Raw genomic sequence first — 55,958 nt, forward strand, 5'->3', positions numbered from 1 at the left:
TGCGTTCGCTCCAGGTAAGAAGGAAGCAACCCCAGGAAACACCATTGAGAAGGTGGGCCATATTGCAGGCGAAAGCCTTCTAAAAATGACTGCTCATACACATCGGGATCAAGAACAAAATGTTTGCTCTGGATGGTATTACCCGTTCCACTGCTTTCAAAATATAAAACCGGTTCTGTACCTGAACAAACAACCCGGTGCGATTTAAAAAAACTTATTGGCAGAAAGGGCAGGTTTTCCGGTTGAATTGCTTCTTTTCGCTTCCAACCTAACGCATCACAAAAGGAACGATACACTTTATTATGGCTGTACTGGTACTCAAATACAGCCGTAGCTTGAGCCGCAAAGTCCTGATCCGATTCCTCAAAAAGATTGTTAACAAAAGACACTGTCACTGTATTTGAATGGTTTGAATGTGTAAATTTGGAAAAGAAACATAGCCAATGAAAGTTAAATTCCTCTTTTTTGTGTTGTTGCTTGCTGCTGCCGGCTGTAAAAAAGAAAGTGCAGAAACAAAACCAAAATTACGCATTTTGTCTGTGGACAGGAGTGATGTATTGGTAAATGGTGCACAAGGTGTAATCTTAAACATTGAGTTGGAAGTTTTGGACAAAGAAGGAGATGTGAGAGACAGTATTTTTATTACCAAATCATTTGGTGGTTTCCGCAACTGTACTGATACAAGGAATCTGGATTATAATATTCCGGCCTATCCCGAAGACAATGATACCAAGCGACTTTTCAGATTAAAATTTGCCACCTTTAACAGTACCGAATTTGTACTGTTGCCGGGTACTAATTGCAGACCGGGCAGGGACACAGCCGTTTTCAGTATTTATGTAAAAGATTTAGCAGGCAACAGAAGTGATACGGTACGGACTGACCGCATACCTTTACTGTAGAAGCATTACTTTAACCCTTGATCAGGTTGTTTTTTTACCATCATGTTTTTATGGCACTTTGCGCCTTTGCAATGTGTATACAAACATATTTGCTTTACAAAACTGATAGCATTCACTACACGCTCCCCGGATTTGTTTTCGCTGCCACACTTTTAAGCTATAATGTTCATTTTTATCTTGCATCACGCAAGAGCTCTTCCTCACAGCAAACAAATTGGTTTCATCAACAAAAAGCCTTGACGCATTCGTTGAATATAGTTGCCCTGATTGCAACAGTTTACTTTTTGTTACAACTAAAGGAATTATGGATTTGGGTGAGTATGTCAGTTCTTTTGAATGCTGCTTACACAGCTCCCCTGCTATTTAGAAAACCATTACAGTTACCAATGATTTTTACTCTGGTAAAAAGTTATTTTATCGGGTTTACATGGGCTGTGGCTACTGTTATATTCCCCATTGTACTTTTAAAAAAAGAACCAGGAGTAAATGAGCTTGTTTTGTTTACGCATCGTTTTTTACTGGTCTCTATTGCTACTCTTTTATTTGATTACCGGGACCGCCAGCGTGATTTTGAACAAGGTGTATTAACTCCGGCAAATATGCTGCATGAAAAACAGTTTCATCGTTTCTTTAATTTCAATCTTCTCTTGTTTCTCCTTGTTACCGCTGGGGTCGTTGTATTATTTCCCGCACCTTTACAATGGCTTCAATTCCTGTTAGTGTTTTTCTTTTTATGGTTACATGCCATGTCCCGAAAAAGAGCTGATGATTTATTCTATCTTACATGGGTGGATGGCTCTTTGTTTCTTTCTGCCGTACTCAGTTTATTCCTGTTGATTTGATTACATTTGCTGAAACCGAAGATTTATGGCCAAAGCAAAATCATCTAAAAAGAAATCAATTCTTACTGATCAGTCACTCGATTTTTTAAAAAACTATCATAACACCCACTCACCGGTTGGCTTTGAAACAAGCGGTCAACGGGTATGGTTGGAATACATTAAACCTTATATTGATACTTCTTTTGTTGACCCTTATGGAACTGCCGTTGGTGTCATTAATCCGGAGCAACCATTTAAGGTAGTGATTGAAGCGCATGCTGATGAAATCAGTTGGTTTGTAAATTATATTTCACCAGAAGGTTTAATCTATCTGAAACGGAATGGCGGTGTGGATCACCAGATTGCACCGGCCAAACGTGTTTTAATACATGGCAAGAAAGGAATTGTGAAAGCGGTGTTCGGCTGGCCGGCCATTCATACACGTTTGAGCAACCCCGAAGCAAAAGAACCTTCACCCAAAGTGGAAAACCTCTGGCTGGATTGTGGGGCACGTTCTAAAAAAGAAGTTGATGAACTGGGTATTAAAGTGGGATGTGTAGTTACTTATGAAGAAGGTTTTGATGAACTGGCAAATGATTATTTTATAGCCCGTGCTTTTGATAACAGAATCGGTGGTTTTATGATTGCTGAAGTAGCCCGTTTGCTGAAAGAAAATAAAAAGAAACTCCCTTACAGTTTATATGTAGTGAATGCGGTACAGGAAGAAATAGGTTTACGTGGTGCTGAAATGATTGCCCGCCGTATTAAACCGGATGTAGCTATCGTAACAGATGTTACACATGACACCACCACACCCATGATCAGCAAGATTATTGAAGGTGAAATTGCCTGCGGTAAAGGTCCTTCGTTAGCAACAGCCCCTGCTGTTCATAATAAGTTGCTCGACTTTGTAACTGATGTTGCCGAAAAGAAAAAAATTGCGGTGCAATGGCGCTCCTTAAGCAGAAGTACAGGCACTGATACGGATTCATTTGCTTATGCCAATGATGGCTGCCCCAGTGTGCTTATCAGTATTCCGCTGCGTTACATGCATACCACAGTTGAAATGCTGCATAAAAGTGATATTGAAAATACTATTTTGCTTATTTATGAAACACTGCTGGCACTAACGCCCAAAACCAACCTGCGTTATTTATGACCGTGTTGCTCTACATTGATCCGGGGAGCGGAAGTTATCTTGTACAGGTAATTATTGCAGCTGTACTAGGTGTGCTGTTTTATTTTAAAAATATCTGGAACTGGATCAGGAGCTTCTTTATTAAATATCCGCATAAGAAAGAAGAGCAAAACAACAATGATAGAACTTAAAAAGCATCCGGCATCATTCCGTGATCCTTCTGGTTTTGTATACCATAACGAAGGAACATTGTACCGGTTTGTTTCCCGTTCCATAGAACAGGAATGGAAACAATTTCTGTCATCAGGTCTTTACGAAAGACTGGCAGCAAAAAAACTGTTACTGCCCTTTCGGGAAATAAATGAAAATCACTGGAACGAAACTGGTTGGTTGATTACATTAGAGCCCCAACCGATTCCATTTCTCAATTATGCATGGGAATGGAGTTTTTCACAATTAAAAGATGCTGCTTTAACCACTCTCGAAATTTGCCAAACAGCGTTGCAGCATCAAATGATATTGAAAGATGCCACACATCTGAATATTCAATTTGTTGATGGCAAACCGCAATGGATTGACTCACTTTCCTTTGAATTTTATAAAGAAGGTGAACCATGGATTGCGTATCAGCAGTTTTGCGAATGCTTTCTCAATCCGTTGTTGATTGCAGCTTATCAACCGATGGAAGTTCACAGGTTGCTGTTGAGTTATCCTGAAGGTATTACTGCCGGTCTTACTGCACCACTCCTGCCCTGGACAACAAAGCTTCAAACAGGTATTTTGCTGCATGTGCATTTGCAGGCGAAAATTTCCAAACAAAAGAAACAGGCATCAGCAGCAAAAAATCATTCACTTTCACAAAAAGGATTACAACACATCCTGCAAAGCCTGGAAGCAATCATAAAAAAACTTTCGCCCCGCAAAACATCCACTTCCAACTGGAACAACTACTATGAAGAGGGCATTTTAAGTGATGAGTATCTTACTGCAAAAAAACAACTGGTAACCAAATGGCTTAATGAGCTGAGCCTTTCCGACCTCATCGATTTTGGCACCAACAATGGGGAATTTGCTTTAGCATGCAATCAAATTGCAAAAGTTGTTGCACTTGATATGGACAGTGCCTGTATTGATCAACTTTATCAAACGGTAAAATCACAAGGCCAAACCAATATACTTCCGCTTGTTATTGATCTGTCAGCCCCATCGCCTGCTACCGGATGGTTTAACAAAGAGCAACCTTCTTTTTTAAACCGCACTTCATTTGATGCAGGAATGGCACTGGCGTTGATACATCATCTTGCAATTGGAAAAAATATTCCACTGGTGCAAACCGCTGAACTTTTTGCAGGACAGTGTCGCCAACTCTTAATTGAATGGGTACCTAAGGAAGATCCAAAAGTGAAAGATATGTTGCAAAACAGGAAAGACATTTTTGAAAACTATCACATGACTTCGTTTGAAGATAGCTTCAGCACTTTCTTCCGGATCATTAAGAAAGAAAAAATAGGTGCTACACAAAGAACACTTTACCTGATGGAGAGAAAATGAAAAAGATTTTTGCACACATCATCCCATTTCCGCTTCATTGCTTCCTGGTACCTGTATTTTTTATTGTACATAACTACTTCTACTTCTACGGTCTTATTGATATGGATGAGTTGTACACCTCCTATCTATGGTGGCTGTTACTTCCGTTAGTGTTGTTGATTGTATTTAACTACCTGTTTAAAAACTTATCAAAGGCAGCTTTATTTACTACAATCCTGCTGATAATTTATTTTTTCTTTTCTGCATTTACCAGGGGCGTAAAAACAATTCCGATGCTGGAAATTCTTGGAAAATATTCAATCAGTCTTCCGTTGCTGCTGATCTTTCTCCTATTTGGCTACCGAATACTTAAAAAAACAAAAATCAATTTTGATAAAACCCATCGCTTTTTGTTGAGTTTATTTTTACTGTTGATTGTGGTGGACCTGGTTATTTATCTTCCCCGGGGAACCAACAAGTTAAAAGCGGCGAATAGTTTTAAAACTTTTAACCGGGCCGCACTAAAACAGGTTCCGGTTGACAGCACAAGACCTGATATTTTTTTCCTTGTGTTTGATGAGCACCCCTCTACTGCTTCTATTAAAAGATTAACGGGATATGATAACAGTGTGTTAGATTCTCAGCTTACAAAACTGGGATTTCAAGTAAGTCCGTTTGCCACCAGTGCGTTCTCACAAACACAACCTGCCCTTTGTTCAATACTTGATATGGGCGAGTATCCTTACAATCCAGAACAACCGGCCGGGTTTAAAGAGTTATTTGCCGCAGGTGAATTACTGGCCCAAAATCAACTGTTTACTTTCTTACAAGAACAGCAATACGGGATCATTAATGCCAGTGTATTTCCGTTTCAAAATATTACTGCTGTTCAAGCCCCTAAAGAATGGTGGGGACAAGAAAGTGACATGATCAAAAATCAAACATTCTTTAACAGGATGCACGAAGATATTGGTTGGCTCAAAGCCAAATACCTCCCTGCGCTTTTTAATAATCCGATTGAAAGAAGCATACATACTGATGTAGCACTTACAGACAGTGTACAGAAGATGATTTACAGAACCATTGATGAGCCGGCATCTAATTCAAGATTTGTATTTGCACATTTTTTTCTTCCGCATGATCCGTATAAATATGACAGTTCCGGAAAGATCTTCCAAGGCAGCTATCCTGAATACCTGGAGTACACAAAGACCGATCAGTCATTCGTTCAACAGGTTGTTTATACAAGAAAACTGATGCTCAGGTTAGCTTCAGATATCCTGGCAAAAAATAAAAGACCTGCCATCATCATTTTACAGGGAGATCATGGATTACGTAAATATGATAAAGCTAAATTCGGTAATAAAGAAGTGTTTAATATTTTCAGTGCTGTTTACTTACCGGACCGTGATATGAATAATTTTCCCGGTGATCTTTATGCACCTAATACATTCCGGATTATTCTTAACCTCTATTTTCAGCAACAGTTGGCTCTATTACAAAAACAACAGGCTGCTGCAGATAGATCAATGAGAAAAAATTAATAAAGCTTCATGTTCAAAAACCTGAAAACCATACTATCAAATAATATTTTATTTCTTTTCTTACTGCCTGTTTTTTTTATTTACAGTGCATACAATGAATTGTTTGGTTTTTTGAACCTTCCATTTGTCCTCACAAATTTCTTTGCAATTATTGTTAGCGGAATTATTATTTACTTTTTCATCATTCCCTTGTTAAAAAATAAAAAGAAATCCGTTCTCTTTACTTTCTTTTCACTTACCTACTTTCTCGTTTTCGGGTTTCTGCACGATTCATTAAAAAATATTTTTTCTACCGGTAGTTTTTTTATCACCTATACATTTCTCATTCCCTTCACTTTTTTACTTTTTATCAGTTTGTTTATTTTCCTGAAACGAATGAAAGAGGAAAATTTTAGTGGTACTTTTTTTTACCTGAACCTGTTGATGATTGCACTCATCATAAGTGAAATACCCAATAGTATCAGGAGGTATCAATTGGATAAAAGTGTACACAACCTCATTGACTTCCGTTTTAATGCAGCATCTGCCTATACATCTGCCGGGTTATCGGACAGTGCAAAACCGGATATTTATTTTTTGTTATTTGATGGAATGGCGTCCACCAAAAGTTTGCAGGAAGGGTTAGGGAAAGACAATAGTTCCTTAGATTCGTTTTTAAGCAGCGAAGGTTTTTATATTGCCCGAAACGCATCTGCTAACTATAACTGGACAATCCATTCACTCAGCACCACTTTTAATATGGAGTACCTTCCGGATTTTATTGCGCCGGTAATGAATGATCCGAAAGCCTATTTCTGGGGGGGGCAATTCATTTCTCAATAATTCTCTTACATCTATTCTGGAAAAAGAAAGTTACAAGGTGCATCAATACCAACCTGTATCATTTAATAATAAAGACTGGAACGCTCCTTCATTTTTTGAGTATATGAAAGATTTCCATTTCTTTTTTAAAACATTTCCCGGAAGAATTTACAGGGATATTTTCTGGAATTATACAACTATCAATTCTGACATAATTAAAAACTACCAGGTACATGTAAAAAATAAAAGATATGAAAAGCACAGACTGCTGGTATCTACTGCTGATTCACTCGTAAAAGCCAGTTGCACAAAAACAGGCACCCCTAAATTTGTTTACGGGCATTTCATGATTCCCCATGACCCTTATGTATTTCTTAGAAACGGGCAGCTTAAAAAAATAACGATTGATCAAATCGGCAAAAAAGAATACGAACCGGATGCATACTTTGAACAACTGCTCTATGCTGACTCAATGATTAAAGAAACAGTGCGGTATATTAAATCTCATAACAAACCCAATACGATCATCATTGTAGCCGGAGATCATGGGTTTAAAGACTTCAACAAAGTAGGTTTTGAAAATATATTCGGCAATCTCAATGCATTTTATTTCCCCAACAAAAATTATTTATTGCTGTACGATTCTGTTTCGCCGGTAAATACATTCCGTATTGTACTCAATACTTATTTCAATGCAAATCTACCTTTGCTTAAAGATTCGAGCATTATTGTTTCCGGCGAAAAGAATACTATTATTTCATCAAAAATGAAACAGCCAGCTCATATCCCTTCATCCCCAAACCAATAATACTTCCTTTTGCCTTTGCACTTACATGAGATATTTTTCTGAAGTCTTCCCGTGCATGTATATTGGAGATATGCACTTCCACTACGGGAGTTGTAATGGCTGCAATACAATCGCCCAACGCAACAGACGTATGCGTATAACCACCGGGATTTAAAACAATACCATCATACGCAAAACCTACACGCTGTAATTCATTGATCAACTCGCCCTCCACATTGCTTTGGTAATAATAAAAGGTGACTGTTGGAAACTTACCCTTTAAAGTTTCAAAGTATTGCTCAAATGATTCGCTGCCGTATACTTCCGGTTCACGTTTGCCCAGCAGATTCAGGTTCGGCCCATTGATGATTGCTATCTTCATTGCTCTAATATAACTCAAAAAAACAAGTCCCGTCATTAAGACGGGACTTTGTATTTAGTTCAGATGTTCTTTGATCATTTTAATAAAATCATCAAACAGGTACCGGCTGTCGTGCGGGCCTGGAGTACTTTCCGGATGATGCTGCACAGAAAACGCCGGACGATCTTTTAATCGTATTCCCTCTACAGAATCATCATTGAGATTAATATGCGTTACCTCAATATTATTTGCTTTACGCACAGCTTCCGGATCAACACTGAATCCATGGTTCTGCGTTGTGATTTCACACAAACCGGTGATCACATTCTTCACCGGATGGTTTAATCCTCTATGTCCATGATGCATTTTAAACGTTGGGATACCATTAGCCAAAGCCAGCAATTGGTGCCCCAGGCAAATACCAAAAGTTGGTTTCTTTTCTTTGAGTATTTCTTTTACTGTTTCAATGGCATAATCCATACTGGCAGGATCACCCGGGCCGTTGGAAATAAAATAACCATTCGGATTGAACTCTTTCAACACTTCTGCTTTTGTTTTGGCAGGATATACTTTTAAATAAGCACCCCTGTCAACCATGCATTGCAAGATGTTGAGCTTGGTACCAAAATCCATTACAGCAATACGAACGTCACTGTTTTCATTCCCCATAGTATAAGGCTCCTGGGTACTGACCACGCTGGCAAGCTCCAAACCTTCCATGGAAGGTGTTTTCGCCAACTCAGCTTTTAATTTTTCTTCATCCAGTATTTCACTGGAAATAATGCAGTTCATGGCACCCTTAGTGCGGATATGCGTTACCAATGCTCTTGTATCTACATCTTCAATCGCTACAATATTTTGCTTTTCCAAATAGGTTTGCAAACTGTCATCCGCAAAATATCTTGAATAACGGTCCTCCAGGTTACGGCCAATCAACCCTTTAATCTTAACACTGTTACTTTCTACATCTTTGGCAAATGTGCCGTAGTTACCTGTGTGAACATTGTTCATGATAATGATCTGCCCGGTATAGCTGGGATCAGTAAATACTTCCTGGTAACCGGTCATTCCGGTATTAAAACAAATTTCACCGGCAGCAGTACCGATTTTTCCAAAAGCTTTTCCGTAAAAAACATTGCCATCTTCCAGCATAAGAATAGCCGGTTGATGCGATGTGGGCATGTGATAAATGGGTTGGCTCATAATTGAATGCAAAATAAAAGAGGCAGAACTAATTGTCCTGCCTCTTGCTTGTATTTTTTATTAACATTTGCTCTGAGCGTAGTCGAAGAGTTACTCAGCTGCTTTTGTTTCTTCAGCGGCAGGTGCTTCTTCAGCTTTTGCTTCAACTGTTTCTGTTTTAGCAGCAGCTTTCTTGCTACCGGCACGACGTGTTTTCTTAGCAGGAGCAGCAGCTTCGCCTTTACCTTTTCCGTAGATTTCGTTGAAATCAACCAGCTCAATCATTGCTTTTTCTGCATTATCACCTACACGGATACCGAGTTTGATGATACGGGTATAACCACCGGGGCGACCTGCTACTTTTTCAGCAACAGTGCTGAAGAGTTCAGTAACAGCCTCTTTATGCTGCAGGTAGCTGAACACGATACGACGACTGTGTGTAGTGTTGCTTTTAGCTTTAGTAATGATGGGCTCAATCCAGGTACGTAACGCCTTTGCTTTGGTTAAAGTAGTTACAATACGCTTGTGAGTGATGAGCTCAATGGCTAAATTGCTCAGCAACGCTTTACGGTGTGAAGCGGTGCGGCTCAGATTTTTGATTTTGTCTCCGTGACGCATGACATTTTTAATTTGATGATTTGCTAATGTGCTGATGTGCTAATGAAGACACTCATACATTTCAAACCTGTTTATAAATAGGCTGTACCGTGTCAGGAATTACAGCCTGTTGCTTATTTAGTCGATGTTATCCAAACCTAATTTGCTCAGATCCATTCCAAAGTGAAGGCCTCTTTCGCCCAGCACCTGCTCAATTTCAGCCAATGATTTTTGACCGAAGTTGCGGAACTTCATCAGGTCTTCCTGCTCGTACTGCACCAGTTCACTCAGAGAGTTAATTTTAGCAGCTTTCAAACAGTTGAAGGCACGTACGGAAAGATCCAGGTCTTCCAACGGCGTCTTCAATACCTTACGCAGTTGCAGCATTTGCTCATCAACTACATCTTCTTTCTTCTCTTCTTTATTATCAAACGTGATGTTTTCATCCGTGATAATCATTAAGTGTTGAATTAAGATGCGGCTGGCCTGCTTCACTGCTTCTTCAGGGTGAATAGTGCCATCAGTGCTTACTTCCATCACCAGCTTTTCAAAGTCTGTACGTTGCTCCACACGAGTGTTCTCGATAGAGTACTTTACATTTTTGATAGGCGTGAAAATAGCATCTGTAGCAATGTATCCAAAAGGAGCTTCTTTGGGTTTGTTCTCTTCTGCAGGAACATAACCACGTCCTTTAACGATGTTGATTTCAATATCCAGTTTAGCGCTTGGGTCCATAGTGCAGATCAACAGCTCAGGGTTCATTACCTCAAAGCTTTGCGTAGCTTCACCAATGTTGGCAGCAGTAAACTCAGTTTTATTTTTTAAGCTCAACGTGATTTTTTCATGACTTACATCATGGTCCACCTTTTTCTTGAAACGAACCTGCTTCAGGTTTAAGATGATTTCCACTACGTCTTCGCTAATGCCTTTGATGGTAGCAAACTCATGGTCAGCACCTTCAATTTTAATACCGGCAATAGCATAACCTTCCAATGAACTCAATAACACACGGCGAAGTGCATTACCGATAGTTACACCAAAGCCCGGCTCCAGCGGACGGAACTCAAACTGTGCTTCAAAATCAGTTGCTTTCTGAAGAACAATTTTGTCGGGTTTTACGAAATTCAAAATGGCCATATTGAATTGTTGTTTTTATTTTTTGGTAATCGGCTTTCAGGCCTTGATTAAACATTTGTTGCGTCGCACTCTTGTACATTGAGTAATTCTATTCACCAATCACTACTCACCACTCACGGTTCTTACTTACTGTACAATTCTACTACCAGCTGCTCCTTAATGTTCTCAGGAATGCTCTCACGCTCAGGGTAAGCAATGAACGTACCTTTCATTTCAGTTTCGTTCCAGTCTAACCAATTGAACTTGGGATTTTTTCCTTTGATCATGCTTGTAACGCTGGTATTTTCTCTGCTCTTGTCTTTCAGTTCTACCACGTCGCCGGGTTTTAAACTAAAAGAAGGAACGTTCACAATAACGCCATTTACCATGATGTGCTTGTGGCTCACGAGCTGGCGTGCGGCAGGACGGCTGGGTGCAATACCCATACGAAATACGGCGTTGTCCAAACGAGCTTCCAAAAGACGCATCAGGTTTTCACCTGTTACACCTTTAATACGGGCAGCTTCTTCAAATGTTTTGCGGAATTGTTTCTCTAATACACCATACGTGTATTTGGCCTTTTGTTTTTCACGGAGCTGTAAAGCAAACTCACCTAAAGTTTTACGTTTGCGTGCAGCACCATGCTGACCGGGAGGGTTGCTGTTTTTACCCAACCACTTACCATTGCCCAGGATGGGCTCACCAAAAATGCGGGAAATCTTGGTCTTAGGACCAGTGTAACGTGCCATAGTTTTTATTCATTTACGCTTTTTTGAACCGGTTCGCTCATCAGTAAAAGCGTTAAAAATTAATGAGGAACCCTTTGTTAAAATGAAAAGCCTATGAGCTTATCAATATGTTGTGCCTAACTCCCCTTCAGGGGATGGAGGCTTATACTCTTCTCTTCTTAGGAGGACGGCAACCATTGTGTGGTAAAGGAGTTACGTCTTTAATACTTGTAACTTCAATACCGCTTTGTGCCAGAGCACGAATAGCGCTCTCACGACCGCTACCTGGGCCTTGTACATATACATCCACCCGCTTCAAACCTGCATCAAAAGCTGTTTTAGCAGCTTCTGCAGATGCTACCTGTGCAGCATAAGGTGTGTTTTTCTTGGAACCTTTAAAGCCCATTTTACCGGCGCTGCTCCAGGAAATAACCTGACCTTGTTTGTTTGTTAAGCTGATGATGATATTGTTGAAACTTGCTGTGATGTGTGCATCACCAGCGGCGTCAACCTTCACTACTCTTTTCTTTGCAGCGGCTTTTGCGCTGGTTTGTTGTTGTGCTTTTGCCATTTTAAAATAACTGAGGTAATCGTTTTAAAATTATCCGGCTGTTTTAAGCCGAACCGGATGCTCACTCCATCTGCACCAAAATATCTGTGAGTAAATCCGAAAGAACCGGTGCATATAAAAAGCCACAAGCTCAAAGCAAATAGCTCTGAGCTCGAGGCTGATTTTATTACTTCTTAGCTGCTTTCTTCTTACCTGCAACCGTTTTACGTTTTCCTTTACGTGTACGGCTGTTGGTTTTTGTACGCTGGCCACGAACCGGCAATCCTTTACGGTGACGCAGGCCACGGTAACAAGCGATATCCAATAAACGCTTGATGCTCATTTGCACTTCACTACGTAACTGACCTTCTACCTTGAACTCATTGGTAATGATGTTACGGATGGCATTGAGCTCATCGTCATTCCAGGTATGCACCTTTTTGTTCACATCAATACCTGCTTTGTCCAGGATGTACTTAGCAGTAGAGGGACCAATACCATAGATATAGGTAAGTCCTATTTCTCCTCTTTTGTTCTTTGGTAAATCAACACCGGCAATACGAGCCATATTCTGAATTTATTGTTTCTTGTTTTTTTGTTTCTTGTTAATACCGTCTTTTTGCAGCAGGCTTGAATTTTATTAGCTTCAAACCGGAAACCAAAAACGATAAACGTTTTTATCCCTGACGCTGCTTGAAGCGGGGATTCTTTTTGTTAATTACATACAGCTTACCTTTTCTGCGAACAATTTTGCAGTCGGTGCTACGCTTTTTGATGGATGCTCTAACTTTCATAACGATCGATTTTGCTCACAGCTTTCAGCTGTTGTTATTTATTTATACCTGAAAATAATTCTGCCCCTGCTCAAATCGTATGGGCTCATTTCAACGCCTACTTTATCGCCCGGAAGGATGCGGATGTAATTCATCCTCATTTTTCCGGAAATAGTAGCCAGAATTTCATGACCGTTCTCAAGCTGAACCCTGAACATAGCGTTGCTCAGTGCCTCTAAAATCTTACCGTCTTGCTTAATAACGTCTTGTTTAGCCATACTTTTTGGGGTCGCAAAGATAGGAGGAAATCCCAAAAGAAAAACACCCCTGAAGCAGATTTTTTGGCAAAAATCCCTTCAGGGGTGCAAATATCTGTGGAAAACCGTTAGATAGCCGCCTCGGTGAGGTGCACTTTGGTCATGCTGAGGTAGTAATTCTGGAGTTGATGTACAGAAAGGGGCTGGTTTACATGCCTCCGGTCTTCCCGGTACCAGAAATCCAGGTGGCTGAAATCATCTGCCTTATTAATATGTACCCGGAAAGCTCCTTTCATGTACTTAACGCCCCCGCCCTCTTCGTCTACCCGGTCAAATTTTAGCAGTTTCATGGCAGCATCGCTTAAGGGGATGGGATGAAGCGCTTCGGCTCCGTACCAGAAATCGCTTTCGCCATTGGTACGTACCTGGGCCAGTTTCTGGGTATTGTTTACTTCCCTTACTTCGCCCTCCATCATGGCGCCTTCATTATCCACCATTACAATATCTCCTTCTTTGAGTTCAGAAATTTTAATCATACGGCAATTGGTTTTAGTGAGCCTAATTTAAACTTTTTTTGGATTTGAATCTACCTTTAAAAAAAAATGGCATGAACCTCAAGCCCGCTCTACTCATTAAAAGCACAGCACTGCTTGCAGATACCTACTTTGCAGATGCAGTGATTCTTCTTGCAGAGTTCAATGAAAAAGGTGCGTTAGGTTTTGTCATCAACCGCTCCTTTGAACGAACGCTTAATCAATTAGAAGAATTTAAAGATATACTCCCCTTCCCTATTTATGAAGGCGGGCCCGTTGACCAGGAGCACCTGTACTTTCTTCACCAGCGACCTGATCTTATTGAAGAAGGTGTTGCTGTTGACAATGGTATTTATTATATGGGAGGAAATTTTAAACAGGCAGTGGAAGCGATTAACAATCGAACCATCACTACCGCTGACCTTAAGTTATTCGTAGGTTATTGCGGCTGGAACACAGGGGAACTGGAAGCTGAAATTAAAGAAGGAAGCTGGATAGTAGAAGAAGGAATGCCGGAGGAAGTATTTATGAACTGGTGATAAATGATTACTCAAAACAAACAACCAAGGTCAGTTATCCGGCCTTGGTTGAAAAGAAAATTACTGTAGTTTAAAATTGCATTACTCAGCCCAGCTCATCACATAACTTGTGTTTTCAATTTCCAATGCCTGCTTGGTTAACATCAACGGGCGAAAGGTATCCACCATTACCGCCAGTTCCTGTGTTTCCTTTTTACCGATACTTTTTTCAACAGCGCCGGGATGCGGCCCATGCGGTATACCCGCCGGATGCAGCGTAATCATACCACGTGTTACATTTTTACGGCTCATAAAATCGCCATCAACATAGTAAATCACTTCATCACTGTCAATATTACTGTGATTGTAAGGTGCAGGAATAGCATTGGGATGATAATCATACAAACGGGGCACAAAACTGCACACTACAAATGCATTGGTTTCAAAAGTTTGATGCACAGGCGGCGGCTGATGCACACGACCGGTGATGGGTTCAAAATCATGAATGGAAAAAATGTAAGGATAACAACATCCATCCCAGCCCACCACATCAAAAGGATGTGTGCCGTAATGCAAACCATACATCATGCCTTTCTTTTTGGCACGGATAAGGTAATCTCCTTTTTCATCAAAAGTTTGCAAGTCCTGCGGCTCACGGATATCACGTTCACAATAAGGTGAATGCTCCATCAATTGCCCATACTTACTCATGTAACGCTTGGGATACCTCAACGGCGTAAAAGATTCTACAATAAACAAACGGTTTTTATCATCATTGAATTCAATTTGATAAATGGTGCCACGGGGGAGCACAATATAATCACCATAAGAAAAAGGAAGCTGACCATATTGTGTTTTTACCACACCGCTTCCTTCGTGTACAAATATCATTTCATCCCCATCCGTATTTTTATAGAAATAATCTTTGGTGCCATTTGCAGGTGCTGCTAAAACAATATGACAATCATTATTCACCAGCACAGGCACACGGCTTTCTAAAAACTCTCCACCCGGCTTCACATGAAAACCTTCAAAACAGCGGTGCTTGAGCATTTTTTCTTCTGCAATCTGCGGGCTCACATCCACCTGCGGTTCTGTTTTAATAATTTGTGTAGGTGGATGGCAGTGATACAGCAATGAATAATCATCACTAAACCCTTCTGTTGAAAACAATTGTTCACTGTACAAACCACCATCGGGCTTGCGGAACTGTGTATGACGTTTGTGCGGAATGGTTCCAAGTTTATAATAATGAGGCATATGAATTTGAAAATTTGATGATTTGAAAATTTGAAAATGATGGAGCAGACTTTTGTACATCTATTTAGTGTCTGTTGCCTTCGAATCATCCAGTGAATGATTCGCACTCTTGTACGTTATTAATTCTATTGAGCAAAAAAGTAACTGGCGTAACGAATCAATTCTTCACTGAAAGTTCAAGAGTGGCCAGCAGGAAAATATACTTCCACTTGCGTTTATCAATCCAGTATAAAAAATTGCGGTGAAAAGGCATGATGCAAATCGTTTACTTTGTAAATGTACAAACTTCGTTGAATCAGTATGACAAGGATAGGATTAATCTCTGATACACATGGTTACCTGGATGAAACCGTATTGGAACATTTTTCAAAATGTAATGAAATCTGGCATGCAGGTGATTTTGGAACCATTGATTTAGCAAATCAATTGGCTTCACAAAGCGGCCTGCCGGTTCGTGGCGTGTATGGTAATATTGATGGCCAGGATATTCGTTCTGTATATCCGGAACAGTTGGTATTTTTCTGCGAAGAGGTTAAAGTACTCATCCGCCACATCGGAGGCTATCCTCCCCGTTATAATCCTGAAACAAAAAAAGAACTGCTTATTCATCAACCGCAGTTATTCATTGCAGGTCACAGTCACATTCTGAAAGTGATGTATGATGATCAACTGCAATGCCTGCACATGAACCCGGGTGCGGCAGGTAAACAGGGATGGCATAAAGTGAGAACCATCATACGCTTTGTAATTGACGGAAAAGAAATGAAGAATTGTGAAGTAATAGAATTGGGGAAACGGTAACAGCCCCCTAAATCCCCCGAAGGAGGACTTTTAATACCCAAACTTGTTTAGCTTTATAACAAACTTCAAGAGTATTTATATGATTCAAAAAACAATTCCCATCCTGCGCATTTTTGATGTTGAAAAGGCAAAGGAATTTTATATTGATTGGTTGGGTTTTGAAATAAGCTTTGTACATCAGTTTGAACCCGACACTCCTTTTTACATCGGCATAAAGAAAGACAATATTGAATTTCATTTAAGCGAACACCATGGCGATAGTGTACCCGGTGTTAAAGTTTTTATTGTGTGCACACAATTACGGGAATATCATGCTTCACTGAAACCTTACAGGCATTACCGTCCTTCGGTTGAAAAAACATTTTACAACACATGGGAAATGACGGTACAGGATCCTTTTGGCAACAAACTGAGCTTTAATGAGTACGTTACCGAATAACCGCTCATACTTTTTTAACAACCTGCAAGCTGCCGTTGCGTTTACCTTTCTGAAAAATTTATTGTATGCCTAAATTAATTCTACTGACCGTTTTACTTTGTACATCAACCCTTCTTATTGCACAGTCCAATGATGAAGCAGGCGTACGTGCCTGTCTTGAGAATTATATGAGCGGGGATGGCAACCGGATGGAAAAAGCTTTTCATCCTTCTGCTTACATGAAATACATTGATGTACAGAACGGCGAGTATAAAGATGTGCCCATTGCAGATTTTATAGCACGTGTTAAAGCGAATACGAATAAAGTTGAACGAAAAATTGAAATCGTTTCCATGAATATTGAAGGAACAGCAGCACAGGCTAAAATAAAGATTGAAACTGCACAGGCTATTTTATACGACTACATGAACCTGCTCAAAATAAACGGCGAATGGAAAATTGTGAGTAAGATTTTCAGCCGCCAGAATAAATAGTGGATTTCTCTTTCTTACAAATCATAAAATTGATGTAGCTTTTCTACATCAATTTTTATTTATGCCGCAACCAACTTCCCGCCGTGACTGGTTAAAACTCACTGCTGCACTTGCCGCAGGCGCAGGCTTTTCCAATACATCATTTGCAGAAACCGGTAAAAGATTACCCGGTGGAATGATTTTGCTCAACAGCAACGAAAATGCATACGGCCCATCAGCCAATACTGTAAAAGCAATGATGGAGGCAGCACATCTTTCCAACCGGTATCCGGATGATATCATGCCCCTTCTTAAAAAAGAATTAGCAGCACACTGGAACATAGGTCCGGAACATTTGCTATTTGGTGCAGGCTCCTCTGAACTGTTAGGTCAAACTGTTTTACTGGCAATCCGTGGTAAAAAAAATATTGTAACACCCTTCCCCACTTTCAATAGTTGGTTTAAGATAGCAGAACTGATGGGTTGTACGTTGAAAAAGATCGATGTCAACCCAACTGATAAATCCATTAACCTCGATGCATTGCTCAAAGCCATTGATGCAGAAACAGGCATGGTGTACATATGCAATCCCAACAATCCCACCGGCACTATCATTGAAGATAAACTGTTGCGGAGTTTTGTAGCAGAGTGCAGCAAAAAAACGATGGTACTGGTTGATGAAGCTTATACCGAGTTTGAACAATTACCATCACTTGCAGATATGGCGATCAACAATAAAAACATTGTTATTGCTAAAACATTTTCGAAGATTTATGGATTGGCTGGAGCACGTATAGGTTACGCTATTGCACATGCTGATACGATTGTAAAACTGGGTAACCTGCAGGCATGGCCCGGCGTAAATGTGAGTGCTGTAACGGCCATGGGTGCTTTAGCTGCTTTAAAAGACCAGGCATTTGTAAATGATATCCGCAGTAAAAACAAAGCGGCCAGGGAAATGTGTTACACTTTATTCAAGCAAATGAATTTAGAATACATACCCAGTGCTGCCAGTTTTATTCTGTTCAACATCAACAGTATCGGCGAACACTATACCAAAGAAATGCAGCGCAAAAATATTTTTGTGCAATACCGTGATTTCTGGAACGGCAAATGGAGCCGTGTGAGCATGGGTACGCTGGATGAAATGAAATTGTATTGCGATGTTTTGAAATCCATTGCATAAAAAAAGGCTGCATTGTACAATGCAGCCATTCACTATTGACAATTCACTATTGACCATTGACCTTTACATTCCCGGAAACCAGGGTCTGCCGATGGCTTCACGGAAAGGCCAGGGCACTGCAGCCAGTATCAATAATAAAGCAATGAGGTACATCCACATGGCAGGACCGAACTTCAAAGTTTTAGCACGGCCTCTTGCCATGGTAATTAATATGATGGCAATAATCATTGCAGAAATATGTTCTACTACCCAAAAGCGGGCAAAACTGTCCTTCATTACATTACCAAACCCACCTAAACGCTCAATCATGTGAAAGCCTACTGTTTCACTGTTGAAATACTGGAATAAACCCAGCAATAACATAATGTGTGATGAAATGAGCAACCACAAACTTGTTTTGGCAATCTTTTCATTTTTGGTAAATGACTGGATCAAACAAATGATCAGCAGTATTAAAATCACCCAACGGAGGGCGCTGTGTAAATGAACCAATCCTTGATACATATTGATAGTTTTTTTCAAAGCTAACAGTTTGGGGGATTGATTGTTTTAAAATCATCATTTTTTCTTCCGGCCCGCATTTATTAAATTCGTAAACAAGAATCAGCTTTTATGAAACACTTTCCACTCCTCACTGCACTGTTGTTCTGTTGCAGTTTTCTATTCGCACAAAATATCAGGGTTGTTGACAGTATGCCCGTTGCCGGAAAATTATTTTACAACTTATATGATTCGTTAAAGCCTGTTGGAAAATCAGAGAAAGGATTGATTTATACATTACCGCAGTACAGGATGCCTGCATTACGTCCGGATACATCCATACATTATCATATGCCCGTAACAAACCCTACAACAAAGAGATTTTATTTTCTGCCCGGTAACAAAACACCTAACCCGCTACTCCCACCTGAAAAACAAGGTGAAAAATTCATCATTACACCGGAAGGAAAACGAAGGATCATCATTCATTAACAAATGAAGTCTTGATTACTGCAGAAATTTATTTGATTTGAAAAAATTGAGCAAGATTATTCCACCCAATCAGCAATAAAAATATTGGTATCTCTGGTGCCGCCGTTATTACGGTTGCTGCAAAAAACAATCTTCTTACCATCAGGACTGAACATGGGGAAAGCATCAAACCCTTTATCACGGCTGATCTTGGTTAAACCGCTTCCATCTTCATTCATGGTATAAAGATTAAAAGGAAATCCTCTCTTGTATTCATGATTGCTGGCAAAAATGATCCGTTTACTGTCGGGCATATATGCAGGCGCCCAATTAGCCTGGCCAAATGAAGAAATCTGCCGGGCATTGCTGCCATCAGCATTGGCTACCCATACTTCCATATTAGTAGGCGCTACTAATCCTTCTGCCAGTAAGGATTTGTATTCTTTGATCTCGGCTTCTGTTTTAGGACGGCTGGCACGCCAGATGATTTTTTTACCATCAGGGCTGAACCATCCACCACCATCATAACCCAACAGGTTGGTTACTTTCCTTTCCTTTCCTGTTTTTAAATCCATCACATACATATCAATATCACCATCCTTGGTACTGGTATATAACATCTTTTTACCATCAGGACTAAGCGTTGCTTCTGCATCATAACCTTTGCTATTGGTCAATTGTTTTACAATTTTCCCATTAAGATCAGCCATGAAAATATCATAGCTGTCGTATAAAGGCCAGATGTATTTGTTACCATATTTGGAACGATCAGGTACCGGCGGACAAGCATCACCACCCAAATGTGTACTGGCATAAATGATGTGCTTACCATCTTTTGTAAATGCACCACACGTGGTTCTTCCTTTGCCGGTGCTCACCAGCTTGGGCTGAAATTTTTCACCGGGCCTGGTAGGTATTTTGCCGATGTACATCTGGTCGCAGGGAATTCCTTCTTTAGCATAAGTTTTTTGAAAGATGAGCCATTTACCATCAAAGCTGAAATAAGCTTCTGCATTATCGCCGCCAAAGGTTAATTGCTGTATGTTTTTAAAATGAACTTCATCAGGATACAAAACTGTATCAGCCGCAGGTTGTTGATTCACTGTAACCGATTTATGAAACGAGGCAAAACCCGGCAATAAAAAAGGCAATAACAGAAGATAAGAACGTATCATAAAAATAATTGAGGGGACAAAACTAACAATGTAATGGCGCACAAATGTCGGTAAATTGTAAAAACAGGATGCGAAAATTTCAATTAGCTTTGCGCATGCAATTGAGGAAGCTTCTCCCTTTCTGTATTTTTTCGGCATTTCTGTTTTCCTGTACCAATGAGGATGTTACAACGGATAAGCCGGCAGCAGTCAACCCCACAGTACCGGCTGATGAGCGCCTGCTCAACGATTCCACTACCGCAGATTCTGTTCGGGAACAAGTAATTGAACAATTGGTACTCAACAATCAATACAACCGGGCTCTTGAACAGATTGATCAACTGCTGGCAAAAGACAGCAGCAACCCGGCCTGGCTGTATATGAAAGCAGATGCACTGGAAAAAAGCGGCGATACCGCCGAGGCTATTTTACATTATAACAAAGCCGTGAACAGTGCTGGTGTTTTTGCAGAGGCAGAGCTGAGAGCAGCAAATCTTTTTGCCGAAACCGGTAATAAAAATGTATTGACTTTATGTGATAACCTGCTTAAAAACCAGGGAGCTGTTCGTTTCCGTTCCGATGTTTTAATGATCAAAGGAATCTATTACACCAAAGTGCAGCAAAGTGACAAAGCACTGGAGGTATTTAACCAGATCATCCGGGAAGATTATTCTTACATGGATGCCTATATTGAAAAAGGATTGGTGTACTATGATCAGAAAAAGTACATGGAAGCTTGGAATGTGTTTAAGAAAAGTACAGAAGTAAAAAATGCATTTGCTGATGGTTATTTCTGGATGGCGAAGGCAGAAGAAAAGATGAATAAAAAAGATGAAGCGATTGCTAATTACAAACGCTCCCTGGCGCTGGATCAAAGCCTGGCGGATGCAAGAGATGCATTAAAACGCTTAGGCGAAATCAAATAAAAACAATAACGATTAACAATATCATATATGCCCATTATTGCCCCTTCCCTGCTCTCTGCTAATTTCCTCAACCTCCAGGCTGATTGTGACATGCTCAACGCAAGTGCGGCTGAGTGGTACCACCTGGATGTGATGGATGGCCGCTTTGTACCCAATATCAGTTTTGGCCCAATGCTCATTGATTTTTTCCGTAAAGCAACTTCAAAAGTGTGCGATGTGCACCTGATGATTGAAGAACCGGAGAAATATGCGGAGGCATTTCAAAAAGCAGGAGCTGATATTCTCACCGTACATTATGAAGCATGCACCCACTTGCACCGCAATATTCAGCAAATAAAAGGGCTGGGTATGAAGGCCGGTGTGGCGGTCAACCCACACACACCCGTTGCATTGCTTAAAGATATTCTGGCCGATATTGATTTGGTTTGTCTCATGAGTGTGAACCCCGGTTTTGGCGGACAGGCTTTTATACCTAATACACTGTCTAAAATAAAAGAACTGCGTCAAATGATTGATGAACGTGGTTTAAAAGTAGATATTGAAATTGACGGAGGTGTTACACTGGAAAATGCAAAAAGCATTGTGGAAGCAGGCGCTACGGTGCTGGTGGCCGGCAATACCGTGTTTAAATCAAAGAACCCTAGAGAAACTATTCAATTGTTGAAAAATATTTAATCATAAAGCAGCCACTTTTCTTAAAAGTTACTCCTGTTAAATATGAAAACACTTCTCTTTATTGCTATTGTTTTAATGAGTATGCAATCCTGTAAGTATGATTGTGCCCGTTCAACCGGCATGAGGATCAATTTCATTTCATTTACACCGCAGGAAGTGTACCCTTTTACAATCAGAAAATATTCCAGAAACTCCAATTTTTCGAAGTTGATTGATACACTTATCGCAGATCAAAACACAATCAGTTTTCAATGGAAGAATGATACTTTAGACGCCGTGCGGTTGCTCAGCAACACCAAATTGCTTACTGATTTTGATTACGAGATCTTTGTTCCTGCAACCAATTCAGTTTATAAAATCACTGAAATCACAGAGCCGCAATTGGAAGGTCGTAAATCCAATAAAAAAATTATGTGTATTAATCAAATTACCTCCTGCCGCATCAACGGGCAGTTTATCGCCATTAACTATGAGAATTTATATCTCAAAAAATAAAAGCTTTCTATTTCCGTTTTAACAGAAACGCTTAGTTTTAATCCCTGATGAAGGCAACCAAAACCATTTACTTACTTACTGCATTTTTACTTACTGCATCTGTTAGCTTGGCGCAAAAGAAAACAGCAACGGTAAACGGCCTGGTGCTGGATGAAAATGAAAATCCGCTCTCCAAAGTTTCAGTAATTATTCTCGGCAGGGCAACCGGTGTTGCTACCAACGACTCCGGTTATTTTTCCATCAAAGTTCCGGCAGATAAAGCTTTTGCACTTGAGTTCAGCTATAACGGCTACCGCACGGAGCAACGTAACTTTTTTTTAGTTGCCGATGAAAACGAACGCATCATCATCCGGCTGGAACGTGGTGTGGGCAAACAGTTACAGGAAGTAGTGGTAAAAGATGACCGCATTCGTACTGAAGCAGGTGCCGTTCGCATCAATCCTAAAAATGCATTGGTGCTTCCATCAACCGTGGGGGGCATAGAAAGTTTGATTAAAGTATTTGTTGGCAGTAATAATGAACTTACCTCACAATACTCTGTACGTGGAGGTAATTATGATGAGAATCTTATTTATGTAAATGACTTTGAAGTATTCCGTCCCTACCTCGTACGCCAGGGCCAGCAGGAAGGTTTAAGTTTTATCAATGCAGAAATGGTACGGAATGTTACCTTTCATAACGGGGGTTTTCAAAGTCGTTATGGTGATAAAATGAGTTCCGTACTGGACATTCAGTACAAACGACCCAAAGCTTTTGGCGGCTCGGCTTACATTTCTTTACTCGAACAAGGTCTGCACCTCGAAGGAGCTTCTAAAGATGATAAGGTTACTTACATTATTGGTGCCCGTAACCGCAGCAACCGGAATTTATTAAGCAGTCAGCAGGTACAGGGGAATTATGTGCCGGCCAGTAATGATGTACAGGCTTACATCACCTGGCAACCAAAAACCAAATGGCTGTTTGAGGCGATGAGTAATCTTTCCAAAACACAATTCAAACTGCAGCCTCAATTCAGCCAGCAAACATCCTCCGTATTTTCTCCATTCTTTACGGCTAACCTTGGACTGGATGTATATTTTGGAGGTGGCGAAGTAGATGCTTACAGTACCAATATGGTGGGTGTTGCAACCACTTATCAACCCAAAAAAGAACTGAAGCTGAAATGGATGTTGAGTTATTTCAACAATAAAGAAGAAGAAAATTTTGATATACAGGGTGCTTATTTATTTGGCGAGCGTGATTTTGACCGCAGCCGATCCAGCTTTGGTTTAATTACCAATCCGCTGGGAGCCGGTTTGTTTCAGAACTTTGCACGCAACCGTTTAAATATTGAATTGCTGAGCGCCACACATAAAGGAAGCCTGGAACGTAAAAAACATTTTTATCAATGGGGGCATACCATTGAGCGGCAAACCATCAATGACAAATTAAATGAATGGGAACTGCAGGACAGTGCCGGTTATACACTTCCCTTCAATCCCAATCAACTGCAGTTATCAAGAGTAATCAAATCAACTGCTTCGCTCAACTTCATCCGTTTGCATGGTTATATACAGGATAATATTGTACTGAATGATTCACTCAACATGACCTTGCAGGTGGGTGTGCGTTACAATTTCAATACATTGAATAATGAGTTGCTGCTGCAACCACGCATACAGTTTGCCATAAAGCCGCAATGGAAAAGGGATATAGTGTTCCGTGCTGCTGCAGGTGCTTATCATCAGCCGCCGTTTTACAGGGAACTGCGTAATTACAATGGCGTAGTGAATATGGAGATTAAAGCACAAAAAAGCATCCAGCTTGTAACAGGTATTGATTACAATTTTAAAGGCTGGGGCAACCGTCCGTTCAAATTACAGGTAGAAGCGTATTATAAAAATATGTGGGATGTAGTGCCTTATGATGTTGACAACGTTCGTATCCGTTACCTCGGCGGAAACATTGCCAAAGCCTATGCTACCGGTATTGAAGCAAGATTGTTTGGCGAACTGGTGAAAGATGCAGAAAGCTGGTTGAGTGTGGGACTGATGCGTACCAGGGAAAATCTGAGCAACGATCAATGGTATAACTATTCGATTGATTCATTGGGCAAACCTGTTGACAGTACACTGGTGCAGGGAGGCTGGTTAAGAAGACCAACTGATCGTTTTTTAACACTGGGTTTATTTTACCAGGATTACCTGGCCACGAATAAGAACTTTAAATTCTCCATGAACCTGTTGTATGGTTCCAATCTTCCTTACAATATTCCTAACAGCACCAGGTACCGTAATGCATTGGTGATTGATCCGTATATACGGGTTGATTTTGCGTTCAGTGCATTATTGCTGGATGCTGAAAAAGCAAAACGCAGAAGTCATAACCCCTTCCGTAATTTTCAGAACATCTGGGGCAGCCTCGAAATCTTTAATGTAATTGACCGGCCAAATACCATTTCCTATTTACTCATCAAGGATTTTTCCAACACTATTTTTACTGTGCCGAATCGTTTAACACCGAGATTGGTGAATTTCAAGATTGTGGCGAGGTGGTGATATCAATGAATGGATAACATTCTTGTATAATTATCTCACCACCATCTTCCCTACCCAGCTCTTTTTGCTGCCGCTTAACTTCACTATGTAGAACCCGGAGGGCAATGATTGTAATTGTATCTCGGTAATTCCTGTACGTCCACTGATGTTTTGCTGCTGCATCACTACACCATTGACACTGATGATCTGCAACTGCGTATACGCTTCCGGCAATTCCAGTGTAAAGCGTTTCTGTGTTACCACAGTCGGATACAATCTCGGTTTTTGTGCATCATTTAAATCATCTATTGAAGTAGGTGTAGCAGGCACTAATGCATAAACGGTTCCGTTTAAAGATGCAGCCAGCAATTCACCGGATTCTGTTTCTCCAAAACCCGCTACGAAAGTGGGCAAACCGGTTTGCACACTTGTGGAGAAATTACTGATATTGATTTTGTATAAATTACCGGAGTACACATCCGTTGCATAATAATAACCGGCCATAGCAGGGTAAGCAGTTCCCCTGTACACATATCCACCCACTACTGATGCGGGTGTATTGGTTCCTGAAAGATTATCATATTCATACACCGGAAACACATAATTACTTTGTGCCAAACACCCTGCAGTATTAAAAGCCAATGAACCTTCATAACAACGCCAGCCATAATTAACACCGGCTGATTGTGCAGCTGTTCTGTAATTGATTTCTTCTTTTTGTCCCTGGCCCACATCACCAATCCACATATTACCGTTTGACCTGTCAAAACTCCATCTGAACGGATTACGTAAACCAAGAGCCCATATTTCATCAGCGACATTAGGGTTGGCTATAAAAGGATTATCACTCGGTATGGTATAAAAAGGACCGGAAGTACTGGTTCTTGCATTAATCCGAATCATTTTGCCCAATAGACTGTTGCCGTTCTGTGCATTGTTTGAAGGATCACCGCTGCCGCCGCCATCACCGGTAGCAAAGTATAAATAACTATCACGGCCAAAATTGAGCTTAGCTCCGTTATGATTGGTTTGACCGGGATGCGGAATAGTGATGACTACCTGCTTGGTAGCAGGGTCAGCAATATTAGCATTACCCGTACTCACTTTGTAACGTGCCACTTCCAGATCACCATTACTGTTTGTATAATACACCCAGAAAAATCCATTGGTTTCATAATTGGGATGAAATGCGAGGCTCAACAATCCCTGTTCCCCTCCGGTACTGATACCTGTAACCGTTAAGAAAGTGCCGAGAGAAGCATAGGCAGCACTGAATACTTTTATGACTCCTCCCTGTTCCACTACAAAAATCCGGTTACTGCCATCATCAGCACTAACAACATCTACCGGTTGATTGAGCCCGGTAATAACTGCGTTGTAGGTAATGATCGGCTGTGCAAATAAAGATTGACTGAATTGTATAAAAAGAAGGCAGCAGAAAAGGAATGAGTAGAATTTCTTCATAAGAATGAATTTTGATATGCGGTTAAAGTTAATCATCAAAATACATGCCGCCAGACATTTAAGGTAATTTTTCTTAGAGAAACTGCGGTCTTCTTTATCAAACAAATGAGTAATTCTGATGTTGGGCAGCTGAAAAATGATAAATTCGACACACCAAAACGTTTGTTATGCCATCTACGCCCCTGCATCAATTTCTGAAACTGGAACAGGATTTAGCCAATGAAGTGTATTTACGTCAGCCCTTTAACGGGCAATGGAAAGAGTGGACCTGGAAACAGGCCGGTGAAGAAGCACGAAGAATGGCAGCAGCATTGCAGGCATTGCATCTTCCAAAAGGTTCTCATATAGCTATTCTGTCAAAAAACTGTGCACAGTGGATGATGGCTGATATTGCTATTATGATGGCAGGTTATGTGTCTGTACCCATCTACGCTACGTTAAGTGCACATGCTATACAACCCATCCTGGAACATAGTGAAAGCAAGGCCATCTTTGTTGGAAAGCTGGATGATTATGCTTCACAGATCAGTGGTATTCCACAGGGCGTGCTTCGTATTTCGTTTGATGATTACGGTATAAAAGAACAATACACCTGGAATGATCTCATCAGCAAACACGAACCACTTAAGGATCTGAACCATCCTTCGCAGGATGATTTAATGACCATCATTTATACCTCCGGCACTACCGGTGTTTCAAAAGGGGTGATGCACACGTATGGCAATTTTGACCGTACATTAACCAAAGCATTGCCCCAATTGCAACTGCCGGAACGCTCTATATTATTTTCGTATTTACCGCTGAGTCATATTGCAGAACGTTTGGCTATTGAAATGAATTCTTTCTATTGCGGCTCTGTTATCAGCTTTGCAGAAAGTATTGATACGTTTGCTGCCAATGTGCAGGAAATTCAACCACAGGTATTTTTTGCAGTACCACGTTTGTGGGGCAAGTTCAGGGAAGGTGTGTTGAAAAAAATGCCGGAGAAAAAATTAAACCTGTTGCTGTCTATTCCCATCATCAACAATATGGTGAGAAAAAAAATCAAACATGCGCTGGGTTTATCAAGAGCTACCCATGTGTACAGCGCTGCCGCTCCTATTTCAGTTGACTTATTGAAATGGTTTGAAAAACTCGGCATTACCATCCGCCAGGCATTGGGCATGACGGAAGATTGTGTATATGCTCACTTTGAAAGACCATATGCCCGAAAGATCGGTTCTGTAGGTAAGCCATTAGAAGGCATGCAGGTAAAAATTACGGAAGAAGGTGAGTTAAGAGTGAAAACACCCTCTAACACCATCGGTTATTACAAAGAGCCTCACCTCACCGCTGAGTTATTTGATGAAGATGGTTATTTAAAAACAGGTGATATGGTGGAGTATGATCATGATGGTTTCTTATTTGTAATAGGGCGTGTAAAAGATCAGTTTAAAACAGATAAAGGAAAATATATAGCTCCCACTCCTATTGAAACAAAAATCCTGGCCAACAGTGATGTAGAGAATGCCTGTGTGGTTGGTACCGGTATTCCTCAACCCATGGCGCTGATTGTATTAAGTGAAACAGGCAAAGCCAAATCAAAAGAAGAAGTGATTGAAAGTTTAACCGCCACCTTAAATGCCATCAATCCCATGCTGGAAGCACATGAGAAATTAGAAAAAGCAGTGATCATGAAAGAAACATGGAGTATTGAAAACGGCTTGCTCACTCCTACTTTAAAAGTAAAACGTAACCAGGTGGAAAAACTGCACCAGCCGTTTTATCCCAAATGGTTTGAAGTAAACGGTAAAGTGATTTGGGAATAAACAGTTTCTTTGCAGGGCATGCATCCTTACAATATTGAAGCGTTTGAATTTAATAACCGTTTGCTCAAACTGGCAGTTCCGGATGAAGCAGCCTTAAAAGAATGGCATCAACAACAGCAGGAAGCACCGTTTCCGTTTTGGGCAAAAGTATGGCCTGCTTCAATAGCACTCTCCCGTTTTATTCTTGAAGAATCACATTTCGTTACGGATAAATCAGTAATGGAAATTGCAGCAGGTTTAGGCTTACCATCGCTTGCCGCAGCCCGATATGCAACTTCAGTGTTATGTACGGATGCTGTAGCTGATGCGGTTGATATGATCAATATCTCCGTTCAGCTCAATAATTTCAGCAATGTACAGGCGATGCAAGCAGATTGGAATGATGCTGATTTTAAACGGGAAACTGATCTTGTATTAATGAGTGATGTGAATTACAACCCGGCTGATTTTCCGCAACTGCTCAGTTTTATTCAAAACATACTTGCAGATAAAACGACCATCATCCTCTCCACACCGCAACGGTTAATGGCCAAACCGTTTATTGCAGCAATTGCACCTGCTATTATACAGCAAAAAGAAATAAGAGTTGCATTTAAAGAAGAAGAAACGATGTGCAGTGTGTTTGTACTGCAGCAGTAAAGTGAACTACTTGGTGAGCAGTTGGGCAAACTTTTTCAGTTCAGTTTGTTCTGTTGCCGTTAATGGTTCATTGTTATCATACTTGGCTTTTAAAAAAAGGACCCGTTTATGCTGCGGAGCTTTTGCCAATACAGCATCAATCAAAGCACCTGCTTCTTCATCCTTTCGAAATAACGGCGTTGCAATTGTTGTTGCGGCACTCCGCTCACGGGTGAGTTTCTTTTTGATGATGGCTTCCAGCGTTGCCAGTTTAGCAGGAGGAACAGATGCAATGCGTGATGCTTTACCATGCAAACCTTCCAGCTGCTTTTTACTCAGGCTGCCCCGTTCATCATATTGCTTAGCGATACTTTGCACAAATGCATCCGCAGGACGGGCCTGCAGTACCAGGTGCAGTATATCTTTCACAACATCAACATCAATTTTCTTTCGTTGCAGCATGGCCTGAAACTAAGAATTCTCTTGCGCATTGGCATTGAATCTTCTATTTTTATTTTTTATCAGCAAATGAACATCATGTTTCAGAAATTCTTAGTTGTTACAACCGGGTTCTTAATGCTCCAATGCAGCAAAAAAGAATTACCGGCGCCATCGCTTCCGTTTGAATCCAAACCTGTAAGCGTGCCGTTACTGCCGGGACGTATTGATGAAGTATCCGGCATTACTGCTTCATTAACAGTGCCCGGTTCCATATGGGCACAACAGGATGGTGGCAATCCTGCTGAAATTATGCTGATGAATGAACAGGCAATGATTCAAAAAAGAATATTCATTAAAACTGCTTTTAACAGGGACTGGGAAGAGATAGCTTCCGGAGCCGGGCCCATGCCTGACAGCAATTACCTGTACATAGCTGAAACGGGTGATAATAATGCTGTGTACAATAACTACAGTGTTTATCGTTTTGTGGAGCCCCGTCTTTCAACAGACACTATTTTTCAGTTTGATAAAATCAACTTTCAATACCCGGATGGAGCACATGATGCCGAAGCGATGTTTGTAAGCAGGCAAAAAGATATTTATATCATCACCAAGCGTGATGCGATGTCAAAAATTTATAAACTTCCTTATCCGCAAACTACAGGTGCAGTAATAACGGCCACTCCCTGCGGACAATTAAAATTTTCAGGAGTTACAGGCGCTGCCTTATCAAAAAACGGAAATGAGTTACTGGTAAAAACCTATTCACAATTGTATTACTGGAAGTTTGCCGACAATGAAATTCCTGAAACAGCATTGCAACGTACTCCCCTGCAGTTAGGTTATGAACCTGAACCGCAGGGCGAAGCTGTTTGCTTTCAATACAATGGGCTGGGCTTTTATACCATCAGCGAAAAACCATTCTTTATTTCTTCCGTAACACTTAACTATTACAAAAGAAAATAATCAGCGGTTGTACTCACTCAGCCAATGGAACTGTCGCTCGGCCAGTTGAAAATGACGGTTGGTCCTGGTGAGTTGCACATGAATGGAATCATTACGCATCTTTCCGTAAAGCACTAAGTGATTACTATCGGGCAATTGATACTTCAGTGTAAACAAATCATATACATTAAACACCCAATCCCGTTTATTGAATTTGATTTCTTTTTTTACAGAATCAATCTTACTTCCAAAATAACCTCTTCCGTATAATAAACGGAACGTAGTGTCCTTGCTGCACACGCTTCCGCTGCCATTGGCTTCAATAATAAAATCTTTCCAGCGTAAAGTATCACTGTGCGTATAAGGAATGGTATCCCCGTTCTTCACAAAAAAATCCACCTGGTAAATACCGGGAGGTACAGGAGAATTAACTTTGGGCGCTTCACCCGGAAACAAGCCCTGGTACAAAGGCAAAAGAACACTCATTACCACCACGAACAGTTTCAATACAGTTTTTATAATGCGCATCCACCTTTTGGGAAATTCCACCTCATACAAATAACTTACAGCGGCAGTACGGTTCATCATTAAAAAGTGGAGCATCCTTTTATAATCAAACAGCAATAAAATAATTGCTGAAATAAAAAGCTGGAGTGAATACAATTTTACAGGGATGTCATAACCAATATTCATTACAAACACATTGGCAAATACTCCTGCGGCAAACAACGTTCCGAAAGTGGATGTGCGTCTGAACAGCAACAGCACACCACCCAGCACTTCCATCATACCTGTAAAAAACTGGTAGGTAGATGAATAGCCCATAAACATCCAGCTCAAACGCATTGGTAAAAAATCGCCCAGCGGAGTAGCTAACTGGCTCATATTAGGAAAAGGCATCTGCTGCAAGAACACTTTGGCAAATCCGTAACCAAAACAATTAACAATTAAAAAATACCGGAGTGTGATTCGTAAACAGTAAGCAATACGATTGTAGTTTTCGTTTCTTCTGTCAACAATTGTCCATACCAGGCAGGCGATGGCGCTTACGATAAGATACAACCACAGTTGTGTATAAGCCCAACTGGTATCTCCACTGCCATTTGGTTGTACCAATTCTTTATACACTTTAAAAATATTTTTATTGGCAAACTGTACAATGAAGTCAGTAAACTGATAATAATACTGTGTTACATAGTTTGCGCCGGGTATATATTCAATCCATGTCCATGGTGCAATCATGAGCATAAAGAAAACAAATACAAAACGAAACAGAATACGTTGCCAATGCGGCCAGTTGTCATAGCCGGGCCATAATACAGCAGTTGAAGACATATTGTTTTGGTTTATAAATGAGTTAAGATATTTCATTTTTTGTATTAAGCACAACTCAACTACTACTAAAAAAACCATTACCAAATCTTAACAGTTTCCACATGCTGTTAATAACTAACTTTAGGTTCGTATCTATCCAGTAATTAATATTGGAAACAGATGGACGGGTTAGAAGTATCAAACAGCATTCAGATACTTTATTGTGAACATGGAATACTGCTGCACCTAACGGGTGAAACAGGTTCCGCTAAATGAAAACGCATTGACAGAAACAATCATCAACCTCGAAACCGTAAACCCTATTGAGTTTTTCGGTGTTAACAACGGCAAGCTTGATATTCTTAAAAAGAAATTCCCTCTCTTAAAAATTTTATCCAGGGGCACACAAATCAAACTCAGCGGCAGTCCCGAACAAGTGGAACAGGCCAAAGAAAAAATTGATTTGCTTGTTGCGTATTTAGAACGCAACGGTCAGCTCACGGAAAATTATTTTGAGCAGATACTGGGTGGCGATGATCAGCAAACCGTTGATGCCTTTATTGAACGCAACCCCAGCGATGTACTGGTGTTTGGCCCTAACGGCAGAACGGTTCGTGCACGCACACAAAATCAAAAACGCATGGTAGCTGCCTGCGATAAAAATGATATTGTGTTTGCCATTGGCCCTGCCGGTACCGGTAAAACATATACTGCTGTTGCATTGGCTGTTCGTGCATTAAAAAATAAACTGGTTAAAAAAATCATCTTAACACGTCCTGCCGTAGAAGCAGGTGAAAGTCTTGGTTTTTTGCCCGGCGATTTAAAAGAAAAAATTGATCCGTATCTGCGTCCTTTATATGACGCATTGGATGATATGATACCAGCAGATAAACTGGGTTATTACATGAGTACACGTGTTATTGAAATTGCACCGCTGGCGTATATGCGTGGTCGCACATTGGACAATGCCTTCATCATATTAGATGAAGCACAAAACACAACTGATCTGCAGTTGAAAATGTTTTTAACACGTATTGGTGCCAATGCCAAAGCTATCATCACCGGAGATTTAACACAGGTGGACTTACCTAAAAACCAACGCAGTGGTTTGGAAAAAGGCATCCGCATTTTAAAGAACATTGACGGCATCAGCCATATTGAGCTGGATGAAGAAGATGTGGTACGTCACCGTTTGGTAAAAGCCATCATCAGAGCTTACGATAAAGATCACCAGCTGGATGAAGAGCGCAACCCGTACCGTAATTCAAAGTAGTACTTACTATCCCCGCTTTATACAATCGCAATCCCGTTTCAATGTTGAAGCGGGATTTTTCTTTTCCCGCCATAGCTTAAGCGAAGGCGGGTTTGCCACAAAGTTGTAGCCACGGATGTCACGGATTGACACCGATGAATACAGTAAGAAGTTTTTGAAACGGGCTGATGTATTTCATGGCATCGTCCCTTGCGCCTGCCTGCCGGCAAAAGCAGGTCGCACACATCATAACATGTGCACGAGGATCAGAATTTCAACCACCTGATTAAAAATGTGCCAGAATAACAACCGGGAAACGAAGGATATGAGAGAAACTCAGAGGGGGCTTCATCAATCCTCTGTTCAACAGCATTCTTTTCCATTACCTCTGCATTTCCGTAGCAATTAAATAAGGGGGCGGGCGAAGCCCGCCCCCTTATCTCTTTTCCTCCTTTTCTCTTTTACCTCTTAGCTTGCCTTCTTCTCTGTTTTAACCTTTAGCTATGTTGTTACCTTACGCCGAACTGCTTATTTTTACCACATGAAGAAAATCTTACTCATCCTTGCTGTTATTGTAACTGCTATAGCCTGTGAGCAGCAACGCACCCGTCCTGATGATGCGTTGGAAACAGCCCGTGAATTCATCCGCAGTTCTCTTGATGGTGACTATGAATGGGCTAATGAACTGTTGCTGCAGGACAGTGTGAACACCTATGAACTCGGAATTATTTCCAAAAAGTATAAAACAGAAATGAGTGAAGCAGATAAAGAAGGTTATAAAAAAGCATCCATTATAGTACACTCCGTTGAAAATGCAAGCGATAGTGTAGTAATTGTGAACTACAGCAACTCTTTTAAGAATAAACAACTGCCTTTAAAAGTGATAAAGAAAGATGGCAAATGGCAGGTGGATTTGAATTATACGTTTACAGGAAATCTATAAAACCTCATCCTCGTTCCTTCTCCAAAGGAGAAGGAGGCCCGGTAATAAAAACAAATCAACAGTATTAATTTAGCATTTCAACAACCAATTTTTATTCAACAGTAACTATGCTAAAAAATCTCCTACTTGTTGGTTTAGGTGGTGCGGCAGGAAGTATGCTGCGGTCGTTGGCAGCTATTTGGATAAAGAACAATCATTTCCCTTTAGCAACTTTACTGGTCAACATCATTGGTTCATTCATCATCGGATTAGTTATTGCAACTTCAATTCGCAATCCATCCTTTGATTCCAACTGGCGCTTGTTTTTAGCAACCGGTATCTGTGGCGGCTTTACCACCTTCTCCGCCTTTAGTGCCGAAAATTTACAATTGATTCAACAGGGTCGTATGGGGTTGTTTGTATTGTATGCTGTGGGCAGTGTGTTGCTGGGGTTAGGTGCAGCATGGCTGGGATTTAACCTGATGAAATAAGCATCCCCAGCTCAAAGGCAGGCGGATATTCCTTCGACTCTGCTCAGGACGAAAAGCCCGGTGAGGCTTTTGTGCCCTGCCGCTGCGCCGGACTTGCAACGGATAGCCGCAACACCTGTTCCTGCAAGCGCCCATGTTGACTGCCCCAACCTCCTTCCCCTTCATTTGAACCTTGTTTTTGGTTCTTGGCTCTTTTTTCAGGTACTTCGCAGCCTGAATGAAACGTGTATGACGCAACCCAATAAAAAAGATGCACTGGGCAAAGGAATCCGCTCCCTGCTGCAAAGCATTGATGAAGATCTGAAAACTACGGCCGGTCAACTCAAACCAACCGTGCAGGAGGCCGTTACCGGTGTGATCCGCATTTCGGTAAATGATGTGGAAGTAAACCCCAAACAGCCCCGTCATGATTTTGATGAACAGGCGCTGCAGGAACTGGCAGACAGTATTAAAATGCACGACATCATTCAGCCCATTACCGTTTCAAAAACAGCAACGGGTAAATACCGTTTAATTGCGGGTGAACGCAGATGGCGTGCCAGCAAACTGGCCGGTTTAAAAGATATACCTGCTTACATACGCCAGGCCAATGATGCTGAACTACTGGAACTGGCGCTTTTAGAAAACCTGCAGCGTGAAAATCTCAACGCTATTGAAATAGGCCTCAGCTACAAACGACTGATGGATGAACTGGATTACACACAGGAGCAGGTAGCCGAACGCATGGGCAAAGACCGCACCACCGTAACCAACTACATCCGTTTATTAAAACTGCCGCCGGATATTCAACTGGCTGTCCGTAATGGTGCTTTAACCATGGGGCATGCAAGAGCACTCATTAATATTGATACGGTGGATAAGCAGTTGTATGTGTACAATATCATTAAACAAAAAGACCTGAGTGTTCGTGCTACAGAACGTATTGTGCGTGATCTGTATAAAACAACGCCTGTTAAAAAAACAGTAAAGAGTACACTGGACGATGCCTTCCGCAAGATTGAAGATAACTTAGCAGAACAATTCAGCACCAAAGTAAAAGTGGCGCACAGTAAAAAAGGTAACGGAAGCATTACCATTGAGTATTATTCACTGGAACAGTTTAACCAGATTCTTAAACAACTGGGTGCAGGTGTTGATTGATACCATTATGAAATTCGTATTGTATGTTTTTTTAATGCTGGTTGTTTCAACCACTGTTGCACAGCGTAAGGATACACTTACAGCAAAAGGTAATGCCGTGATGCCTGTGGATACAGTTAAGAAAACAGGAACTGATACGGCAAAAAAAATCACACCGCATAATCCACGTCTTGCTACCAAACGCTCTGCACTGCTTCCGGGTTGGGGACAAGCTTACAATAAAAAATATTGGAAGATTCCCATCGTATGGGGTGCATTAGGTACCTGTATTGGTTTTTTCATCTATAACCGTAACGAGTATGTAGATGCAAGAGATGCGTACCGCAATATGCTGGATAATGACCCTACCAATGATTATCTCATCAAACCAAAATTCAGACCGGTTGATCCAAGCGGTGTGCAGCAGTACCGTAACAGTGTACGGCAAAACGTAGATTACTCGGTACTTGCCTTTTTACTTTGCTGGGGTTTGAATGTGGTGGATGCAACGGTGGATGGTCACTTGAAAGAATTCAATGTAAACGAAAACCTAAGCATGCGCATCAATCCTACGTATATGCCATTGACAAAACAATCCGGTGTAAGTGTGGTGATGAGGTTGGGAAAATAGTGTAGCTGAATGTTTGAGTGATCAAATTGACAGCTCGTTATGAAAAATCAAACTGTTTATTTATCAACAGGAAACTAAAAACAATAAACCAGAAACATTCCATGAATATTGCATTAATCGGTTATGGTAAAATGGGCAAAGCCATTCATGAAATCATTAAACAGAGAGGGCATGAAGTGGTGCTGATTATTGATCTTGAAAATGCACAGGAACTCACCGCTGAGAATATTAAAAAAGCCGATGTGGCAATTGAATTTACCAGTCCGCATACAGCTTACAACAATGTAACGTTTTGTTTGGAAAACGGAGTACCCGTTGTTTGCGGCAGTACGGGATGGCTGGACCGTTTAGAAGAAGTAAAACAACTGGCTGCTCAAAAGCATACCGGTTTGATTGTGGCCAGCAATTTCAGTGTGGGCGTGAATATCTTTTTTGAGATCAATAAAAGATTGGCTGCCTTAATGGATGCACATAAAGAATATGAGATTACGCTCAAAGAAATTCATCATACACAAAAGAAAGATGCACCCAGCGGCACCGCTATCAGTTTGGCAGAGCAGATTCTGGACCAGATCGGCCGTAAACAAAAATGGGTGAATGAACAATCGCTGCAACCGCAGGAACTCAGCATCATCAGTGAGCGGGTAGATCCGGCACCCGGAACGCATCATGTAAAATACTCCTCTGCCATTGACGATATTGAAATCATTCATACTGCTCATAACCGCACCGGCTTTGCCTTAGGCGCTGTACTGGCCGCCGAATTTTTAAAAGGTAAAGAAGGATTTTTTGGAATGAAAGAAGTGCTTAACTTGTAAGGGTGAACCTGATCAAACCCTTTGTAACCATCCTCTGTTTATTCGTTTGTTCCGGCACAGCATCTGCACAGATGCATGTGATTGACAGTTTACGTGCTGTTATTAACTCCTCCATTGCTGCTGAAAAAAAATTACAGGCTTATGTATTGCTCACCGGCCGTTTGGGCACTGTAAGTTTTAATGAAACCATTAAAATCGGTGAACAGGGAGTCGCATTGGCACAGGCACAAAAAGATTCCATTGCACTGGCACAACTTACACATTACATTGGCTCTGCCCACTATTTTAAAGGTGATTATGAAAAGGCAGCAACCTTGTACTATACCTCACTGGGTATTTTTGAACGCTATAATCAAAAAAAAGAAACAGCGCTCGTGCTTAATGATATTGCTAAACTCTACCGCAAAACAAGAGACCTTACACGTGCCGCTGATACTTATGACAAAGCACTGGCCGTATTTACTGATTTACAAGATTCATCAGGTATTCAGATGATTTATAATGAAAGCGGTGTGGTGTATGAATACAAGGGTAATTATGAAGAAGCAATAAGACGGTATAATGCATCGCTTAAAATAGCTTCGCTGCTGAAAGATGATGCCGGCAAAAGCTGGTCCTATAATTTTATTGCCGGTGTATATCTTTTACAAAACAAATTTGAGGAGGCTGAAGATTATAACCTCAGAGCGCTTGCCATAAGACAAAAACTACAAGATACGTTCGCTATATCGCTCAGCTATTCTGACCTTGGAAACCTGTACAGCACCTGGGGCAAGTATGACAGAGCGGAATATTATTTTGACCAGAGTAATTTCATTGCTGATAAAATGGGATATAAAGAACTTGTTTCCAACAATTATAACAGCATGAGTCAGCTGGCCAGTACCATGGGTAAATACAGAGAAGCGTTTGACTATTTTAAATGGCATACCCAACTGAAAGACTCCATCTTCAATGCACAAAAAACAAGACAGATTGAAGAGATCAGCACCATTTACGAAACCACCAAGAAAGAAAAACAGATACAGGATCAGCAAATCACCATACGCCGGCGTAACCAGTTGTTATTTGGAAGCATTGCCCTGCTGCTGGTAACCGCACTGGTTTCTTACCTGCTCTACAACCGTTACAAATGGAAACAGCAGGCACGTATGCAAAGTGAAATTTTAAAACAACAGGAACTGGCAGCAAAAGCCATTCTTGAAGCAGAAGAAAAAGAACGCAGCAGGATTGCAAAAGACCTGCATGATGGTGTGGGACAAATGATGAGTGCGGCCCGTATGAATCTTTCCTCCTTTGCCAATCATTTGCAATTACAGAATGAGGAACAGACACATTCACTTTCTAACATTATTCACCTTGTAGATGAAAGCTGTAAAGAAGTAAGAGCCGTGAGCCATAGTATGATGCCGCAGATACTGCTTAAAAAAGGTTTGCCGGAAGCTGTAGAAGAATTGGTTTCTAAAATCAACACAGATGTACTCAAAATAAATTTCCATGCAGAAGGTTTTGACAGCCGGCCAGACAGTAATATTGAAACCATCCTGTACCGTGTAGTGCAGGAATGTGTAAACAATACTTTAAAGCATGCACAGGCAAAGCATATGGATATTTCATTGCTTAAAGAAACGGACTCCATCAGCATTACATTGGAGGATGATGGCAAAGGTTTTGACCTTGCAACTATCGCCGATGAAGAAGGCATGGGATTAAAAAACATCCGCAACCGCATCCGCTTTTTAAAAGGGGAAGTGGATTTTGATACAGCGCCGGGCAAAGGAACTTCGATTGTACTGCATGTACCACTTTGATTTGGATTTTAAAAAATTGTATTTTCGAAAAAACCCAAAACCACTGCATGCACGCTCCTTCCGTAAAACTGGCCATTGTTGATGACCATCAGATTGTGATTGATGGATTACATTCCCTATTAAAAGGTCATAAACGCTATGAAATAGTGCTGGAAAGCACACATCCGGAAACCATTTTGCAGCAACTGGCTACAACCGATGTTGATATATTATTAACAGACGTAATGATGCCGGGCATGACAGGTGCAGAACTGGCAAAACTGGTGCACAAAGAATTTCCTTCCATCAAAATCATTACCCTTTCCATGAATGGTGAAGGAAGCCTCGTAAACCAGATGATTGAAGAAAGTGATATCAGCGGTTACCTGCTCAAGAATATCGGTCAGACAGAATTTTTAAAAGCATTGGATAAAGTGGCAGAAGGCGGTATTTATTTCAGTGATGAAGTGTTGCAGGAAATGCTCAAAGCCAGCGAACGGAAAAAAGAGCCGGAAGAAAGCCGGCTCACCAACCGGGAAATTGAAATTGTACGTTTGATTGAAAAAGAATACAGCAATAAACAGATTGCCGAAACTTTATTCTTAAGTGAACGCACGGTAGAAACCCATCGAAAAAATATTTTCCGTAAAACCAATACCAATTCGGTTATCGGTTTAATCAAGTATGCTTATGAGCATAAACTGATTTAACGCAACGCAATGCCCAGCTTTACCTGCACACTGTTTGCAAATCCTTCGCTGAATATTTTTTTACGGCCTTCGTAAAACAACCCTGCCTGTACCAATCCAAAGTGTATGCCGGCGCCGATATCTCCAATAAAACGTCCGTAGCTGCGGGGCTCCAGTTCATCTTTGGCAAAACCCACACCGGCATTACCGGCCAGGAATACATTTTCCGTAGCATAATATCGTACACCTCCTTTAATAGAAGTAACACTGATGTTTCCATAATTATTATAAAACGCTTCATTGGGAAAATTTACATAGGCCAGTGTAGCCGTTACATACAACTGCTCCCCTGCCTTAATACCACCAATGCCCTCAATACCAAAACCGGTTTTATAATCTTCACTCAAGGTTCCTACCGGGCTGGCCATAATAAGATGGCCGCCGATTAAATAATCCTTACCCCTGGCTGATTTTTTTGTTTGTGCAGATGCCGTAGTAACAACTGCCAAAAGAACGAAAGCGGCGATACCTGCAGAAAATTGTTTCATGTGATTTGTTTTTTCAGCACATTTGCCAATTTTGTACCAATTGCAGGAATAAACTATCTTGTTGTAACTTCTTTAACATTTGCCATGCTTTCAAAAAAGACTCAATACGCATTTCAAGCCCTCAGCTATATGGCCCAGCAAAAGGACAATGATCCCTTATTGATTGCCGATATTGCCAAAAAGAAAAAGATTCCTCTCAAGTTCCTGGAGAATATTTTATTACTGCTTCGAAAAGACGGAGTACTGGAAAGTAAAAAAGGAAAAGGCGGCGGTTATTATTTTAAAATGAAACCAAAGGATGTAACGCTGGCAAGAGTGATCCGTTTGCTGGATGGGCCGATTGCTCCGTTGAGCTGTGTGAGTCTGCACTTTTATGAACGTTGCAGGAACTGTGATGAAAAACATTGCGGTCTGCATGATATGATGGTGAAAGTGTGTGATGCCAATTTAAAAATCCTGGAAAAGAAAACCATTGCCGATTTGGTGACGGAATAAAGTTTGTGGTTTCTTGTTTATTGTTTCTGGTTGAGAGTCTGCAGCTTTAAGATTTACCATTGACTATTGCCTATTCGCTATTCCCTATTTACCATTGACCATTAACCTCCCTCCATGCTCAAAACAATTTCCATAATCGTAAGCGGTAAAGTACAGGGCGTATGGTATCGCAAATACACAGTTGATAAAGCTACGGAGTTGGGCATTAGCGGTTTTGTAAAGAATCTGCCGGACGACAGTGTATACATACTGGCCACCGGAACAGATGAGCAATTAAATGCGCTGGTTCAATGGTGTTATATTGGTTCGCCGAAAAGCAGGGTGGAAAAGGTAGAAGTGAAAGAAGAAGAATTACAGGTGATGAGCGGATTTGTGGTGAGGAGATGAATATTGCTCCCGCTTTTTGGCCATAAGGTTTACCGGAATGTTTTATTAAATACAATTTTACCCATGCCACAGGTTACCTACCATCTTATTACACATAGAGGCCGAAAAAGGATATTATTGAAGTTTGAACATAACAAAGAATGGAATGCACGTATTAAAAAAGTAGAAGATGCACAATGGAGCGCAACACATAAAGGATGGCATATACCGGCCACTAAAACCAACATGGACAAATGCGGAATTAAGGAAGAAGCCATCATAACAGTTTCCTCACAAACTAAGGCTGAAAATATTATTGGCCTGAGCAGAAATAATAAAGAACAATTAAAATTATTTGTGGACAGGATGTTGCTTCAAAAATTAAGCAACAGTACCATTACTACCTACCGTAAGGAATTTTTACAGTTACTTCAGTTATTAAAGAAAAAAAATGTACAGGACTTAACACCTGATGATTTAAAACGCTATATGTTGTATTGTGCCGAGAAACTGAAGTTGCGAGAAAATACACTGCACAGCCGCCTGAATGCTTTAAAATATTACTTTGAAAAAATACTGAAAAGGGAAAAGTTTTTTTGGGAAATACCAAGGGCAAAAAAACATCTTCAGTTACCCAAGGTTTTGGGTGAGAAAGAAATTTCAAAACTATTTAATGCACTTACCAACAAAAAACATAAAGCTATTTTGTTTACAGCTTACAGTGCTGGTTTGAGAGTAAGTGAACCCGTGAATCTGAAACTAAAACATATAGACAGTGACAGGATGCAGCTGTTTATTGAAAAAGCAAAAGGCAAAAAGGATCGCTATGTAACACTTAGCCCCGTATTGGTTGATGTACTACGCTCCTACTACAAAGAAATAAAACCCAAGCCAAGAGTTTATGTTTTTGAAGGCGAACTGCCAGGCGAGCCTTATCCTTCAATAACGGCACAAAAAGTTTTTCAAAGGGCAAAAGAAAAAGCAGGAATTCAGAAAGATGTTAGCTTTCATAGTTTGAGGCACAGCTTTGCAACTCATTTGCTGGAGAAAGGAATTGACATCCGTTTTATAAAAGATATTTTAGGGCATTTTAGCATTAAAACAACGGAACGCTACCTGCATGTAACCCGTGAACGGTTGGTAAATATCACGAGCCCGCTGGATGATATTTGGGAGAAAGGCGACATCAAATGGTAAAGGCGACATGTCGCCTTATGAAAATTCACAATCTAAAAAGGCGACATAACAGCTTTTGTAAATCAATAACTTAGGGAATTTGGAATTGTGGCGAGTGGCGCATAATTTAGTGTTGTGTGCAACCTTATTTGAATATCCTTTCAAGTTCAAACAAATAGTTTGACAGTTTCTAATGACAATAAAAGCCTTCATATTACCGACACTTTTTTTGACACTTGCTTTTAGCAACAAAAGTGACAAGAAAATCATAGGCAAACTGTATTCAAGCGACAATCCGCAGTTCTATAGTGTGGAGAATATATTCGTTATTCTACGCAGCGACAATAAAGCCTTTGACACGGTTCGGACAAATGACAAAGGCGAATTCTCGGCAATTATTCCAAGTGACAAACAAAAGAATATTGACATACTCTATTCAGGTATTGGCTTTGGGACAGTTTACCTTAGACACATCAAGCAACTTTCGGCAGACACAACAAATTTGCAAATTGACTTAGCGAACAATTACAAGAAAAATTTTTTTGGTACAGCCATTTGCCCAAAATGCAGCAGGACAAATCAAGTTTATAAAATTCGCTATGGCGACGCACCAGTTTACACTATGCAAGTAAACGAAAACGGCGACACAGCATACAGCCCAATACACAATGGGGTTTACGAAGCTGGAACTTGTGTTTCATCAGCTCAAAGTGCAAGATGGTATTGCAACAGAGATAGGATTGAATTTTGACAAGGTATGCACACAACAAAAGTATTTGCAAAAGCAGGGCTGGACATTGTAACATCAGCTATGTGCTACTATCAGCAGTAGTTCGGGCTCGACGTTCAATGTTCAGCTTTAGTTCTTAACTTCAACATCAAATTTTCAAATGAGCATTTGTACTGGGCTAGACATTCAATAAATTCCCTGCCTTCGCAAATACTCGAACGTTGGCCGCAATTCATTCAATCTTTCTAATAGTTCAAGCAAGCCCGCCCGCTTTTTGCGGCTTACGTTCTTCCTTCGTCAGACACGTATTGATTTCTAAATGCCTGTTTACTTCTTTACCAACAAACCGAATATTTATTTATTTTACAGCATGAACCTCATCCATCAATCACTATTCGCTCTCCTGCTTACCTTCATCAGTTTAAACAGCAACGCTCAACAACAAAAAACATTTCAGCCCAAAGAAGTTTATAAGACTGACCGTTTAATCATCACACAGATTTCAAAGAATGCCTTTGTACATACTTCCTACAAACAAACCAATGATTTCGGAAATGTGCCTTGTAACGGCTTGGTAGTACGAAACGGAAAAGAAACGATTGTATTTGATACGCCCACCAACGATTCCACTTCCCATGAATTAATTCAATGGATTGAAAGCAGTTTGCATTGCCAAATCAATGCTATCATCCCCACGCATTTTCATGATGATTGTCTGGGAGGTCTTAAAGCATTTGATGAGCATCAGATTCCTTCGTATGCTTATTTCAAAACCATTGACCTGGCCAGGGCCAACAATTACACAGTGCCCAAAAACAGTTTCAGTGATTCAGTCGTTCTGAAATTAGGCAACCAATACATTGTAGCCCGTTTCTTTGGCGAAGGACATACCAAAGACAATATTGTTGGTTATTTCCCTTCAGAACAGATTCTGTTCGGCGGTTGCTTACTCAAATCTGTAAATGCCAGTAAAGGATTTTTGGGTGATGCGGTGGTGACTTCCTGGTCGGCCACCGTGCAGAAGATCAAAAACGAGTACCCTCATTTAAAACTGGTTGTTCCCGGCCATGGCAGCTATGGCAATCAGCAACTGCTGGATTACACCATTAAACTGTTCAGTGGAGAGTAATAAGGTTCGATGGATGATTTCTTGACTTGTTGGTCAGGCGACCAACAATGGCTTAAATGGCTTAAGAAAACAAACTCAGCTTATTCTTTTGGCCGGATCGATTTCAATTGTCGATGTTCAATCATTCTTCTTACTTGTTGGTCAGGCGACCAACAATGGCGAAGAGACCAACAATGGCTTAAGAAAACAAACGCAGCTTATTCTTTTAGCCGGATTGATTTCAATTGTCGATGCTCAATCATTCTGTTCAGCAGTAACCAAAAGGGAATGATTAAAAAACAAATGCCACTCCACACCGGCAGGTTGCCATAAGCAAATAGGATACTTGCTATTCCGATCATCACCTGCACTAATGCATCCCGTTGCTGTGATTTGAGCACCACTAATTCAAAAACACTCAACTGCAGTTTTTGTTTTTGAACCGATACATGATGATACAGTTGGTAAAAGATCAACCAGATCACCGCATAGCCGGCACTGAAATACAGAATGAGCGCCGGGAACTCTTGCTGCAAAATCACTGTTTCACCTTTTGCTGTCACTGCTTCAAAATAATTGATGTGCAGTACAAAGCCCAGCAATAATGAAAACAAAAATTTGAGCGGATACACATAGAACAACAGCAACACCAGCAAAGACAGGTTGAGCAAAATCACTTTCCCATCATTCAAACCGTAACTGCGGAAATAATTGTTTTGTAAATACCAGAAAAAGAAAACCAGACTTACCGTAGCCAGGAAAGGAAAAAATTGCAGCATGATATGCTTGAGTTCTGAAAATGTTTTGGGCACTTCAAGACTCATGATAAGCAGTGAAACGGTAAAGGCAAACACCGCATCACTTAATGCCTCCACCCGGTAAATTTCATTGCCCCTGGTAATTGATTTGCCGTGGGAATGAAATAGTTTTTTACGCAACATGCAGGCAAGATAGCAGTAGCAAACCCGTTTTGCCATGACGTTTATAATGAAGCACAATGATCATGGGCATAAAAAAGCCGCCCATTTTAGAGCGGCTGTATTTCAATGCCCTTGTTGGTCGCCTGACCAACAGGGATTCATGTACGATGATGTGTTAAAAACTAAAATTTAATTGTACCAGCCTCAAAACAAATACACTACGCTGGCAATTACATATTCGTTGGTCAGGCGACCAACAACGGAGTGAAGCGATCAATAATGGTGTGTGAACACCAACAACAGCATGAAAAAGAAAACACATTAATGGAACAATGCCCCTGTTGGTCGCCTGACCAACAGGGATTCATGTACGATGATGTGTTAGAAAATGAAATTCACTTGCACCGGTTTCATAAAAAGAAGCACTGCTCCATCTGTATTGCTCAGGCAACTCTACCAGAAGCCATTTAGGCTGTACAGGGTTATTATGGACATAATCAAGTTTTTGAAGAAATACTTTTTCAGAAAACAAATCAATACTCAAAGAGTTTCTTTCCCAAACCTGGAAACTTCTGTCAGCAGCCTTTACTTTCAACTGGTTTAATAAAGGATCATCATGCATACGCATAAAGTTCAAAATACTTCTTGATGTAAACTTTAAAAAATCTCTCTGAAAATCACTTCGAACAACTTCATCATGCAGTTGCCATATAAAATGCATATGATTGGGCATAAGAACAAATCCATAAACAGTTACTTGTTCTTTTATAACCCTATGTTCAATTGCTTCAAGTACAATTTGCTTGTGGTAATCATTCGCAAGGATAGGCAACCAATTAAGATTGGTAATAGTAATAAATTGCGGCAGGTGTTTAAAACGAATCATTCTTTAAAGTTAGCAGTCAAGACAATAAAAACAAATCGAACAAATCGCTAAACTTGTTTTGTTGGTCAGGCGACCAACAAAGGCGTGCTCCCATTAAAAGCTTACGAACAGTGCAAAGCATAAAAAAGCCGCCCATTGTTGAGCGGCTGTATTTCATATTTCTTACTTCGAATTTCTTACCTCGTACTTCTTCTCACCCTAATTTCTTCTTCAGGTTTTCATCCAGCGCATCCAGGAACTCTTCAGTATAGAGATAATGTTCCCCATGATTCACTTTGTTGCCATGAATGCACACTGCCAGATCCTTCGTCATCTTACCGCTTTCAACGGTTTCGATACAAACGGCTTCCAATGCATTACAGAAATCAATCAGTTGCTGGTTGCCATCCAGCTTGCCACGGAAAGCCAGACCACGGGTCCATGCAAAAATGCTGGCAATCGGATTGGTAGAAGTGGGTTTCCCTTTCTGATGTTCACGGTAGTGACGTGTAACCGTACCATGCGCCGCTTCTGCTTCCATTACTTTCCCATCAGGTGTAATGAGTACAGAGGTCATCAAACCTAAGGAGCCAAAACCCTGTGCTACTGTATCGCTCTGTACATCACCATCATAGTTTTTACAGGCCCATACAAAATTACCGTTCCATTTCAATGCACTCGCCACCATATCATCAATCAAACGGTGTTCATACGTAATGCCGGCGGCATCATACTGTGCTTTGAATTCGTTCTGATAGATCTCTTCAAAAATATCTTTGAAACGTCCATCGTATTTTTTGAGAATAGTGTTTTTGGTAGAGAGGTACAAAGGCCATTTTTTATTCAAGGCCATGTTGAAACAGCTTCTGGCAAAACCTTTAATACTTTCATCCGTATTGTACATCGTCATGGCAACACCATCACCTTTGTAGTTGTATACTTCAAATGTTTGTGGTGTACCGCCGTCTTCCGGTGTAAAGGTCATGGTAAGTTTACCTTTTCCTTTGATCACTGTATCTGTAGCACGGTATTGATCACCAAAGGCATGACGGCCCACAATGATGGGAGCTGTCCAGTTGGTTACAAGGCGTGGAATATTCTGAATTACAATGGGCTCACGAAATACCGTACCATCTAAAATGTTTCTGATGGTTCCGTTAGGACTCTTCCACATTTGTTTGAGTTTGAATTCCTGCACCCGTTGCTCATCAGGCGTAATGGTAGCACATTTAATACCTACACCATATTCTTTGATAGCGTTAGCTGCATCTACAGTTACCTGGTCGTTGGTAGCATCACGATGCTCCACACCCAGATCATAATATTTAATATCCACTTCCACATAAGGAAGAATGAGTTTTTCTTTGATGAACTTCCAGATAATCCTCGTCATTTCATCGCCATCCAGTTCCACCACCGGGTTGGCCACTTTGATTTTTGCTGCCATTGTTGATAGTTGGGTTTGTGTTGTTTTAAGGAAGGCAAATATAACCCGTTCTGCTATTAAAACCGAAGGAGATCGTATGCAAACTGAAAAGACCTGTTTTAATGTTCGCCCGGCTTTGCTCCGCTCAATAAACGGTTGACAATTTGATAGAACTCCTTTTTGAATGCTTCATGATAATCACCAGTGCCCGGACCATAAAAACCGCTATGCACCTGCTGTACAGTGCCATCTCTGCCAATAAAAATGGTGGTTGGAAAAGAACGTATGGGTGTTAGTTGCGGCAGTGTTTTCTCTGTTTTTTCAGGGTCAGAGGAAGTAGCTGGCGCTATTAAAACAGGATAAGTAATTTCAAAACGGTTGATGAATTTCTGCAGACTGGTACGGCTTCTTGTTTCGTCCGGCGATAACTCGTAAGCAAGAGCGATCAGTTCAACTCCTTTGGTTTTGTACTGTGCATAAAACCCTTTCAGAAATTCTGTTTCATCCATACAGTTAGGGCACCAACTACCCATGAGCTGAATAATGACTACTTTATTTTTAAACTGCTCATCATTGATCGATACAGTTTTACCGTTGATATCTTTAAAGGAAAAGTTCAATCTGCTTTCATCTTCTTTTAATTGTGTACGTTGTGTGGTATCAGGTAATGCAGCTTTGCTGTTTTTCACCGCCCGCCATTGCTCAGGAGCAGAGGCGCTGCTGTAAAAAAATCCGTTGGTAATATTGGTACCGGTTACATCAGCCTTAAAATAATAAGCATGGCTTCCATCAAAACAGCTCAACTGTAATTTATTGCCATTGAGTACGCCTTCCAGGAAACGGTAATCACCACTGGGTGTAATAAACGAACCGGATACATAATTTCCCTTCTGTTGAAAAAAGGCAACTGCCGGGCGTTCGCCACCTGCAGCTCTTGTAAATGTAACCTGCCACCTTCCGGTTAATAAAGCCTTTGGTTGTTGAGTTACTTTAAACCGCTGACTGTTGCCATAATAAAACGTAACAGGCAGTTGCAAAGGAGTGGTTCTACTGGTACCCTTGATCCAGGTACCGGTGAGTGAATGATCACTTTGTTTTTTTAACTGAAAAGAGGATTCAAAGAAAGGCATATCAATTAAAACAGAATCTTCTTTAAGTTCAATCTTTTCTACTTTCAAACGTTCACTGTGATTGCGGATATACAAAACTGTTTTTCCTTTTTCAACAACCGCTTCTGCATTAAAAACAATAGCTACACTATCAGCCCTTTGAATAACTGCACGGTACCAACCTGTTTTTACTTGTGCCTGCACCTGAACTGCATTCAACAGAAATGCTATTAATAAATATCTCAACATGGGTGCAAATGTACGTGAAGAGCAGGATGTCCTACGTCATGAAAATGACAGAAGGTTTTCTGTTTAAAAGCATCAATATCTCAATCGGGAAGATTGGTAAACATATCCTTTGTCATACGGGCCAGATCATACTCATGTTTCCAGCCCCAGTCATTTCTTGCAACGCTGTCATCAATACTTTGCGGCCAGCTGTCAGCAATTGCCTGCCGGTAATCAGGTTTGTATGAAATAGAAAAGCCCTGCTTATGTTTTGCAATTTCTGCGGCAATTTCTTTGGGTGAGAAACTGATCCCTGCCACATTGTAACTATGACGCACAGAGATTTTTGAAGCCGGTGCTTCCATAAGTTCAATCGTAGCACGGATAGCATCAGGCATGTACATCATGGGCAGGTAAGTGTCTTCCCGCAAAAAACATTCGTATTTATTTTCTTCCAACGCCTCATGAAAAATTTCAACTGCATAATCAGTTGTGCCACCACCGGGAGCACTTTTATAAGAAATCAATCCGGGATAACGCAAGCTTCTTACATCCACACCGTAACGTTGAAAGTAATAGTTGCACCAGAACTCACCGGCATATTTGCTGATGCCATACACAGTTGTTGGTTCAATAATCGTTTGTTGCGGACAGTTTTCTTTAGGACTGGTAGGGCCAAATACCGCAATGGAAGAAGGCCAATAAACTTTGTGCAGTTTTTCTTCTCTTGCAATATCCAGTACATTCAGTAAACCGGTCATGTTGAGATTCCATGCAAGATTGGGATTTTTTTCGCCGGTGGCAGAAAGGATGGCAGCTAATAAATAAATCTGCGTAATGTTTTGACGGATCACCTGTACATGCAGCATCTCTTTGTTCATCACATCCAGGCTCACATAAGGACCCGTACCTTCCAGTAAGGGATTCTGCTCCCTTAAATCAGAAGCAATCACATTCTGGTTTCCATAAAGTTTACGTAAGGCCAGGGTTAACTCCACTCCTATCTGGCCGGATGCACCAATTACAAGAATTTTATCTTTTACCATAGCAAGCTGTTAAAGCTGCAAATATAGTTGGAACTGAATAAGGTTCATTTTCTGAAATACCAATCATTACACCCATTCAAATCCTTCATTCTTTATCGGCAATGTTCTGGGTCTTGCACCTGCTGCAGCCAGTGCATTGCACAAGGCAGGAGCAACCGTTGGCAAACCTACTTCGCCTACCCCACCCGGTTCTTCTTCGCTGGCGACAGTATAAATTTCAACCGGCGGCATTTCGTTAAATCGTAATAATTCAAACCCATTAAATCCATCCTGCACCACACGACTGTTTTGAATGGTGATTTCGCCTTTCAAAGCCTGTTGCAATGCAAATGCCACACCACCTTCCATCTGGTTACGTAAACCATCCGGGTTTACTACAATACCACAATCAATAGCGCCTACAACTTTTACAATTCTGAATTTTTTTGGGCCGAGCATTTCTATTTCAATCGCATGGGCAGCATATGCTTTGGCAAAAATGAAGGAATGTGTTGCCACGCCTATGTAATGGTTTTTCTTTCTGGGTTGATTGTAACCGATTTTTTCAGCCGCTAATTTGAGCACATTGGCAATCCGTTGAGGATATTGTTTCATTGCACCCGGACCTTCACCGGTCATAAACATCGGTCTTCCATCCAGCAGCGACAAACGATAGGCCAATGGATCTTTTTTGAGCTTACGTGCCACTTCATCAATAAAACATTCAATGGGAAAACTGTTCATACAAATTTCAACGGAACGCAGCCATCCACGGTTGATGTTGAAATCAACATGACTGTAACCGGTAGTAACATGGGGCATATCATAATAAAAATCAGTATCAGCACCGCCGAGGTTTTCTGCCGGGTCTTTGGCATCAGGGCCCTGCGTCATTACCGCAATGGAGGTACTCAACACATGATGATACCAGCTTTGCAGTTTGCCGGTTGCATCCCAGCTTGCTTCCAAACGATGTACATTGGCAGGACGGAAATTATCAAAGCGAATATCATCTGCACGGTCATTAATCAATTTTACAGGTGCATTCACCTGTTGTGCAATCTTCACTGCTTCAATGGCAAATTCAAAATGTAACCGTCTGCCGAAACCACCACCCATCAATGCAAGATTTACTTTGATGTTTTCTTTTTTCAATCCGCAGGAACGAACAATTTCATTCACCGTCCAGTCGGGCAATTGCAATCCACCCCACAGTTCACATACCCCATCTTTTACACCTGCAATAAAATTAATCGGCTCCATAGTGGCATGTGCCAGGAATGGTGCTTTATATGTTGCTGCAATGGAATTTGCCGGTGTTAATTTGAATTTAGAGATATCACCTTTTTTTAATTTCACAAACGCAGGTGGTTGCAATGAACGTGCTGTCATCTGCTGCATCAAGGTGGTGGTGCTTTGAGTATTCTTAGCTCCTTCATCCCATTTAATTTTCAACAGCTTTCTGGCTTTCATCGCCGTCCAGATATTGTTAGCTACGACAGCCACACCATCACGCACATGCATGGGCACACCGGTTCCTTTGTAAGTAACAACTTTTATCACACCGGGCAACTTCAATGCTTCACTATCATCTACACTAACTAATGAACCACCCAGCACCGGGCAACGCTCCACCGTTGCATAGAGCATACCGGGTACTTTTAGATCAATGCCATATTTTGTTTTACCGGTGAGAATATCTTTTAAATTACTCTTGCGTTGTTCCTTACCAATAAGCTTAAATTCTTTCGGACTTTTAAGCGTTACTTCTTTGGGTACTTCCAGTTTAGCTGCTTCGCAAACCAGTTCACCATAGCTGATGGATTTCATAGTGCCGGTGTTCACCACTGTTCCGTTATCAGCAGCACATTGTTCGGGTTTAATGTTCCAGAGTTTGGCAGCAGCAGCAATGAGCATTGCTTTGGCTACAGCCCCTGCTTTTCGTAAAGAAGTAAAATCCGTTAACACACTTTGGCTGCCACCGGTATCATGAGCGCCTTCCGGCAAGGTGCCGAATGGAGCGATCTCCACTTTTACATTGCGCCAATCTGCATCTAACTCTTCGGCTACAACCATCGGCAATGATGTATTTACACCCTGACCCATTTCCTGTCTTCCTACATAAACAGTGATGAGTCCTTTGGTATCAATTTTTAAAAATGCATTGGGTTGAAAAAAATCACAACCGGGTGCACTTGTTTGTGCAAAGGTTTTGATGCCCGGTAATAAAAACCCAAGTAACAATCCGCTTCCGGCAAAAGAAGTGGAAGTAATAAATTCTTTTCTGCTGATGTTTACTTTTTGCATAACACAATCGTAAAAAGTTATTGATTGGAAAGTTCAATGGCACGGTTTACTGCTTGCTCAATCCGATGATAGGTACCGCAGCGGCACAACTGCTGACTCATAACGGATGCTATTTGTTCTTTCGATGGTTTTTTGGTTTGATTGAGTAATCCTGTTAGAGCAATCATTTGCCCGGGTTGACAATAACCACACTGGGGCACACTCATTTCTTCCCATGCTTTTTGCACAGGATGCGAACCATCTGTACTTAATCCTTCAATCGTTGTAATAGATCTTCCTTCACAGATACGCACAGGAGTTTGACAGCTTCGTAAAGCACGGCCGTCAATCAATACGTTGCAGGCGCCACAGGTATTGACTCCACAGCCGAATTTGGTGCCCGTTAAATCCAGCCATTCCCGTAAGATCCAAAGCAAAGGCGTATCAGGTTCCGCCTCTACATTATACATTTTCCCATTTACAGATAATTGATAAGCAGCCATAGAAAAAGTTTACAGAAAGGTAGAGTAATTCCTCAAAATTTCCAGTACTTCTTTCGCAGTTGGCACAAATCTGTTTCACTCTTTTTCATCTCCGGCAATAGAACTTATCTTTGCGCCCATGCAACAATTTCTTACAGATCTGTTCCGTCATCAATCCTACGACGGGAAAAATTTTTTCCTCATTGCCGGACCCTGTGTAGTGGAAAGCGAAGAACTGGTAATGGAGGTGGGCGAAAAAGTATCAACCATTTGCAAAAACCTCGGCATTCCTTATGTGTTCAAAGCCAGTTACCGAAAAGCCAACAGAACCAGTGCTTCTTCTTTTACAGGTCTGGGTGATGAAACAGGGATGCACCTGATAAAAAAAGTGGGCGATGCATTTCAGCTTCCCACCACTTCAGATATACATGCGCATGATGAAGCAGCCGAAGCAGCGAAGTATATTGACATCTTGCAGATTCCTGCCTTCCTGTGCCGACAAACAGATTTGTTGCTGGCGGCAGCAGCTACCGGAAAAATTGTGAACGTTAAGAAAGGTCAGTTCCTGAGCGGACCATCCATGAAGTTTGCAGTGGACAAGATAAAGAAAGCAGGTAACGATCAAATAATGCTTACAGAACGTGGTACCACTTTTGGTTATACTGATCTTGTAGTTGATTACAGAAATATCCCATGGATGCAGGAACATGGTACACCGGTGATTATGGACGTAACGCATTCGCTTCAGCAACCCAATCAAACAACCGGCGTTACCGGTGGTAATCCGCAATTGATTGGCACCATTGCCAAAGCAGCTATTGCAGCAGGTGCTGATGGATTATTTATCGAAACACATCCTGATCCTTCCAAAGCATTGAGCGATGGAGCAAACATGTTGCGTCTTGATTTACTGGAAGGATTATTACAACAATTGGTTACGTTGAGAAAAGCAGTAGTGGCGTAAGTTTTCTCTTCAACAGTTTTATTTCTTGCATATTTTTTAACAGCAGCGTTTCATTAACAGCGTGAACGGTTTTGTAACTTTAATACATCACCAACACTCTTTCTATGAAACAATTTCTACTCCCGCTTTTCCTTTTACTTTCTCATGTTACCATGGGCCAGCACCTTGAATGGGGTGTCAGTTATGTTAATCAAACACCCAGGGGCAGTATGGCCGATAATATTAATGCGGCCAATGGTTTCAGCTCCCAGCTTGGTTATCGCATTCCCATCTTAAGAAACAAATTTGTTGTGAGTACTGAATTTGGTACAGGCCGGTACGGTAAGAAAAGAATCGAACAAACATTCCAGAGCGATGTGGTACAAACACCAACTGATTTTATGGTGAACTACATCAACTTTGCCAACTTTTCTCATCTCAACCTGCGTTATGAAATTTTAAAAGACAAGAAAGTTATTCCGTATGTACATGTTACCGGCGGCCGGCAAACACTGGGCACAAGAGTACGTATTAATGTACATGAAGACCAGGTGGGTGGCGATGAATGTGTACCATTAGAAAATGATGTAACCTTTCGTAAGAGAAATATGGTATGGGGTTATGGCGGTGGTTTGCTGGTGAATCTTTTATCCAAACGAGATATGCAGTTGGGCATTCCTTACATACGCCTGAATCTATCCGTTACTCAAATCAGGGGTAATGAAATGGAATACATCAATGTAAAACAACTGCAACAGGTAGCAACACCTCCCACTGCCAATGATGGAAGTAAAGAATGGGCTATTCCATTTACAAACGTGAATACCAATAATATTCACAACCATACCATTGCAAGAGTCTATAACAGTCCTTTGCAGCAATTACAATTCAGGTTAGGAATACTTATAAGTCTTGATGAATAAAGCAGAATAAAAAAGACCCGTTGAACGGGTCTTTTTTATTCTAAATTTTTATAACTCACTCGGAAGAATGCCGAATTCTTTTTTAAAGGCAAGGGAAAAATTACTGAGGTTAGTATAGCCTAACTGCAGGCCTACTTCTTTTACGGTATAGCGGTGTGTAAGCAGCATGTTCTGTGCTTTACGCATACGGTTCTTTTGAAAGTATTCATAAATGCCCGTACCATATACTTTTTTAAAGGAAGATTTTAATTTGGAAACGCTCATTTCGGTATAAGCTGCAAGATCCACGATGGTGGGTGGTGCTTTAGAAAAATCTTTCACCAATAATGATTCCACCTCCATGAGTTTGTAAAGGTCACGGGCCTGCATATTACGGGTGGGCAGTTCTGAAATTGATTTTTGCTTTTTATAAAGTCTGCTGAAATAAGTTTCGATCAGCATCATTACTGCATTGCGGATATGTAGTTCCCGCATGGGTTTATCTGCAGGTGTATCAAAAATCTGGTTAAAGTAAGTGCGGTATTCCGTATTAAATGGTTCGTGTGTGAGATGCTGCAGTTTCAGGTTAAAAAAAGTTTGGCAGATTCCTTCATCATCAATACCCATGTTCATATATTTCTTTATCCAATCCTTTGTAAGAATGATATTAACACTGCGTTTATGGGTATGCGCCGGTAAAAAATAACAAAGATCAAATAAACTGCAGGTAAGCATAGCTGCTGTAAGGGCATGGCTTTTTGCTTTGAATAATTCACCATCCAGCCTGAGGGCAAAATCCTTATTGGCTTTCATTTCATCAAAATGAAGAATGAAAAAAGGTTCTTCTACCTTCTTACGGCAAAACTTAAAATCAATATTCAAACGGAAATTGGTAACAGATGCATAAATGCCATCGCCCAGTGGAATCATTTCCAGCGTTCCTTTTCCTGTTTCCGGGTTGAGAATGATCCTGTTGTTTTCAAAAGTTGATGAAAGTTTTTCAGCAAACTTTGGGTAAAACGTAAGATAGCTTTTATCGTTATAAGAAAAATGAACCATTTTAAAAGGTGAATTGAGTGTTAATGACCCCGCAGCACAATACCTCTCGCTAGTTATTTAAATTTACATAATAATCCTGAGGTAATTGATTAAACTGCTTTTTAAAAGCTGCTGCAAAGTTACTGGTATTTGTATATCCTACCTTTAATCCTGCTTCCTTAACTGAATACTTGTTTTCTTTCATAAGTTCAGCGGCCTTCTGCATTCTCCGCTGTTGGTAATACTCATAAACCGGCGTTCCGAAAACCGCTTTAAAAAGATTTTTAAACTTAGTAGCGCTCATGGCTGCTTTCCTTGATAAATTATTAATGGATGGAGGCTTGCCTGAGAAATCTGCTACCATTTGCTTTTCAATCTCAATAATGGTTTGAATATCTTCCGGTTTAAAATTGGATTCCACATCTGCAATATCAACCCTGTCTTTAATCCGGTTGAAAAAACGCTCCAGCAACAACTGTACCCTGTTCATTACATGCAGTTCAGGGAAAGGCGTATCCGGCTCCTCGTCCATAATTTCATTGAGCAGTTGCATATAAAAAGAGTCCAGCGGCTCCATGGTAACACTTTTGTTACGGAGAGCTATATAAGACGGGAGAATTTTTTCCATCATCTCAATACCTAACTGCCGGCCTAACTCCTCTTTTGTAATAAGGATATTAACTCCTTTAATGGAAGTACCCGGCGCTGCATGATAAAGCCAGTCATTAACGGAACTGGTAAGATAAGCCACTGCAAAAACTTCATTCTTCCGTTTCAGTAACTCTTCACCCACACCAACCTCCAGTTTATCCGGCACAGTTATGTGATCAAACCGCAGTGTGTAATATTCTTCTTCTGATTTTATGCGGTGAAAATACCAGTCAGTAGTAGCGGTACAATTAATAATATTTACCTGCATACCGTTTGGAAGCTTCAGGTAACGGATGTAACCTTTTGCATACTCTTCCGGCATAAATAACCAACCTTCCTTGAGACGGGCATTCATTTTTTTTGCC

The 55,958-nt window shown here is 40.8% G+C and carries 63 protein-coding genes (2 of these 63 running past the window's edge); 36 read left to right on the forward strand and 27 right to left on the reverse strand.

What is annotated here, in order from left to right:
* Positions 1 to 389, reverse strand: the start of a protein-coding gene (locus PDL71_RS14040) for an acyl transferase (protein WP_407522134.1). The gene continues 586 nt to the left of window position 1, outside the view; the window shows 389 of its 975 coding nt (coding positions 1-389); it begins with the start codon at positions 387 to 389; its stop codon lies off the left edge, out of view.
* A gap of 54 nt (positions 390 to 443) precedes the next feature.
* On the opposite strand from PDL71_RS14040, the gene PDL71_RS14045 reads away from it, so the two are divergent.
* The 8 genes from PDL71_RS14045 (at position 444) to PDL71_RS14080 (ending at position 7,544) form a co-directional block, all read left to right on the forward strand.
* Positions 444 to 902, forward strand: a complete 459-nt coding sequence (locus PDL71_RS14045; RefSeq protein WP_407522136.1) for a hypothetical protein — start codon at positions 444 to 446, stop codon at positions 900 to 902.
* A gap of 386 nt (positions 903 to 1,288) precedes the next feature.
* Positions 1,289 to 1,744 (forward strand): hypothetical protein, encoded by a 456-nt coding sequence (locus PDL71_RS14050; RefSeq protein WP_407522138.1) that lies wholly within the window; start codon positions 1,289 to 1,291, stop codon positions 1,742 to 1,744.
* Between the two features lie 25 nt (positions 1,745 to 1,769).
* Positions 1,770 to 2,882 (forward strand): M20/M25/M40 family metallo-hydrolase, encoded by a 1,113-nt coding sequence (locus PDL71_RS14055; RefSeq protein ID WP_407522140.1) that lies wholly within the window; start codon positions 1,770 to 1,772, stop codon positions 2,880 to 2,882.
* Positions 2,879 to 3,052 carry a hypothetical protein gene (locus PDL71_RS14060; RefSeq protein ID WP_407522144.1) on the forward strand — a complete coding sequence of 58 codons (174 nt, stop codon included), beginning with the start codon at positions 2,879 to 2,881 and terminating at the stop codon, positions 3,050 to 3,052. Before PDL71_RS14055 ends, PDL71_RS14060 begins: the two co-directional genes overlap by 4 nt.
* Positions 3,039 to 4,412, forward strand: coding sequence for a hypothetical protein (locus PDL71_RS14065; protein ID WP_407522146.1), 1,374 nt, complete (start codon positions 3,039 to 3,041; stop codon positions 4,410 to 4,412). The genes PDL71_RS14060 and PDL71_RS14065 overlap by 14 nt, the downstream gene beginning before the upstream one ends.
* A complete protein-coding gene (locus PDL71_RS14070; protein ID WP_407522148.1) occupies positions 4,409 to 5,935 on the forward strand; it encodes a hypothetical protein in 1,527 nt (508 codons plus the stop codon). Before PDL71_RS14065 ends, PDL71_RS14070 begins: the two co-directional genes overlap by 4 nt.
* 9 nt (positions 5,936 to 5,944) lie before the next feature.
* Positions 5,945 to 6,757, forward strand: a complete 813-nt coding sequence (locus PDL71_RS14075; RefSeq protein WP_407522150.1) for a hypothetical protein — start codon at positions 5,945 to 5,947, stop codon at positions 6,755 to 6,757.
* Between the two features lie 37 nt (positions 6,758 to 6,794).
* Complete coding sequence (locus tag PDL71_RS14080; protein WP_407522152.1) at positions 6,795 to 7,544, forward strand: sulfatase-like hydrolase/transferase; 750 nt, start codon at positions 6,795 to 6,797, stop codon at positions 7,542 to 7,544.
* Here PDL71_RS14080 and aroQ read toward each other — a convergent pair.
* The 10 genes from aroQ to PDL71_RS14130 all read right to left on the reverse strand — a co-directional run bounded on the left by aroQ (position 7,489) and on the right by PDL71_RS14130 (position 13,623).
* Positions 7,489 to 7,905, reverse strand: a complete 417-nt coding sequence (gene aroQ / locus PDL71_RS14085; RefSeq protein ID WP_407522154.1) for a type II 3-dehydroquinate dehydratase — start codon at positions 7,903 to 7,905, stop codon at positions 7,489 to 7,491. The two genes, PDL71_RS14080 and aroQ, sit on opposite strands and share 56 nt — an antisense overlap.
* A gap of 54 nt (positions 7,906 to 7,959) precedes the next feature.
* The gene (carA, locus tag PDL71_RS14090; protein ID WP_407522156.1) at positions 7,960 to 9,087 is read right to left on the reverse strand and encodes a glutamine-hydrolyzing carbamoyl-phosphate synthase small subunit; all 1,128 of its coding nucleotides are present in this window, start codon (positions 9,085 to 9,087) and stop codon (positions 7,960 to 7,962) included.
* A 90-nt stretch (positions 9,088 to 9,177) separates the two neighbouring features.
* The gene (gene rplQ, locus PDL71_RS14095) at positions 9,178 to 9,684 is read right to left on the reverse strand and encodes a 50S ribosomal protein L17 (protein ID WP_407522158.1); all 507 of its coding nucleotides are present in this window, start codon (positions 9,682 to 9,684) and stop codon (positions 9,178 to 9,180) included.
* Between the two features lie 117 nt (positions 9,685 to 9,801).
* Positions 9,802 to 10,800 carry a DNA-directed RNA polymerase subunit alpha gene (locus PDL71_RS14100; protein ID WP_407522160.1) on the reverse strand — a complete coding sequence of 333 codons (999 nt, stop codon included), beginning with the start codon at positions 10,798 to 10,800 and terminating at the stop codon, positions 9,802 to 9,804.
* Positions 10,801 to 10,922: 122 nt separating this feature from the next.
* Positions 10,923 to 11,528, reverse strand: coding sequence for a 30S ribosomal protein S4 (gene rpsD / locus PDL71_RS14105; RefSeq protein WP_407522162.1), 606 nt, complete (start codon positions 11,526 to 11,528; stop codon positions 10,923 to 10,925).
* Between the two features lie 142 nt (positions 11,529 to 11,670).
* Positions 11,671 to 12,078, reverse strand: a complete 408-nt coding sequence (rpsK, locus tag PDL71_RS14110) for a 30S ribosomal protein S11 (protein ID WP_407522164.1) — start codon at positions 12,076 to 12,078, stop codon at positions 11,671 to 11,673.
* 166 nt (positions 12,079 to 12,244) lie between these two features.
* A complete protein-coding gene (gene rpsM / locus PDL71_RS14115; RefSeq protein ID WP_407522166.1) occupies positions 12,245 to 12,625 on the reverse strand; it encodes a 30S ribosomal protein S13 in 381 nt (126 codons plus the stop codon).
* 109 nt (positions 12,626 to 12,734) lie between these two features.
* Positions 12,735 to 12,851: a type B 50S ribosomal protein L36 gene (ykgO, locus tag PDL71_RS14120; protein ID WP_407522168.1), complete on the reverse strand. Its 117-nt coding sequence runs from the start codon at positions 12,849 to 12,851 to the stop codon at positions 12,735 to 12,737.
* A 38-nt stretch (positions 12,852 to 12,889) separates the two neighbouring features.
* Positions 12,890 to 13,108, reverse strand: coding sequence for a translation initiation factor IF-1 (gene infA / locus PDL71_RS14125; RefSeq protein WP_407522170.1), 219 nt, complete (start codon positions 13,106 to 13,108; stop codon positions 12,890 to 12,892).
* 107 nt (positions 13,109 to 13,215) lie between these two features.
* Positions 13,216 to 13,623, reverse strand: a complete 408-nt coding sequence (locus PDL71_RS14130; RefSeq protein ID WP_407522172.1) for a hypothetical protein — start codon at positions 13,621 to 13,623, stop codon at positions 13,216 to 13,218.
* A gap of 71 nt (positions 13,624 to 13,694) precedes the next feature.
* Between PDL71_RS14130 and PDL71_RS14135 the strand changes: the two genes are divergently transcribed.
* The gene (locus PDL71_RS14135; protein WP_407522174.1) at positions 13,695 to 14,159 is read left to right on the forward strand and encodes a YqgE/AlgH family protein; all 465 of its coding nucleotides are present in this window, start codon (positions 13,695 to 13,697) and stop codon (positions 14,157 to 14,159) included.
* An 81-nt stretch (positions 14,160 to 14,240) separates the two neighbouring features.
* Here the strand turns inward: PDL71_RS14135 and PDL71_RS14140 are convergent, their stop codons facing one another.
* On the reverse strand, positions 14,241 to 15,398 hold the full coding sequence (locus tag PDL71_RS14140) for a homogentisate 1,2-dioxygenase (RefSeq protein WP_407522176.1): 1,158 nt from the start codon (positions 15,396 to 15,398) through the stop codon (positions 14,241 to 14,243).
* Positions 15,399 to 15,698: 300 nt separating this feature from the next.
* Here PDL71_RS14140 and PDL71_RS14145 point away from each other — a divergent pair, with 300 nt between their 5' ends.
* The 4 genes from PDL71_RS14145 (at position 15,699) to PDL71_RS14160 (ending at position 18,276) form a co-directional block, all read left to right on the forward strand.
* Positions 15,699 to 16,199 (forward strand): metallophosphoesterase family protein, encoded by a 501-nt coding sequence (locus PDL71_RS14145; protein WP_407522178.1) that lies wholly within the window; start codon positions 15,699 to 15,701, stop codon positions 16,197 to 16,199.
* Positions 16,200 to 16,278: 79 nt separating this feature from the next.
* Positions 16,279 to 16,638, forward strand: a complete 360-nt coding sequence (locus PDL71_RS14150; RefSeq protein ID WP_407522180.1) for a glyoxalase superfamily protein — start codon at positions 16,279 to 16,281, stop codon at positions 16,636 to 16,638.
* A 65-nt stretch (positions 16,639 to 16,703) separates the two neighbouring features.
* A complete protein-coding gene (locus tag PDL71_RS14155) occupies positions 16,704 to 17,111 on the forward strand; it encodes a nuclear transport factor 2 family protein (protein WP_407522182.1) in 408 nt (135 codons plus the stop codon).
* A 61-nt stretch (positions 17,112 to 17,172) separates the two neighbouring features.
* Positions 17,173 to 18,276, forward strand: coding sequence for a pyridoxal phosphate-dependent aminotransferase (locus PDL71_RS14160; RefSeq protein ID WP_407522184.1), 1,104 nt, complete (start codon positions 17,173 to 17,175; stop codon positions 18,274 to 18,276).
* Positions 18,277 to 18,339: 63 nt separating this feature from the next.
* Here PDL71_RS14160 and PDL71_RS14165 read toward each other — a convergent pair whose 3' ends face one another.
* Positions 18,340 to 18,780, reverse strand: a complete 441-nt coding sequence (locus tag PDL71_RS14165) for a hypothetical protein (protein WP_407522186.1) — start codon at positions 18,778 to 18,780, stop codon at positions 18,340 to 18,342.
* 108 nt (positions 18,781 to 18,888) lie between these two features.
* Here PDL71_RS14165 and PDL71_RS14170 point away from each other — a divergent pair, with 108 nt between their 5' ends.
* Positions 18,889 to 19,248, forward strand: a complete 360-nt coding sequence (locus PDL71_RS14170; RefSeq protein WP_407522188.1) for a hypothetical protein — start codon at positions 18,889 to 18,891, stop codon at positions 19,246 to 19,248.
* A 56-nt stretch (positions 19,249 to 19,304) separates the two neighbouring features.
* On the opposite strand, the gene PDL71_RS14175 is transcribed toward PDL71_RS14170, so the two are convergent.
* Entirely contained in the window at positions 19,305 to 20,402 is a 1,098-nt protein-coding gene (locus PDL71_RS14175; protein ID WP_407522190.1) for a TolB family protein, read from the reverse strand.
* Between the two features lie 95 nt (positions 20,403 to 20,497).
* Between PDL71_RS14175 and PDL71_RS14180 the strand changes: the two genes are divergently transcribed.
* The 4 genes from PDL71_RS14180 to PDL71_RS14195 are packed head-to-tail and all read left to right on the forward strand — an operon-like array spanning position 20,498 to position 25,014.
* Entirely contained in the window at positions 20,498 to 21,307 is an 810-nt protein-coding gene (locus PDL71_RS14180; protein ID WP_407522192.1) for a tetratricopeptide repeat protein, read from the forward strand.
* A 27-nt stretch (positions 21,308 to 21,334) separates the two neighbouring features.
* Positions 21,335 to 21,982, forward strand: coding sequence for a ribulose-phosphate 3-epimerase (gene rpe, locus PDL71_RS14185; protein WP_407522194.1), 648 nt, complete (start codon positions 21,335 to 21,337; stop codon positions 21,980 to 21,982).
* A 42-nt stretch (positions 21,983 to 22,024) separates the two neighbouring features.
* A complete protein-coding gene (locus PDL71_RS14190; protein WP_407522196.1) occupies positions 22,025 to 22,477 on the forward strand; it encodes a hypothetical protein in 453 nt (150 codons plus the stop codon).
* Between the two features lie 47 nt (positions 22,478 to 22,524).
* Positions 22,525 to 25,014 carry a carboxypeptidase-like regulatory domain-containing protein gene (locus PDL71_RS14195; protein ID WP_407522198.1) on the forward strand — a complete coding sequence of 830 codons (2,490 nt, stop codon included), beginning with the start codon at positions 22,525 to 22,527 and terminating at the stop codon, positions 25,012 to 25,014.
* A gap of 30 nt (positions 25,015 to 25,044) precedes the next feature.
* Here PDL71_RS14195 and PDL71_RS14200 read toward each other — a convergent pair whose 3' ends face one another.
* On the reverse strand, positions 25,045 to 26,457 hold the full coding sequence (locus tag PDL71_RS14200) for a PQQ-dependent sugar dehydrogenase (RefSeq protein WP_407522200.1): 1,413 nt from the start codon (positions 26,455 to 26,457) through the stop codon (positions 25,045 to 25,047).
* Between the two features lie 167 nt (positions 26,458 to 26,624).
* Here PDL71_RS14200 and PDL71_RS14205 point away from each other — a divergent pair, with 167 nt between their 5' ends.
* Both PDL71_RS14205 and PDL71_RS14210 read left to right on the forward strand, forming a co-directional pair.
* On the forward strand, positions 26,625 to 28,265 hold the full coding sequence (locus PDL71_RS14205) for an AMP-binding protein (RefSeq protein ID WP_407522202.1): 1,641 nt from the start codon (positions 26,625 to 26,627) through the stop codon (positions 28,263 to 28,265).
* Between the two features lie 18 nt (positions 28,266 to 28,283).
* Positions 28,284 to 28,904: a class I SAM-dependent methyltransferase gene (locus PDL71_RS14210; RefSeq protein ID WP_407522204.1), complete on the forward strand. Its 621-nt coding sequence runs from the start codon at positions 28,284 to 28,286 to the stop codon at positions 28,902 to 28,904.
* Between the two features lie 6 nt (positions 28,905 to 28,910).
* Here the strand turns inward: PDL71_RS14210 and PDL71_RS14215 are convergent, their stop codons facing one another.
* Positions 28,911 to 29,345 carry a hypothetical protein gene (locus PDL71_RS14215; protein ID WP_407522206.1) on the reverse strand — a complete coding sequence of 145 codons (435 nt, stop codon included), beginning with the start codon at positions 29,343 to 29,345 and terminating at the stop codon, positions 28,911 to 28,913.
* Between the two features lie 75 nt (positions 29,346 to 29,420).
* Here PDL71_RS14215 and PDL71_RS14220 point away from each other — a divergent pair, with 75 nt between their 5' ends.
* On the forward strand, positions 29,421 to 30,290 hold the full coding sequence (locus PDL71_RS14220; protein ID WP_407522207.1) for a hypothetical protein: 870 nt from the start codon (positions 29,421 to 29,423) through the stop codon (positions 30,288 to 30,290).
* Here PDL71_RS14220 and PDL71_RS14225 read toward each other — a convergent pair whose 3' ends face one another.
* The gene (locus tag PDL71_RS14225) at positions 30,291 to 31,604 is read right to left on the reverse strand and encodes a hypothetical protein (protein ID WP_407522209.1); all 1,314 of its coding nucleotides are present in this window, start codon (positions 31,602 to 31,604) and stop codon (positions 30,291 to 30,293) included.
* 262 nt (positions 31,605 to 31,866) lie between these two features.
* On the opposite strand from PDL71_RS14225, the gene PDL71_RS14230 reads away from it, so the two are divergent.
* The 8 genes from PDL71_RS14230 (at position 31,867) to PDL71_RS14265 (ending at position 39,316) form a co-directional block, all read left to right on the forward strand.
* On the forward strand, positions 31,867 to 32,856 hold the full coding sequence (locus PDL71_RS14230) for a PhoH family protein (protein WP_407522211.1): 990 nt from the start codon (positions 31,867 to 31,869) through the stop codon (positions 32,854 to 32,856).
* Between the two features lie 520 nt (positions 32,857 to 33,376).
* Positions 33,377 to 33,778 carry a hypothetical protein gene (locus PDL71_RS14235; protein WP_407522213.1) on the forward strand — a complete coding sequence of 134 codons (402 nt, stop codon included), beginning with the start codon at positions 33,377 to 33,379 and terminating at the stop codon, positions 33,776 to 33,778.
* A 107-nt stretch (positions 33,779 to 33,885) separates the two neighbouring features.
* Complete coding sequence (crcB, locus tag PDL71_RS14240) at positions 33,886 to 34,248, forward strand: fluoride efflux transporter CrcB (RefSeq protein ID WP_407522215.1); 363 nt, start codon at positions 33,886 to 33,888, stop codon at positions 34,246 to 34,248.
* A gap of 228 nt (positions 34,249 to 34,476) precedes the next feature.
* Complete coding sequence (locus PDL71_RS14245; protein WP_407522217.1) at positions 34,477 to 35,388, forward strand: ParB/RepB/Spo0J family partition protein; 912 nt, start codon at positions 34,477 to 34,479, stop codon at positions 35,386 to 35,388.
* A 7-nt stretch (positions 35,389 to 35,395) separates the two neighbouring features.
* Positions 35,396 to 35,998, forward strand: a complete 603-nt coding sequence (locus PDL71_RS14250; RefSeq protein ID WP_407522219.1) for a DUF5683 domain-containing protein — start codon at positions 35,396 to 35,398, stop codon at positions 35,996 to 35,998.
* A 101-nt stretch (positions 35,999 to 36,099) separates the two neighbouring features.
* Positions 36,100 to 36,816 carry a 4-hydroxy-tetrahydrodipicolinate reductase gene (gene dapB, locus PDL71_RS14255; protein ID WP_407522221.1) on the forward strand — a complete coding sequence of 239 codons (717 nt, stop codon included), beginning with the start codon at positions 36,100 to 36,102 and terminating at the stop codon, positions 36,814 to 36,816.
* 2 nt (positions 36,817 to 36,818) lie between these two features.
* Positions 36,819 to 38,627 (forward strand): tetratricopeptide repeat protein, encoded by a 1,809-nt coding sequence (locus PDL71_RS14260; RefSeq protein WP_407522223.1) that lies wholly within the window; start codon positions 36,819 to 36,821, stop codon positions 38,625 to 38,627.
* 47 nt (positions 38,628 to 38,674) lie between these two features.
* On the forward strand, positions 38,675 to 39,316 hold the full coding sequence (locus tag PDL71_RS14265; protein ID WP_407522225.1) for a response regulator: 642 nt from the start codon (positions 38,675 to 38,677) through the stop codon (positions 39,314 to 39,316).
* On the opposite strand, the gene PDL71_RS14270 is transcribed toward PDL71_RS14265, so the two are convergent.
* The gene (locus tag PDL71_RS14270; protein WP_407522227.1) at positions 39,313 to 39,843 is read right to left on the reverse strand and encodes a hypothetical protein; all 531 of its coding nucleotides are present in this window, start codon (positions 39,841 to 39,843) and stop codon (positions 39,313 to 39,315) included. The genes PDL71_RS14265 and PDL71_RS14270 overlap by 4 nt on opposite strands.
* Before the next feature lie 84 nt (positions 39,844 to 39,927).
* On the opposite strand from PDL71_RS14270, the gene PDL71_RS14275 reads away from it, so the two are divergent.
* The 5 genes from PDL71_RS14275 (at position 39,928) to bla (ending at position 43,739) form a co-directional block, all read left to right on the forward strand.
* A complete protein-coding gene (locus PDL71_RS14275) occupies positions 39,928 to 40,338 on the forward strand; it encodes an RrF2 family transcriptional regulator (RefSeq protein ID WP_407522229.1) in 411 nt (136 codons plus the stop codon).
* A gap of 114 nt (positions 40,339 to 40,452) precedes the next feature.
* Positions 40,453 to 40,725, forward strand: coding sequence for an acylphosphatase (locus tag PDL71_RS14280; RefSeq protein ID WP_407522231.1), 273 nt, complete (start codon positions 40,453 to 40,455; stop codon positions 40,723 to 40,725).
* 63 nt (positions 40,726 to 40,788) lie between these two features.
* Positions 40,789 to 41,901, forward strand: coding sequence for a tyrosine-type recombinase/integrase (locus PDL71_RS14285; protein WP_407522233.1), 1,113 nt, complete (start codon positions 40,789 to 40,791; stop codon positions 41,899 to 41,901).
* Between the two features lie 172 nt (positions 41,902 to 42,073).
* Positions 42,074 to 42,631, forward strand: coding sequence for a hypothetical protein (locus tag PDL71_RS14290; RefSeq protein WP_407522235.1), 558 nt, complete (start codon positions 42,074 to 42,076; stop codon positions 42,629 to 42,631).
* 349 nt (positions 42,632 to 42,980) lie between these two features.
* A complete protein-coding gene (gene bla, locus PDL71_RS14295; RefSeq protein WP_407528420.1) occupies positions 42,981 to 43,739 on the forward strand; it encodes a subclass B1 metallo-beta-lactamase in 759 nt (252 codons plus the stop codon).
* A gap of 197 nt (positions 43,740 to 43,936) precedes the next feature.
* On the opposite strand, the gene PDL71_RS14300 is transcribed toward bla, so the two are convergent.
* The 7 genes from PDL71_RS14300 to PDL71_RS14330 form a co-directional block, all read right to left on the reverse strand.
* A complete protein-coding gene (locus tag PDL71_RS14300; RefSeq protein ID WP_407522237.1) occupies positions 43,937 to 44,659 on the reverse strand; it encodes a TMEM175 family protein in 723 nt (240 codons plus the stop codon).
* Between the two features lie 343 nt (positions 44,660 to 45,002).
* Positions 45,003 to 45,524, reverse strand: coding sequence for a transposase (locus tag PDL71_RS14305; RefSeq protein ID WP_407522239.1), 522 nt, complete (start codon positions 45,522 to 45,524; stop codon positions 45,003 to 45,005).
* A gap of 193 nt (positions 45,525 to 45,717) precedes the next feature.
* Complete coding sequence (locus PDL71_RS14310) at positions 45,718 to 46,950, reverse strand: isocitrate dehydrogenase (NADP(+)) (protein WP_407522241.1); 1,233 nt, start codon at positions 46,948 to 46,950, stop codon at positions 45,718 to 45,720.
* A 98-nt stretch (positions 46,951 to 47,048) separates the two neighbouring features.
* Positions 47,049 to 48,287 carry a peroxiredoxin family protein gene (locus PDL71_RS14315; RefSeq protein ID WP_407522243.1) on the reverse strand — a complete coding sequence of 413 codons (1,239 nt, stop codon included), beginning with the start codon at positions 48,285 to 48,287 and terminating at the stop codon, positions 47,049 to 47,051.
* Between the two features lie 80 nt (positions 48,288 to 48,367).
* Positions 48,368 to 49,312 carry an NAD-dependent epimerase/dehydratase family protein gene (locus PDL71_RS14320; RefSeq protein ID WP_407522245.1) on the reverse strand — a complete coding sequence of 315 codons (945 nt, stop codon included), beginning with the start codon at positions 49,310 to 49,312 and terminating at the stop codon, positions 48,368 to 48,370.
* A 66-nt stretch (positions 49,313 to 49,378) separates the two neighbouring features.
* Complete coding sequence (locus tag PDL71_RS14325) at positions 49,379 to 51,598, reverse strand: molybdopterin cofactor-binding domain-containing protein (RefSeq protein WP_407522247.1); 2,220 nt, start codon at positions 51,596 to 51,598, stop codon at positions 49,379 to 49,381.
* 17 nt (positions 51,599 to 51,615) lie between these two features.
* Positions 51,616 to 52,080 carry a (2Fe-2S)-binding protein gene (locus tag PDL71_RS14330; protein ID WP_407522249.1) on the reverse strand — a complete coding sequence of 155 codons (465 nt, stop codon included), beginning with the start codon at positions 52,078 to 52,080 and terminating at the stop codon, positions 51,616 to 51,618.
* Positions 52,081 to 52,198: 118 nt separating this feature from the next.
* Between PDL71_RS14330 and kdsA the strand changes: the two genes are divergently transcribed.
* Positions 52,199 to 53,023 carry a 3-deoxy-8-phosphooctulonate synthase gene (gene kdsA / locus PDL71_RS14335; RefSeq protein ID WP_407522251.1) on the forward strand — a complete coding sequence of 275 codons (825 nt, stop codon included), beginning with the start codon at positions 52,199 to 52,201 and terminating at the stop codon, positions 53,021 to 53,023.
* 104 nt (positions 53,024 to 53,127) lie between these two features.
* The gene (locus tag PDL71_RS14340) at positions 53,128 to 53,925 is read left to right on the forward strand and encodes a hypothetical protein (RefSeq protein WP_407522253.1); all 798 of its coding nucleotides are present in this window, start codon (positions 53,128 to 53,130) and stop codon (positions 53,923 to 53,925) included.
* 48 nt (positions 53,926 to 53,973) lie between these two features.
* Here the strand turns inward: PDL71_RS14340 and PDL71_RS14345 are convergent, their stop codons facing one another.
* On the reverse strand, positions 53,974 to 54,963 hold the full coding sequence (locus tag PDL71_RS14345; RefSeq protein WP_407522255.1) for a helix-turn-helix transcriptional regulator: 990 nt from the start codon (positions 54,961 to 54,963) through the stop codon (positions 53,974 to 53,976).
* Positions 54,964 to 55,012: 49 nt separating this feature from the next.
* Positions 55,013 to 55,958 carry the 3' portion of a helix-turn-helix domain-containing protein gene (locus PDL71_RS14350; RefSeq protein WP_407522257.1) on the reverse strand. 53 nt of this gene lie beyond the right edge of the window, so 946 of the gene's 999 nt are visible here — the last part of the coding sequence; its start codon lies off the right edge, out of view; its stop codon occupies positions 55,013 to 55,015.

It is taken from the genome of Lacibacter sp. MH-610 (assembly GCF_045780045.1).
In the GTDB taxonomy this organism is placed as follows: Bacteria; Bacteroidota; Bacteroidia; order Chitinophagales; family Chitinophagaceae; genus Lacibacter.

Excerpts from the sequence above, each read along its gene's own strand:
- PDL71_RS14045 (WP_407522136.1), top strand. The coding sequence starts at position 444 with ATGAAAGTTAAATTCCTCTTTTTTGTGTTGTTGCTTGCTGCTGCCGGC.
- PDL71_RS14050 (WP_407522138.1), top strand. The coding sequence starts at position 1,289 with ATGATTTTTACTCTGGTAAAAAGTTATTTTATCGGGTTTACATGGGCT.
- PDL71_RS14055 (WP_407522140.1), top strand. The coding sequence starts at position 1,770 with ATGGCCAAAGCAAAATCATCTAAAAAGAAATCAATTCTTACTGATCAG.
- PDL71_RS14060 (WP_407522144.1), top strand. The coding sequence starts at position 2,879 with ATGACCGTGTTGCTCTACATTGATCCGGGGAGCGGAAGTTATCTTGTA.
- PDL71_RS14065 (WP_407522146.1), top strand. The coding sequence starts at position 3,039 with ATGATAGAACTTAAAAAGCATCCGGCATCATTCCGTGATCCTTCTGGT.
- PDL71_RS14070 (WP_407522148.1), top strand. The coding sequence starts at position 4,409 with ATGAAAAAGATTTTTGCACACATCATCCCATTTCCGCTTCATTGCTTC.
- PDL71_RS14075 (WP_407522150.1), top strand. The coding sequence starts at position 5,945 with ATGTTCAAAAACCTGAAAACCATACTATCAAATAATATTTTATTTCTT.
- aroQ (WP_407522154.1), bottom strand. The coding sequence starts at position 7,905 with ATGAAGATAGCAATCATCAATGGGCCGAACCTGAATCTGCTGGGCAAA.
- carA (WP_407522156.1), bottom strand. The coding sequence starts at position 9,087 with ATGAGCCAACCCATTTATCACATGCCCACATCGCATCAACCGGCTATT.
- rplQ (WP_407522158.1), bottom strand. The coding sequence starts at position 9,684 with ATGCGTCACGGAGACAAAATCAAAAATCTGAGCCGCACCGCTTCACAC.
- PDL71_RS14100 (WP_407522160.1), bottom strand. The coding sequence starts at position 10,800 with ATGGCCATTTTGAATTTCGTAAAACCCGACAAAATTGTTCTTCAGAAA.
- rpsD (WP_407522162.1), bottom strand. The coding sequence starts at position 11,528 with ATGGCACGTTACACTGGTCCTAAGACCAAGATTTCCCGCATTTTTGGT.
- rpsK (WP_407522164.1), bottom strand. The coding sequence starts at position 12,078 with ATGGCAAAAGCACAACAACAAACCAGCGCAAAAGCCGCTGCAAAGAAA.
- rpsM (WP_407522166.1), bottom strand. The coding sequence starts at position 12,625 with ATGGCTCGTATTGCCGGTGTTGATTTACCAAAGAACAAAAGAGGAGAA.
- ykgO (WP_407522168.1), bottom strand. The coding sequence starts at position 12,851 with ATGAAAGTTAGAGCATCCATCAAAAAGCGTAGCACCGACTGCAAAATT.
- infA (WP_407522170.1), bottom strand. The coding sequence starts at position 13,108 with ATGGCTAAACAAGACGTTATTAAGCAAGACGGTAAGATTTTAGAGGCA.
- PDL71_RS14130 (WP_407522172.1), bottom strand. The coding sequence starts at position 13,623 with ATGATTAAAATTTCTGAACTCAAAGAAGGAGATATTGTAATGGTGGAT.
- PDL71_RS14135 (WP_407522174.1), top strand. The coding sequence starts at position 13,695 with ATGAACCTCAAGCCCGCTCTACTCATTAAAAGCACAGCACTGCTTGCA.
- PDL71_RS14140 (WP_407522176.1), bottom strand. The coding sequence starts at position 15,398 with ATGCCTCATTATTATAAACTTGGAACCATTCCGCACAAACGTCATACA.
- PDL71_RS14145 (WP_407522178.1), top strand. The coding sequence starts at position 15,699 with ATGACAAGGATAGGATTAATCTCTGATACACATGGTTACCTGGATGAA.
- PDL71_RS14150 (WP_407522180.1), top strand. The coding sequence starts at position 16,279 with ATGATTCAAAAAACAATTCCCATCCTGCGCATTTTTGATGTTGAAAAG.
- PDL71_RS14155 (WP_407522182.1), top strand. The coding sequence starts at position 16,704 with ATGCCTAAATTAATTCTACTGACCGTTTTACTTTGTACATCAACCCTT.
- PDL71_RS14160 (WP_407522184.1), top strand. The coding sequence starts at position 17,173 with ATGCCGCAACCAACTTCCCGCCGTGACTGGTTAAAACTCACTGCTGCA.
- PDL71_RS14165 (WP_407522186.1), bottom strand. The coding sequence starts at position 18,780 with ATGTATCAAGGATTGGTTCATTTACACAGCGCCCTCCGTTGGGTGATT.
- PDL71_RS14170 (WP_407522188.1), top strand. The coding sequence starts at position 18,889 with ATGAAACACTTTCCACTCCTCACTGCACTGTTGTTCTGTTGCAGTTTT.
- PDL71_RS14175 (WP_407522190.1), bottom strand. The coding sequence starts at position 20,402 with ATGATACGTTCTTATCTTCTGTTATTGCCTTTTTTATTGCCGGGTTTT.
- PDL71_RS14180 (WP_407522192.1), top strand. The coding sequence starts at position 20,498 with ATGCAATTGAGGAAGCTTCTCCCTTTCTGTATTTTTTCGGCATTTCTG.
- rpe (WP_407522194.1), top strand. The coding sequence starts at position 21,335 with ATGCCCATTATTGCCCCTTCCCTGCTCTCTGCTAATTTCCTCAACCTC.
- PDL71_RS14190 (WP_407522196.1), top strand. The coding sequence starts at position 22,025 with ATGAAAACACTTCTCTTTATTGCTATTGTTTTAATGAGTATGCAATCC.
- PDL71_RS14195 (WP_407522198.1), top strand. The coding sequence starts at position 22,525 with ATGAAGGCAACCAAAACCATTTACTTACTTACTGCATTTTTACTTACT.
- PDL71_RS14200 (WP_407522200.1), bottom strand. The coding sequence starts at position 26,457 with ATGAAGAAATTCTACTCATTCCTTTTCTGCTGCCTTCTTTTTATACAA.
- PDL71_RS14205 (WP_407522202.1), top strand. The coding sequence starts at position 26,625 with ATGCCATCTACGCCCCTGCATCAATTTCTGAAACTGGAACAGGATTTA.
- PDL71_RS14210 (WP_407522204.1), top strand. The coding sequence starts at position 28,284 with ATGCATCCTTACAATATTGAAGCGTTTGAATTTAATAACCGTTTGCTC.
- PDL71_RS14215 (WP_407522206.1), bottom strand. The coding sequence starts at position 29,345 with ATGCTGCAACGAAAGAAAATTGATGTTGATGTTGTGAAAGATATACTG.
- PDL71_RS14220 (WP_407522207.1), top strand. The coding sequence starts at position 29,421 with ATGTTTCAGAAATTCTTAGTTGTTACAACCGGGTTCTTAATGCTCCAA.
- PDL71_RS14225 (WP_407522209.1), bottom strand. The coding sequence starts at position 31,604 with ATGTCTTCAACTGCTGTATTATGGCCCGGCTATGACAACTGGCCGCAT.
- PDL71_RS14235 (WP_407522213.1), top strand. The coding sequence starts at position 33,377 with ATGAAGAAAATCTTACTCATCCTTGCTGTTATTGTAACTGCTATAGCC.
- crcB (WP_407522215.1), top strand. The coding sequence starts at position 33,886 with ATGCTAAAAAATCTCCTACTTGTTGGTTTAGGTGGTGCGGCAGGAAGT.
- PDL71_RS14245 (WP_407522217.1), top strand. The coding sequence starts at position 34,477 with ATGACGCAACCCAATAAAAAAGATGCACTGGGCAAAGGAATCCGCTCC.
- PDL71_RS14250 (WP_407522219.1), top strand. The coding sequence starts at position 35,396 with ATGAAATTCGTATTGTATGTTTTTTTAATGCTGGTTGTTTCAACCACT.
- dapB (WP_407522221.1), top strand. The coding sequence starts at position 36,100 with ATGAATATTGCATTAATCGGTTATGGTAAAATGGGCAAAGCCATTCAT.
- PDL71_RS14265 (WP_407522225.1), top strand. The coding sequence starts at position 38,675 with ATGCACGCTCCTTCCGTAAAACTGGCCATTGTTGATGACCATCAGATT.
- PDL71_RS14270 (WP_407522227.1), bottom strand. The coding sequence starts at position 39,843 with ATGAAACAATTTTCTGCAGGTATCGCCGCTTTCGTTCTTTTGGCAGTT.
- PDL71_RS14275 (WP_407522229.1), top strand. The coding sequence starts at position 39,928 with ATGCTTTCAAAAAAGACTCAATACGCATTTCAAGCCCTCAGCTATATG.
- PDL71_RS14280 (WP_407522231.1), top strand. The coding sequence starts at position 40,453 with ATGCTCAAAACAATTTCCATAATCGTAAGCGGTAAAGTACAGGGCGTA.
- PDL71_RS14285 (WP_407522233.1), top strand. The coding sequence starts at position 40,789 with ATGCCACAGGTTACCTACCATCTTATTACACATAGAGGCCGAAAAAGG.
- PDL71_RS14290 (WP_407522235.1), top strand. The coding sequence starts at position 42,074 with ATGACAATAAAAGCCTTCATATTACCGACACTTTTTTTGACACTTGCT.
- bla (WP_407528420.1), top strand. The coding sequence starts at position 42,981 with ATGAACCTCATCCATCAATCACTATTCGCTCTCCTGCTTACCTTCATC.
- PDL71_RS14300 (WP_407522237.1), bottom strand. The coding sequence starts at position 44,659 with ATGTTGCGTAAAAAACTATTTCATTCCCACGGCAAATCAATTACCAGG.
- PDL71_RS14305 (WP_407522239.1), bottom strand. The coding sequence starts at position 45,524 with ATGATTCGTTTTAAACACCTGCCGCAATTTATTACTATTACCAATCTT.
- PDL71_RS14310 (WP_407522241.1), bottom strand. The coding sequence starts at position 46,950 with ATGGCAGCAAAAATCAAAGTGGCCAACCCGGTGGTGGAACTGGATGGC.
- PDL71_RS14315 (WP_407522243.1), bottom strand. The coding sequence starts at position 48,287 with ATGTTGAGATATTTATTAATAGCATTTCTGTTGAATGCAGTTCAGGTG.
- PDL71_RS14320 (WP_407522245.1), bottom strand. The coding sequence starts at position 49,312 with ATGGTAAAAGATAAAATTCTTGTAATTGGTGCATCCGGCCAGATAGGA.
- PDL71_RS14325 (WP_407522247.1), bottom strand. The coding sequence starts at position 51,598 with ATGCAAAAAGTAAACATCAGCAGAAAAGAATTTATTACTTCCACTTCT.
- PDL71_RS14330 (WP_407522249.1), bottom strand. The coding sequence starts at position 52,080 with ATGGCTGCTTATCAATTATCTGTAAATGGGAAAATGTATAATGTAGAG.
- kdsA (WP_407522251.1), top strand. The coding sequence starts at position 52,199 with ATGCAACAATTTCTTACAGATCTGTTCCGTCATCAATCCTACGACGGG.
- PDL71_RS14340 (WP_407522253.1), top strand. The coding sequence starts at position 53,128 with ATGAAACAATTTCTACTCCCGCTTTTCCTTTTACTTTCTCATGTTACC.
- PDL71_RS14345 (WP_407522255.1), bottom strand. The coding sequence starts at position 54,963 with ATGGTTCATTTTTCTTATAACGATAAAAGCTATCTTACGTTTTACCCA.